This is a genomic window from Kitasatospora sp. NPDC101108 (assembly GCF_055584725.1).
Window position 1 is genome coordinate 1 of sequence record NZ_JBVJLM010000018.1, and the last position, 51,200, is coordinate 51,200.

Below are 51,200 nucleotides of genomic sequence, written 5' to 3' on the forward strand. Positions count from 1 at the left end.
CCTCCCCCGGCGCCGCCCCCGCCCCCGCCGTTTACCCAAACCCCACCACCCGGGGGCCCCCGGTTACGTTGTTGGGGGGCTCCCCCCCCCCCCCCCCCCCCGGGGGGGCGGGGGCCCCCCCCCCGCCCGACCCCGCCAACCAGAGAGGACCGGCCCGCCATGGCCCACACCCGCCCCCTGCCCGACCCCATCGACCCCGACGTCTACGCGACCGCCCTCAAGAGGGCCAGGAACGTACTGGACTTCAACCGCCAACCGCTCCCGGACGGGGTGCTGCGCGCCGTCCTGGACGCCGTCTTCCCCACGGTCGGCGTCCGCCCCCCGGCCCCGCCCCTGGACCCCGACACGTGCACCGCGTACGTCGTCATCGACAACCCGAACGACGACACCTACCTCGACACCTACCAGTGCCAGTTGGAGCCGGGCCACGACCCCGACGAGGACCACCAGGGCGAGGACGAGACGGAGTGGAACGACGGCGCGGCCTGGGCGACCCCGGCCCGGCCGGCGTGAACCCGCCCGCCACCGTCGACGCCGCCACGTACGAACGCGAGTACGCGGCGGCCGGCCCCGGCGTGAACCGCACCGCCCCCCGCCGCCTCCTCACCGACGACGGCGCCCCCCTCGCCGGCTACCCGACCGGCATCGCCCGGCCCTGGTACCCGGACCGTCTGCGGCTGCACATCGCCGTCACCGGCACCGGCCACGCGTACGGCTGCGCCGTCGCCGCCTGCAACCAGAACCAGGAACTCAACGAGGACATCGCCGAGTTGCGTCCCGCCGCCGAGATCGACACCACCGCCCGCTGCGACCGGCCCGGATGCCGCAAGCATTGGCCCGCCGAAACGCCACAGGAGGACACCATCGCCACCACCACCGCCCCGACCCCCGACGACGCGGCCCCGGGCCCGAGGACGGGCCAGGACACCGGTCCCACCGCGAGCGTACGGACCGGCCGGCACGCCACCCTCGACCTCCCCGCCGGCGTCGCCGAAGCTCTCTACGCCCACACGATCCACTCCGCCCCCGCCGACGTCGTCGACCTCGACGCCCAGATCGCCAACCTGATCGCCGGGCTCCTCACCCTCACGACCGACACCCTGACCGTCCTCGACGACGCCCGCACCCTCACCCCGGCCTTCGACACCCCTACCGGCGAAACCGACCTCGGCGCGCTGCGTCACCGCCGGGCCGTGGCCGGACAGTTCGCCGTGCACCGCCGACGCAACCTCGACCAGGCCGAGCGGCTGTACGAGGACGCCGTCCGGATGCGCGAGGAGACGGCGGCCGCCCACGCGGCCGACCCGACCCGGGAAGCGAAGGAGGACTACGAGCGGGCACAGACGGACGAGAACGAGTCGCTGGAGCACCTCGACGTCCAGCGCGCCGCGTACGAGGCGGCCGAGATCGCGGCGCAGGCATCCGCCCACCGTCTCCAGGCCGCCGAACTCGACGCCGCCTGACCCCGCCCGGACCGGAGGAACCACGATGCCGAACGAACTCCAGCTGGTCGCCGCCCTGCACGCCCTGCACGCCCACACGCAGGCCGCCGTGGACGAGGACCAGGTCCGGGACGTCACCCACCAGGTCACCAACCTGATCGCCGCCCTCGCGGGCCTGACGCCCAACCCCGCCTACACCCTGGAGCTGGCCGGCGGCCTGCTGGAGGACACGCAGGCGGTGCCCGGCGAACCGACGCCGGAGGAGATGGCCGACCACGTCGCGGCCGTGGAGCGCCTCCTGGTGTGGCGCAAGAGCGCGTACCGCAACCTCCTGGACGAGGCCCGTGCGGCGGGCGCCCCGCACCCGGGGCCGGAGTCGCGGGGGAACGACCGGGCCGCCGAGGACGTCGGGCGCCTCGACATCGCGCACACCGCCGTCCTCGCGGCGGCCGAGGTGCTGGAGGTGCTGGAGGAAGCGGCTGCGATGTACGCGGTGCTGCCGGTGCCGGCCGGGGGCGCCGGCGAGTAGCCGGACGTGGAGGTACCGGAGGGGGTCGGCCCGTTGGGGCCGGCCCCCTCCGCCGCACCCGGTGACCCAGCGTCAGTTCTGGTGCCCAGCTTGTGCGCATCACCGCCCTGCTATAGATTTAGGTCATCGAAACACGGATGAGGGAGGCACCCGCATGGCCAACAAGGGGCAGAGGTTTCCGTGGCGCATCCGCGCCCAGTGGAACGACGACAAGCCGTTCACCACCGTCAAGGAGACGCCGCTCGACGCGATCCGCTACCGCGCCGACCTGATCGAGACGTCGGAGAGCAAGGGTGTCCAGCTCACCGTCACCATCACCCACCGCGACACCGACCAGGTCATCCCGATGCCGCCGAAGTGCGAGACGTGCGGCACCCGCTACGCCCACCCCGACGCGGTCCGCCCCGCCACCGACACCGAGGCCGCCCGCGTCTGGTGCCGCCCCTGCAAGGAGGTGGTCGAGGAGGCGGAGGCAGAGGCCCGCGACGCCGAGCGGCCGGCCGAACCGCGCGCGCACCGTCCGGTCCGCCCCGCCCCGGCCCTCACCGAGGAGCACGTCCGGGCGGCAGTCGCGGACGGACCCGCCACCTGGCTCGCCATCGTCCAGTCCTCCGGCCTCGTCAACATCGGGACGAGCGACGTCCGCGCCCGCTTCGCCGAGATGGACGACATCACCATCATCTCCGGCGCCGACCTGCGAGAGATCGCCGCGCACCTCGACCCCCGGCCCGACACCGAGTACTACCTCACCACCGCGCACCTCGACGAACTCAACGCGCAGTACGCCGGCCGCCTCACCGCCGTGCTCACGGACACCGAACCCGCCGCCCAGGCCACCCGGCCCACCCCGCGCCACGCGATCGAGCCGTACATGGACACCCGCGAGGACATCACCGCCGACCGGACCGTGGAAACCGTCGTGCCCCGCCTCGTCTGGGAGCGCCGCATCGGCGGCGTCGCCTACCGCTTCCAGCGCACCGACCGCCCCGGCCTCGCCGGCGACCTCAACGTTCGGCGCCTGGCCCCCAACGGCTGGGAAGCCGTCCACACCTGGCCGTGCGCCGGCACCGAACCCGCCGACCTCGAAGAGCGCGTAGCCGCCACCCTCACCGACCGGCAGACCGTGGTGGGCCCGAACGGCGCCCACTACACCGTCCACCTCCCCGCCAACCCGGACGAGGACGACATCACCCTCACCCTCCACAGCACCGGCACCACGGTGAACTGGATGTACGCCTGGCGGATGTGGGGCCCGCTCCTCCCGGCGAGGACCGCGTACGACATCAACGGCGAGGCGCGGGCATGGGCCGCCGAACGCCTCGCCCGCAAGTACTCGGACGAGTTCGCCGCCCTCGAAGCGCAGCGCACCTCGCACCTCTCCGCGAACCACCTCTGACCACTGGTCGGGGCCGGCCACCCCGCCGGCCCCGACCAGCACAAGGGGGAGAGGAACAGCACGCCATGACCAACCCGCACCAGCGGCCCACGGACCCCGCAGCGCTCATCCGCCACCTGTTCGACAGCCTCGCCGCCGCCGGCGACGCCGCCCGGGCCGCGCAGGAGGCCCAGCGCCAGGCCCGCCGCAACTCACCCGAAGCACGCGCCGCCCGGTCCCGCCGGTCCCGCCGTGGCTGGGAGACCCGCAGGGCCAACGAACGGGCCGCCGAGCGCGAAGAAGACGCCTCCGTCCCGCACCCCGGCGGCCCCGTCTGCGACGCGATGAACCACGACGCGATCGGCCGAGAGACCTTCTGCTGGCTCCCGCCCGACCACGACGACGACTGCGACGACCTCAACGGCACCACCTGGCCCCGCTACTGAGGCCAGGCCGACCCACACCCAACCGGAGAAACCACCGTGACCGACCACGCCCCCGACAGCCTGAACGCCATCGACGCCGCCGCCACCAACGGCACGGTCGCCGACCTCATCGCCGCCGTCGACAACGCCAACCTCACCGCCACGACCACCCGCGACACGGCCGTGACCGCGATCCGCAGCGCCCTGGAGACCTGGTTCAACGCCCCCGAGCTGACCGACAGCACCCCGGCCGACCTCGCCTCCCACATCGTCGACGCACCCGGCGTCCTCGTCACCGACCACGACGCGGCCACCGCCCGCCTGGACGACGCCGCCTCGCACTACCTCGCCACCCACGACGGCATCGACCTCGACGACCTCGCCGACGAGCTGGCCGGCGCCCTCGACCTCGCCGCCCTCCTCACCGACGACGACCGCACCACCCTCTGACCACCCCTGCCGGCCGCCCAACCCGGGCGGCCGGCCCCACGAAGGGACCAGCACACCGATGTACAACACCCCGATCCACACCGACGACCCCGCCGCCACCACCCCGTACCCCTGGGGCACCCGCCTGTGGCACCACGACCAGCCGTGGGCCCGCGACGTCCCCGGCGGTACCGGCATCGTCAACGCCCACACACGCACCCCGGACGGCCCCGTCTACGAGGTCAGCACGCCGCAGTTCGCCGACCGCCCGCCGCACCCCGACCACAACCCCTTCACCAAGACCAGCACCTGGCACCACCGCGACGTCACGCCCCTCTACCCCCCGCGCCCCTCCGACGACCTCCTCCGCGACATCGACGCCGTCCCCCCAGGCACCCACTACACCCGACAGCAGCGCGAGACGATCGCCTCCTACCTCGTCGCCACCAGCGACGGCGCCAAGAACGCCACCGACAGCCACAAGAGCGCCGCCGACCGCTGGCAGACCCTCCGGAACCTGATCACCGACGCCCGCGCCCGCGACGCCTACAGCCACGCCCGCCTCCACGACAACCACCCCCACACGGCCCCCGCCCCCGCCCGCCTGCTGCGCCCCACCGACGATGTCCTCCGCACCATCGACGACCTCCGCTTCGGCACGGAGTACACGCTCGACCAGCGGGAAGCCGCCATCTCCTACATCGTCTCCAGGCACCCCACCGTCCTCGCCGGCACTGCCCCGGCGGCCGACATCCGCAAGCGGATGCACGCCTGGCGCACCCGCACCAGCACCCCGCGGCTCTACGCCGAGTACAACCGGGTCCGGGCCGAGGAGGTGCGCGGGCACACCCCCGACGCGGCGACCGCACCCGTCCCGGACCAGCGCGAGGTCTGCGCGGCCGCCCTCCTCGCCGGAGACGCCGGCGGCATCCCCGCCGGCACCCTCCTCGACGTCAGGTGGCCCAACGAGGCCCCGACCGAGGTCACCCGCCTCACCGCCTGGTGCTCCGGCGACCTGTACCGCCGCGACCGCGCCCTGTGGCTCACCGCCGAGGAAGGCGGCGACCCCACCACCGGCTACCTGGTGTGGATGCACGACGGGCAGATCTACACCGGCTCCGACCTCCTCGCCGCGATCTGCCGCGCGGCCGGCGTCGACACCGCCGGCCTCCGCACGGGCTTCGACTCCCAGCACTACCTGGGCATCCCGGACGGCCGCACCCTCAACCACGTCTGGACCCAGCACCCGGTCACCTTCATCGGCGGCCCGTTCGACGGCGAGACACGCTACGAACCCCGCTTCATGCTGTTCCCCCTCCGCGCCCTCTTCCTCCCCGAGGACCCGACCGACCACCCCGTCTGGGCCGACCCCGACACCTTCGCCGACGACCACCCCCGCTACACCCCCGACCCCAACCACACCACCGGCCCCGTCCGCATGATCTGGGGCAGCCTCACGGACACCGAGACGACGTTCTCCCCGGACGAGGCGTGAGCAACGGTGCCCACCACCACCCGACCGTCGTTGGACCCCACATGAAGGCCGTGGAAGAGCAACCAGCCGCGACAAGGTCCGTCGACGAGATCCTCGCCGACCTGCGCGAGTCCATGAAACTCGACATCGGGATCATCTGGGTCTGCTGGGCCTGCCAGGTCCAGAGCGTCATGGTCCACACCACCATGGACGCCGCCCGGCACGACGCGGCCGGCCACGCCCTCGGCCGGCACCGCGACTCCTACGCCCTCTCGGAGATCGCGCTGCGCCTCGTGTCGGCGGCCGACGTCAAGGCCCGCCAGGCCGCCCGGTTCGACGACCAGCCCATCATCCCGAAAGTCGAGGACCCCGACGAGACCGGCGTGGTGTGCTGGTACCCGGGCAACCTCAGCCCGATCCAACTCACCCTCGTCTGCGACGCGATCGGCTGCCCGCCCGACTCCCGCCACCGCCGCCGCCGGGGCGACGAGCCGCGCACCCGTCGCTGAACCACCGGACCATCCCGCACGGGCCCCGCACCGTCACCACGACGGCGCGGGGCCCGTCCCGTACCGAAGGCACCCCGTGACCCACACCCCGACGCCCGCCGAGACCTTCCTCATCGATCTGCTCGGCAAGCCCAATGTCCACGTTCCCCGGCCCCGGGTCGCCTACCTCGCGGCCGCCGCCGGCATCTCCACCTCAGAACTCGACGACGCCCGCCGCCGCCTCCACAGCGCGTGGTCCTCGCAGGGGGAGTGCCTGCTGCGCGAACTCTGCATCACCTGCCTCGGCCCGACCGTCTACGTCGAACCCCACCACCGGCTCCCCCTCTGCCCCACCTGCAGCAGCCCGATCGAGACGTGGACGTGGGACGAACTCGTCGAACCCCGCCCCGGTGCCCGCCGGCAGCGCCGTACGTACATCGCCGGGCAGTGGCCCGGGCAGTGGCCGGCCAATCCGCCGGTGCGCCACTACGAGACGGGGGAGCTGATCATCGGCCGGATGAAGACCTGCGCCTCGGTCTTCGAACGCGTCCGGGCCGGCGGGCCGATGTGCGCGGACCCGGTGGTGTGGAAGGTGACCCAGCGCACCGGCCGCGCCAACCGCACCGGCACCCAGTACTGGTGTGACACCGATCTCCCCGCCGACGTCCGCCCGCCGGCGGCCGCCACCAAACTCGCCTGACCGGGCGGCCGCCCGAGCTGTCACACCGGTACGTGATCCGGGCAGAAGTCGCCCCGGTCGGTGCAAGACCACCCGGCCGCGCGCACCCGATCCCGGACAGGTTCCAGCCGGGCGGCCCCGGTGAGGGCGGCGTCGACAAGGAACTCACCCCCGGCGAGGACCCCGCAGGTGTCGCACCAGACGTCGAGCCGGACGATGTCCACCTGGCCGCCCGCCTGACGGCGGCGGGCGGCCTCCTCTCGGATGGCCAGGTGGCGGTCAACCGCCACCCGGAGCGCATCGAGCTCCTCAGGAGACAACGGGGGGAGGGACACCAGCGGCTCCTTCGGCCAGCGCCCGCCGCAACCCGGCGGGCTCATCCAGTTCTACCGCTCGAACGGGTGCCCGTCACACCTCGACGGCCTCCCGGACCGCCCGCCCGCGAGAGGTCGCGGGGCGCGTGCCCTCGACGGCCGATGCGGTGATCGTCACCATCAGGTAGTCGCCAACGTCCGCACCCAGCCGGGCGGCCATCCACTCGTGGACCCACCCGGCGAGCCAGTCGAGATCCGGCCGGACGGCGGGCGGCTCCACCAGGGCCCCGATGTCCTGCATGTGCAGCGGCCCCGGGATCGCATCCAGCTCCGCCGCCGCGACGCGCAGCCGGACCCCCGGCTCACCGCCGATCATGTCGTCCGGCAGGAACAGCGAGAACACGATCCGGCAGTGGAAGCCGTGCGACCGGGAGCAGTGGTGCCAACTCGGGAGCGCCGGGATGGCGTGGAGAACCTCGACGGGGCCGATCTCGTGCGTGATCGTCAGCATGCCGTCAGTGTGCCACCGGCCGCTTCCGCTGGAGGGTGATCCACCGAAGCCGCCCGGACGCCCCACAGGGCCCCGTACCGCCATCCACGGCGGAACGGCCCTCGTCGTCTCCGCGTCCGTCCTGCGCCCGCCCACGGCCCCGCCTAGGGTCAACTCCGGCAGGGCGGTTGACCCCCCGGCGCCCCGCCACGGCGTCCGACCAAGAGGGAGAAAACAGGTCCTCATGCACTGACGTTGAAAAGGTCCCCGGGGGTGAACGACGTGTAAGAAGGGGTCAACTCCGGTGCCACGCAAGGTCACAGAGACAAGCCGCTACCCGCGCCCGGGGGTCCAAGATCGGCAAGCGCGGCAGGTGCTCCGTTTCCTCTGGGACGCGGCCGCCGCCCCCGGCGCCGGCCCGGCCGAGGTCCGCCGTGCCCTCTACGCCACGTGGAGCCGGGAGTGGCAGGCCCGCCCAGGAGAGCTGTGCGCGATCCGCTGGACCGACCTCGACGACGGCGACCACTACTGCCTCCTCACCCGCCGGCCGCAAGGGCTGTCCCATCACCTCGCCCCCACCCGGATGCCCGTCTCCGACCCCGCCCGGGTCCTCCTCGGCCTCTGGCGCCCGCACCACGCCGCCCTCACCCGCGACGTCGGCGGCGGCCAGGTCCACCACGTCTTCGTCACCCTCCACCCCAACCGCCGGCACGCGACGAAGTACCCGTCCGGCATGCCGTTGTTTCCACGCGGCCTCGAGGACGACTGGGCGAAGTTCACCGTGCGGGACGGAGACGGCCTCGGGCTGCCCCCTCGGCTCGAAGCGTGGCGGCGCGGCGGGACGCGGGTGGAGGGATGATCGGAAGAGATGCCCGCGCACCCCCTCTGACCAGCGGAGACGCGTTGTCAGACCCCGCCTGTACGGTCCGGGTTGGCAGGGCGTTACGACCCCGAGGAGCAGCACGTGCAGAGCAACGGCGCAGCGTGGGAGCGGTTCGGCGAGGAGCAGCGGCGCGCGGCTGCGGCCGACGTTGTCACCTGGACGAAGAGGGAGCTGGACGCGGTCGGCCTGGCCGACCTGGAACCGTGGCTGGAGAAGCCGGCGGCGGTGATCCGGCTGCTGGGCGACGTCGTCGACCGTACGGCCGGCGATCCGGACCGGGCGCTCACCGGCGCGGCCGCGACCTGGTGGGCCGTCTTCTCCACCATCGAGCCCGGGCGGGTCCGGGCGCAGATGATGTGCGACTACAACCGCCACTACCACCTCGGCGGCCGCCCCGGCCCGATGCAGGGTCAGGCGGCGGGCTGCGCCTCGGGCTCGGCCGCCGAGGCGTCCACTGGCCCGGGGAGATGGTCGAGGACTGACGGGCAGTCCGGGCAGGAGACGAGGAAGTAGTCAGCGCCGATCTTGTGGAAGCGGTCGTTCAGGCCGCGCCAGGCCCACCCGGCGGCCGCCATCGACCGGTAGTCGCCCGGCTCCGGCATCACGCCGGAGCGGGTGCACAGAGAGCAGGTCAGCGACACCGGCGCCTCGTCCCGCACGGTGACCAGGACGGGCCGGCCGTCACGCATCTCGATTCGTCCCATCGGGCGATCGTATCCCGCTGACCTGGGAGACCGGCACGGCGTCGGTGGCGGCTGACACCATGCCGCCATGAGCCCTACCACCACGCCGTACGAGCCGTTCCAACTCGTCGTTAACTACGACGTCGCCGAGGACCCGCGTACCGGGGAGCCGCTCCCCACGGTCATCAGCTGGTTCTACCACCCCGACGCGGAGGACCCGCAGGCGCAGCAGCTCGCCAGCATGTACCGCGTCTTCGCCCAGCGGCACCAGATCCGCCCGGACACCTACCTCACCAACAGCCAGGGGGAGCGCACCCGGCTGCAACTCACCGGCACCCGGGGCGAGGTGCTGCACCACCCCTTGGCCGAGGCGCTGGCGGGCAAGGCGCCGTTCCCGGTGGGGAACCCGTTCCCGGTGGAGGCGGGGCAGGCGGTGGTGAGCGCGGACTTCGGGTTCTACATCCTGGTGACCCGGCCGCTCCCGCAGAAGGCGACGATCGACGAACTCATCGACCTGGGCGAGGAGTTTCCCGGGTCGCTGGCGCTGGCACAGATCGAGCTCGGGTATGACGAGGCGGCCGCCGAGGAGTACCGGCCCCTCCGGTTCGACCTCGGCACCGAGCCGGACCGCGCGAAGCGGCGCGCCCTGCAGTTCCTGTTCGGGCTGCCCGAGATGTGATCCACCGGCCCTGGAAGCGGCGCGCACCGCCGGCGTCGTAGGCCGGTTGGTGCAGCAGTGGGCATCCCACCCTCGCTCGTGCCTTCCCCGGCGACCCAGGGTTTTCGAGCCGCGGCTCCTGCTGCGCGAGCCGGTCCGGTTCAGACCCCGATTCCGGGGCCCCAACCGGCTACCGGGATGCTACCGGGTCGTACGGCGGTGGTGGCCGGCCCCAGGAGTAGGGGGGCCGGCCACCACCGCGCCAACCTCGGCAGTCCCGCTACGCCACGTCCCCGGGGCCGCCGGGCGCCGGCCGGGCGCACGCGCCGCCGCAGCAGTTGCCGGAGTCAGCGAGGGTGAGGTTCGCCGGCGGCGGCCCGGCCGGGACGGCGCCCCCCGCCTCCTCCGCGTCGACCCGGCACTGGACCAGGCCGTCCTTCACGCCGACAAGCTGGCGCAGGAAGTACGTCAGGTCGGGGCTGTCGGGCAGGAGCGCGACGACCTGGAGCGCGGCCTGACGGAGCGGCTCCGCGACGGCGTGCAGGTGGGGAGGGAGACGCCCGGCGGTCTCGAGGTGGCGCAGCTGGCGGGCGACGTCGGGGTGACGATCAGGAGAGGTCATGTCCACGGACGGTAGAGGCGGGCACCGACACCCGCGCCGGTGTGGTGCGGCGTGTCCGCCGTCCGGACGACGGTCCGGCCCGGCCGTGGCCCACCGGCCGGCAGGGCGGGCGAGGATCGGGTGCGTGGCCACCAACACGGCGCACCCCGGATGGTGCGACACCGACTACTGCGACGCCGGCACCCTCGACGGCGCGCACCGCTCGACCACGGTCGAGCTGACCAAGGACCTCGACGCGTGGCTCGTCGGCACCGGCGACGCCGTCGACCTGGTCCTCCTGCGCGACGGCACCCCGTTGGCCCGTATCCCCGTCGCGACGGCGGACGCCCTGGCCGACCTCATCCACACCGGCCGGGCACGCTGCTGACCGCCGGCACGCCAAAGGCCCCGAGGCGCGGGCCTCGGGGCCTTCCAGGGCGTTGTGATCCATCGGCCGTGCGTCAGAACGGCCGACCACACGGTCCGGCCCCCAGGGACCGACCGACACCAACCACTCTACGGACGGCGGGCACCCGGTGTGCAATGCCGCGATAAGTCATACCGGCGGCGGTCAGCGCAGCAGCTCGGCGGCGCGCGCAGCAGCCTCTTCGGTCGCCGTGATGGCGGCGGTGTAGACGCGGAGCACGTTGCCGGCGTACCGGTCGCCGGCCTGCGCCGCTTCGGTACGCGGGGTGTACCCGTCCTCGTCCGTGGGCTGCGCGGGCCCGACGCCCTCGGGGGTGAGCCCTTCGACCTCGGCGTTCGCCGCGTTGAGCTCCTCCGTCGCCTCCCTGGCGTCCTCGATGGCCGTCTTCCCGTCGTGGGTACGCCACCGGACGGCGTCGACGAGGAACTGCGCGCGGGCGGCCAGGGCCTTGGAGTCGGCGTCGGGCCCGGTGGGAACCGCCCTCGCCTCGATGGCGCGGGCGAGGGCGGCCGGGTTGGAGTGGAGGTTGGCGACGGCGACGGCCAGGTCCTCGATCTGCTGGTCGAGGGTGCGTACGGAGTTGAGGCCGTCGTCCTCGTGGTCGGGGCTGGTCGCCACGTGGGCGGTGTGGGCGCTGATCGCCTGGAGGGCGGCTTCGAGGCCATCGGGGGCGGTCCGGCGGGGAATCACGGTGCGGTGGTGTCCGATCGTAGGTAGGTGGCGGCGGGGCCACGGTTCCGCGCCGTCCCGCTGCACCCCACACGGCCAAGGCGCAGCGGGACGGCGGTCAGGCTGCGGTGGTGTCGTTGGCCGGGGGTTCGCCGCCGGTGGTGCGGGCGCCGAGGCTGGCGGCGGCCTCCTGGGCCTCCGCGACGAACTGGTGGGCGCAGGCCCAGTACAGGCTGGCGGTCGTGGCATCGATGGTGGGGGAGAGGCCGGCGTTGACGTGGCCGGCCGCGTTGGCGAGGCCGTCGATGACGGGGTCCATGCCCTTGTGGCCGCTGCTGGTCCGCCGGGTGGCGATGAGCGCCTTGGTGGCCTTGGAGAGCGCGGTCTGCACGTCCTGGCCGCCGCCGACCGGCGCGGCGACGCCCGTCACGTTGGTGATCCAGTCCCTGAACGCGTGCTGGATGCCGGCAGTGGCCTCCGGCAGCGTCATGTGGGCCGAGCGGCCGGCGCGGTCGCGCAGCCGGGTGCCGATGGCTACCCACGCGGGGGCGAAGTCGGGCCCGTCGACCCGGATGAACTGACCGGTGTTGCCGTCCCAGCGCCGTTCTCCACCGCGCTCGTTGGTCATCGCTACCACTCCATCGTGAATGCCGTTGCCGTTGCTGTGGTCAGGACTGCGTCCGTGATGGCGGCGTACGCGCACCACCCGGACCGGCGTATCAGTGCCCCGGCTCCCTCATGGTCGCCGACGCGTGCGCGGTGGGAGGCGTGAATCAGAAAGGTCCGGCGCGCACGCTCCATCCACGCTCCCCCCAGTGCGCCGAACACCACGACGGCGGCCGCCGCGATCACCCTTCCGCCCCGGTACTCCCGGCGACGGCACCGGCCGCCTCCTCGGCGGCCACGAGGACGTCGACGGCGTCACCGAGCCGGTTGAGGAAGTCCCGGACGGACAGCAGGGATTGGAGGGCGGCGGGGCCGTGGCCGGTACCGGCGACGAGGAGCAGCGCCCCGGTGATCTCCGCCGTACGGGACGCGCACGCCAGCGCCGCGCGGTTGACCGTCGTGCCGTCCGCGCCGGCGGCGGTGCGGAACAGCTCGGTGTCGCGGGCCGACCGGACCGCGTGGGCGCCGAGGACCAGGCGCTCGCGCCGGTCCCGGTCCGGGTAGGAGGCGCCGGCCATCACCCGCGCGTACCCGTCGCGGAAGTCGTCCTTCGCCCAGGTGTCGAGGGGCGGGATGCCCGCCTCCACCTGTTCGAGGACGGCGGCGAGTTGACCGGCGAGTTCAGGGGCGGTGACGTCCCCCTTCCACCGGTCGCCGGCCGCGTCGGCCCGGGCCCGGGGGTCGATGGCGTCCAGGGCGGCGCGCAGCGCCTTCGCCTCCGGCATCCACCGGCGGTCGGGCACCGGTGCGCCCGCCGGGGCCGTCGTGTTGTCGTCCATCCGTCCTGTCCTTCGTGTGGTGGCCGTTGTGGGGTCCGGGGGTGGGGCCGGCCATGGTGGACGCGGCCGGCCCCACCCCCGGGGGTCACCCGGGCGTCAGGGGGTGTGGAGGAGGTAGTGGCGCAGCCGTTCCCCGCCGGCCGTGCGCAGCCACTGGTCCGTCGCCTTGCTCCACCCGCCGAGCGCTTCCGCGGCTTGGGCGAAGGCGGGCCACAGGTTCTCGGCGACCTCCACGAACCGGTCGGGCGACTGCGTCCAGCGGCGCAGGACGGCGAGGATCTCCTCCACCGCCGCGTCGTCGTACCGGTTCGGCCGGGTGCCCAGGTCGCATCCGTGGTCGAGGGCCAGTTGGTGGAACAGGTACTGCGACTCCCACGACCCGGGGCGCCCCGCGATGACCTCGTACGCGGGCCGGCCGGGGTCACGTACGAGGCGGTACAGGGCGACCGCGAGGGACGCGGCCGCCTTCGCCCCAGCGGCCGTTAAGGCCGTCACCAGGGCGTCGAGGTCCCCTGGCTCCGGCGCCTCGACGGGGCGCAGCGGTCCGCGCGTTGCCACGAGGGTGTCGTGGGTGGCGGGGTCGAGGAGTTCGCCGCTCGGGTCGGTCGCGGCGGCCGGGGGCCAATACTCCCCGCTGCGGGCCTGCCGGACCCATCCGGTGCCGTAGCGGTCGACGACGCGGGTGGGGAGGGTGTCGCTGGTGGTGTCAGGCATCGGCGGCCGCCCGATGGTGGTGGCGGTCGGACACCGGGGCGTGGCGGCGTCCCGGGGTGGTGTTCAGCATGGTCAACGTCCTTGGCTCTGTGGTTCTGGTGCGGTGCTGTGCTGTTCAGGCGGATTGCTCACGGCTGGAGACCAGGGTCTCCAGCCGGTTCCGGACGCCGGCGGGATCGAGGTCAGCGATCCACGCGAACCGTCCGTCAATCAACTGCTCCGGCGCGACGCCGAAGAGCTGGGCGACCGTGTCCATCTCGGGCACCTCCCACGTGACGTGGCCGCCGAACTTGCGGCTCACGAGGCTGGGGTGCACGCCGAGGGCTTCGGCGATGTGACGCTGTTTCAGCTGCGTCTGCGTCAATCCGAGACGGACGGCCTGAACAAACCTCGTGGATGTGGCGTCCATGGGGCCGTCCTTGGGTCGTGGCGAAAAGCACGGTGCCGTACCCCGAATCTACAGATGACCGTGCCGCAACAACAGCAGGCGTGCATGTCCTGCACGGGAAATGCACGTGCCGCATCAGAAACCCTGCCCAAACGTCAGCGTCGGAGGGTACGGTTCCGCTTCACGAGGAGTTGGGTGGGGGGCCCGACAAAGCCGGCCCCAACCCCTCGACTCCTCGCCCGGATTCCCTTCGCCCCGAGCGCCGAGGAGCGGTTCAGTGCCCACAGCCACCGGACTTGCACAGACCACCGAGGAGATGCCCGAGATCATCACGACGAGGTTCGAGCCGCACACCTGGCGCCTCGCCCTCATCAGCGCCATGGCCTACCACGCCCGCGAACTCGCTGGCATGCCGACCAGCGACATCCTGCTCGTCGCCCTCTACCTCGGCGACCACTACGACCGCACCACCCAGCAGGTCGAGTTCTCCGTCTCCGCCCGACGCGGCAACGCCCTGTGCGTCGGGCACCCGTCCTACTGCCCACCCGCACTGGTAGAAATCGTGGACATGACCACCAAGAGCGCGAGCCGTGCGCTCAAGATCCTCATAGCCTCCGGCACCGTCGTCATCCGCCGCGCACCCGGCCGAGGACTGCGCGGCGCCTACGCCCTCCGCATGCCCCGCCACGGCGCCCTCCCCGTCGACGCCATGTGGCAGCAGGCCACCGCCCTCGGCATCAACCGCGACGCCCGCCGCCGCGACACCGTCCCCGCCCTCGCCCAGCGCCGAGCCCGCAGCCAGCTGCGCCGCGCCGGCATCCCCGTCCCCGACCCCCGGGTCAGCCCCCCGATCGAGTCCTACGACCCGCCTGTGGACAACCTCCCCAGCGTGACGTCACCACAGTTCCCGCAGGAGCACCGTCACGACAGTGCTCTTGAGCACCGTCACGACAGTGCTCCGGAGAACCCTCACGACACCACCCCTTCTTCCTCTACGGGGGTTTGGGAAGTCGGGGAGGGTACAGGTGATCAGACAGGTACGGGTTCCGTGACGCACGCGAACAACGCAGGCAGGCGCGGAATCTTCGAGGCCGTCCCCGGCGCCGCCGAGCAGCAGCCCCGGCGCCGCACCGACGCCGTCCCGCCGAACGACGAGTGGCGCCGCGCCCGCGCGGCCAGCCGTCGAGGAGCCTGACCCCGACCGACCGTCAGGAGCCCCGCCATGAGCCCTGCGCCGAGAGTCCACGACCCCCTCCACCTCGACGACTCCGACACCTGGCGCCACCGCTGCCCCCACTGCCCCGACCTGGTCATCCAGGGCGGGGCGTGGGGCATCCAGTCGCACTTCGACTTCATCCACCCCGGCCAGACCCTGCCGGCGAACACGCGCGACACCGCCCCGTACCCGGTCAGCCTGCTGCGCCGCGAACTCCGCGTCGTCGCACCGCCGCCCGCACCGGCCGTACCGCCCGCACCGGCACCGGAGCAGCAGCAGCCGACCGGCCAGCGAGCGCGACGCGCCACGCGGAAGCGCGTTACGCCGATCGAGGGTCAGGAACCGCTACCGTTCGAGGTCAACTGATCGTCAAGCACCGGTCAAAGCGACCGTGGGCGAACGAGGGGGCGCAGCGGTGGAGAGCATCACGGCGGGGGACGCCGGCATACCGGCCGGGCCGGACGGCGACCCCACCACGGACACACCTCCGGCACTCGACGGCCACGTGGTGACCCCGGACGCGCAGGGCGACGACACGATGCCCGTCGTCGCCCTGCTGCGCGCCCTGACCCGCCGTGGGATCGACGTCGGCCTCACCGTCCAGCACGCCGGCGACGACAGCGGCCACCGCCACCTCCTGGTCCTCGACGACACCGCGTGCGCCGAGATCGCCGAGCGGATCGAGGCGTCCGACCTCGGGTACAACCTGCGCCGCCTTGTCGCCGGGTTCCAGGACCTCCGCAACGCCATGGTCGCGGCCGGCGCCGACCTGGACGACGACGCCGACCCGGACGACGAAGCCGACCCGGACGACGAAGCCGAGCACGCCGACACCGACCCGGTTCCGGCGGCCGCCGCGTGAGCCGCCTCTCCGCCGAGCGCCTCGTCGCCGCCGCCGGCCGTGCCGGTGTCCCGATGCAGCTCCTCGGCATCGGCTGGGACCGCGACCCGGGCGGCCGCATCCGCCCCGACAACCCCGGCGCCGGCACCGCCGACGCCCTCGCCGGCATCTACCAGGTGAACGCGGCCGACGCCGACGTCCTGGCCGACCTCCTCACCCCCTCACCCACCGCCGACGACACCGGGGCGGTCACCGAGGCGTACGAGAAGCTGGCCAACGTCCTCGCCTACCTCACCCGCGACGGCCACCACCGCGCCGCCCTCGACCCCGCCCCGGACGTCGACGAACCCGGCTGGCACATCCTGCGGATCGAGTTCCGCACCCCGGCCGGGCGCGGCCGCCTCCCGCTGCCCCTGGCCCGCCTCGCCCACCGCCTCTTCGGCCGCCCCGCCCCCACCCGCTGGCTCACCTGGCACATCTCCCCGGCCAACATCCACCTCTTCCACCACGTCCCCCAGGGTGACCCCGGAGACCCCGCCGGCCGCTGGGACGGTCACACCACCGAGCAGAAGCACCGGTTCCTCGCCACCTACACCACGTACAGCGACACCGTGTGAACGCCGGCACTCAGCAGGGCGCAGCGGGCGTCACCGGGGCGGCCGGCGATGCCCGGTGACGACCTGAACCCCACCACCCTCCTCACCGACCTCTACCGCACAGCCGCGGCCTCGCCCGCCCCCGGGCCGCAGTGCAGCGCGATCCACCTCCTCGACCGTCACGGCCGCTGGCTGCGCCCGCCCCTGATCAACCACCTCTCCAACTGGATCGACCACGAGGAGGGGGGAGCGGGCACCGTCGTGCGGTGGGGGCAGATCGGGCCGATGATGCGCCACCCCTCCGGCGGCTACTTCCGTGACACCCCCGCCACCGCCTCCGACCGCGCCGTCCTGCGCATCGCGGCCGCCATCGCCACCAACGACCTCCACCTCACCCGGCTCGACCCCGCCGACCGGCTCCCCGTCCTCGACTCCCTCTCCGAGGTGATCAACGGTGTATGGACTCCCTGGTCCCACTGACCACATATCCCTCCACTGGTTCGCCGCCGCCCTCCTCCTCGCCGCCGGGGCCCCGGCGCTCGCCGCCATCGGCCGTCCCGACCTCGCCGTCCTGGCCGTCGCCGGCGCCATCCTGTGCGCGCAGGCGGCCAAGGCACACGCCGTCATCGCCCTGCGCGCCAGGTGAGGCCGAAGAGGCGGGGTGGCGGCCGCCGTTCAGGACGTCTTGCTCATCAGGGTGACCGGCACCACCACACCGCACGGGTCGTCGGGGGTGTAGTCCCGGCTCCCGCTGAGGCTTCCCGTCTCGGTGCGGGTGAGGTCGATACCGAGGTAGTCGGCCCAGACGGCGGCGTCCTCCTCGCTCTCGGCAACGCCGCAGAGGCGGCCGTCCCCGTCCAGGGTCCAGTGCGCCCCGGGGAACGCCTGGGCGGTGGCAACGTCGGCGATCCAGCCGTCGAGGAGCTCCCGGGCGGCCGCCGCCCGCCTGTCCACGCTGTTCTTCGTCATGGTGTGCACGCTACTGCGCCCCGGACGCGGACCGTCCCCGGCCGGACGGCCGTAGGTAGGGTGCGCCGATGACCACCACCCCCTTCACCTGCCCCCGCTGCGCCCGCGCCTCCTGGCACCCCCGGGACCTCGAGGAGGGGTACTGCGGGTACTGCCACTGGTGGACCGGCGACCCCACCCTGTCCACCCCGGACGGCCGGCCCCTCCTCGAAGCGCTCGACGACGGGTACGACCCCGACCAGGTTGCCCCGGATTGTCCGACCCTCGGGGCAACATCGGTACCGTGACCGGCGCCCCCGACCCCGCACCGGACGACCCGAAGGCGACGACGCCGGCGGCCGCCGTCGCCGAGCTGCGCGCCGCCACCGCCGCCACCCCGACCGACCTCATGCCCTGCCGGGAGAAGCCCGAGAACTGGTACTCACGCTCCGCCGCCGTCAACCGGGCGTCGGCGGCCGCGTGCAACTTCCGCCCCTGCCCGATCCGCAACACCTGCCGCAACACCGCCCTCCTGGTCCGCGAGGAGTTCGGCGTGTGGGGCGGCCTGACCGCCCGCCAGCGCGCCAGCATCCTCCGCAAGGCCAGCCGGGGCGCAGCAGCGGCCGCCATCGATGAGGAGTGACGTGCAGACCATCGTGCCCAAGGGCCACCCCTTCGACCTCGACCTCGACACCGCCCCGGACGGCCGCGACTACCTCGTCACCTCCGGCCTCACCGCCCACGGCCTGCCCGAGATCGTCATCTACTGGACCCCCGGCTCCCTCGTCGAAGGAGCGGCCCAGGACGCAGCGACCAGGCTCCTCACCGCCATCGCCGGCGGCTGCCTGAGCTACGGCCGCGTCCCCGAGATACTCGAACTGCGCCTCGACGCCGGCACCCACCCCGTCGTCTTCAACCTCCTGGACCCCGCCGCCTTCCCCCGCCTCACCGCCCGCTACGGCGACGCCCTCCGGGTCGCGGAGGCCCGCATAGGACTCGCCGCCCGCCCGCCGGCGCCGGAGCCGCCCGAGGGGCTTCCGGCCGAGCACCGCCGCCGCATCCTGCGCCGCTTCAAGCGGTCCTGACTCCGGGCACATGCCACCCGCACGAGCCGCTTTCCACCACCCGCCGCCCCACGCCCTTAACCCCTGCTCAGCGTTGGTATGACAGTCCCATCGGGATCATCGGGAGCAGACGGGCGGGGCGGTGGCGTGATGGAGCAGCAGGCGGTGCGGGACGAGCTACGGCGCACAACGGCCGCGTGGATGGCCCAGGCGGACATCGCCCCGCCCGGCACGACCCCTGTCGACTACCTCCGCCACGGCTACGTCGACCTCGCGGCGACCGCCTGGCCCACCCACCTCGGCACCGAGGGGCACGCCACCACCGTCCGCTGGATGGTCTGGATGTGGCTGTGCGACGACTACCTCGACACCACCGCGCGCACCCAGATGCCGGGGACCGTCGCCCGCTTCGTCGACGACTGCCGGCGCGCGATCGAGGGGTACCCGCCGCCGGGCGCCGCGCACCCCCTCGCGGCCGCCGCCCTCACCCTCGGCCACGACACCCGGACGGCGACCACCGTCCCCTGGTGGCGCCGCTACCGCGACCACATCCTCCATTGGCTCCTCACCGCCCACGACAACCACCGGCTCTACGACCGGCCCGGCCGTACGCCCGCCCTCGACGCCTACCTCGCCGCCCGGCACACGGACGGCGGCATGCTCGTTGCCGCCGGGTGGTGCGAACTCGCCACCGGGGCGTTCGTCCCGTCCGGGGAGTGGGTGAACCCGAGGGTGCAGGACGTCCTCATGCGGTTCAGCAACGCGGCGTGCTTCATGAACGACCTCGCCGACCCGCCGCAGGAGTACCGGGCCGGCCGGGGCCGGAACATCGTCGCCTCCATGGTCGCCGGCGGCACCGACCCCGACGCCGCCGAGCGCCAGGTCCGCGCCCTCCTCGACGGCGACCTCGCCGCCCTCGACCTCTTCACCACCGCCATCGCCACCGGCACCACCTACACCACCGCGACCCGCAGGTGGGCCACCGCCGTACGCGGCTTCACCACCGCCCTGCGCGGCTTCACCGACACGTCCGACCGGTACGGCGCGGCGCGCGTCCCGGAGCAGCGGACGCCCGCCGGTAGCCTCACCGCATGAGTCGCAAGCGCACCACCCACCAGCCGCCGGCGGACACCGCCGAGGGGCTCACCGCCCTGCGTGACCAGATACGCGAGGAGGTCCGCGAGGCCCGCGAACTCCTCGCCGACCTCCACGCCGCCATCAAGGAGGCGAGGACCGTCCTGCCCACCCTCGTCGAGGCCGCAGTCCAGCCGGAGGTGGACCGGGTCGTCGCCGCGCTCGGCGACGAGGTCACAGCCACCATCAAGCAGGCGGAACAAGGCATCTACCGGTGCTTCGACCAGATGGCGGAAGCCATCCTCGGCGACGGCGCGAGGAGCCGCCGCAAGGGGGAGACGTCGATGGCCGACATCCTCGCCCAGGCCCACGCCATCGGCGGCCCGGTGCCCGCCGACATGCCCAAGCTCGCCGACCCCTACCCGGACGACGTCCCCGCCACCTTCACCGCCGGGTAGCACCCCCGGCCGGCACCGCGCGACCACGCCCCCGGCGGTCGGGACGGCCACCCCGGACCGGTTAGGGCTAGTCGTCGCCTCCGTGATCCCGAAGCCACCCAGGGGCATCACGGACCTCGTGCATCCGGCGGCCGGTGACCTCCTCGTACAGGTCCATGTCGCCGGTGTCGATGGCGATCATGATCGCCGTGCCACGCAAGGCAGAGACGACGTTGAGCAGGTCCTCGACGCCGTAGTCCTGCATCCGCCAGCCGAGATCGCCCATCCGCTCGACCAGCAGCCGCAGGCCGCCCGAGGCGGCCACGGCCTGGCGGGCGAGGGCGGCAAGCTCCGCGTCCCGGTCCTCGGCCATACCCCCAGCCTGCGCCCGTTCCCGCCGGTGCGCCCCCGGAGATACAAGATCGTCCGGTAAGCGGACCGTTCACCCTCCCGCCGCAGGCCCTCGCCCATAATTGATCACGTCGTCACCGTGCCCACCCACCGGCCCGAACGCCCGGCCGTAGAACGGGACTCGAACGGGTACGGTCCACACGGAGCCGGTGAGGCCGAGCAGGGGAGCGGGCATGGACGGGCACGGCACCAACGACCGGATCGGCGCACTCATCGCCACCCGCCGACGCCACCTCGGCCTCACCGAGGAGGACGTCGCACGGAAGATCGCCACGGCCAGCGGGCACAGGCACGTGCCGACCCGCAACGACGTGTGGCGGTGGGAGACCGAGTACGAGGGCCGCACCCCGAGCCCCGTCTACCTCCCCTTCCTCGCCACCGTCCTGGACGTCGACGAAGACCGCCTCCGCCGCGCCCGCGCCGCGACGAAGGCCGCCCGCCGCACCGGGGGCGCCGGCTACCCGCGCGCCACCCCCGCCGAGATAATCGCCTCCTGCACCCCGCCCGGCACCGAGTTCTCCGCCCTCGGCACCAGCGTGGGAAACCGGATCGGCATGGGCAACGCGGACGCCCTGCTGCGCCGCGTCCACGGCTTCCGGCTCGCGGACGACTTCCTCGCCGGCGCGGACCTGATCGACACCCTCGTCCGCGAACTGGACGACGCCATCGACCTGTACAACGGCACCAGCCACACCGAGGACGTCGGCCGGCGCCTCCTCACCGGCATCGCGGAGATGGCGCAGCTCGCCGGGTGGGTGGCAACGGACACCGCCGGCACCCACGACCCCGCCGCCCTGTTCCGCAAGGGAGTGGACGCCGCCCGGATCGCCGGCGACGGCCCCCTGACCGCCCACCTCCTCGGCTCCTGGGGCTACTGGACCGCCAACCAGGGGCGCCGCCACGTCCCGCGCGGCCTCGAACTCGTCCGGGCCGCCGAGCACGCAGCCGCGGGCGGCTCCGTCCGCGCCCAGGCCCTCACCTCCGCCCGCCTCTCCTGGGTCTCCACCCTCGCCGGGGACCAGCGCACCGCGCTGTCCGCGATCGACAGCGCGATGGACCAGACCGCCATGGCGGACGAGGAGGGGCCGGCGGCCGCCGACCCCCGCCGCTGGCTCTACTGGGTCAACTGGGACGAGCAGCAGGTGATGCAGGCCCGCGTCTACACCGAACTCCGCCGCCCCCTGCGCGCCGTCCCCCTGCTGCGCACCGTCCTGACGACCTACGACCCCTCGCACACCCGCGAGTACGCCCTGTACAGCTCGTGGCTCGCCGTCGCCCTGTTCAACGCCAACGAGCCCGAGGAGGGAGCAGCGGCCGCCGACCGCATGTTCCGGGCGATGGCCGGCAACCCGTCCACCCGCGCCCTCAGCCGTTCCAGGACCGTTCGCGCCGCGCTGCGCCGCCACCACCAGGTGCCCGAGGTTGCCGACGTGCTGCTCCGGTGGCCCGGGTGACCCGGAACTGGAAGACGGATTGGTAGACGTTCTGGCACTGTGCCGGCCGTTCGGCGGCCCGTAGTTTCTTGATCAGTCGTCCGACGCGATGAGATCCGGGCCCCCGACCCGGGTTGGTGGACCGCGTCGGCCGGCAGCCCAGTTGGGCCCCGCCGGCGCATTCTCCCGGCGGGGCCCGCCGCGTTCGAGAGCTCGGGAGCCCCCGCATGCCGAACAACCAGACGCACCCGTGGAACCTCAACGGTCCCGCCAAACTGTCCGACCCGTCCCCTCCGCTGCCGCGCCAGCACAACCCCCGGCAGAGGTCGGCGGAGAACACCGCCGCGTCGCAGGCCCGGCTCACCATGGACGAGCACCGCGCCGAGAACGGCCTGTGCGTCCGCTGCGAGATCCGGACGCCGTGCCAGCCCCTGCGAGACGCAAAGGCCCTCCTGTGACCCGCATCCGGGTGCTCCAGCCGCTCGGCCCGAACGAGTACCCGATGGACTTCGAACGGGCCCGCCGCCGGTGCCTGACCCTCCGGCGGTTCAGCAGCGGGATCGTGCGCAGCCAGCGACGCCGGGCCGAAGCCCGCTACGTCGCCGCCGCCAGGATCACCCGGTAGGCGCCCGCTCCTGGTCCGGCCGCCCGGTGGGCGGGCGGCCGGACCAGGTTGGCCTGATCCCGCCTCCGGCCCCCACCCGCTGCGGAACAATGCGGCCCATGGACGACGACGCCACCAGCACGCACACGTTCACCGGCGACCACACGGCCCTCCAGGAGTGGCTGTCCCTCCACTCCGGCTTCCGGATCGCCGACATCACGCTGCCCGACCACAGCGTGCTGCTCTACCTCCACGCCGCGCCCTTCGCCGTACAGGGATGGTCCAGCGCCGACCTCGGCAGGACCCTCGAAGTCGGGACCATCGCACGCGGCGCCCCCGACGACGACAGCGCGGCCCACGCCCTGGCCCTCCTCCTCAACCGGGGCGACCTGCTCGACGCGGTCCTCTCCGACGCCGACGCCGCGAAGGACATGAAGGACGCCAGGACCCGGGGCGCCCTGCTCAAGCAGGCATCGGACTTGAGCGGCGAGCGCACCAGGGCCGGCCGCGAGTTCGCGTCGCACATCACGTACGACGTCCGGCCGGGCGCCACCTACGACCTCCCCAGCCAGAGCACGATGACGAACTGGCTCATCACCACCGAAGGCATCCCGGCCGCCACCACGGAGGCGTTGCACAAGGCCGCCGGCCGGACTCTGACCGGCACACAGCTCGGCGAACTGCTGGTGGAGTCCGCACGGACCGCGCTGCTCGACAACGGCGGCGACGACTGGCGCGACCGGCGCGCGCACGGCAAGGACCTGCGAGAGAAGGTCTTGCCGGAGGTCGTCCGGCAGGTGTGGCGGGAAGCCCCCCAGGGGCCGGTCAACGAGGCCCTCCGCGCGCTGGCCTACACCCGCCGCCTGGAGTGAGCGCGGGCGGGCCCCGGCCCCGGAGGCCCGCCGCCCCGTGGAAACGGCGCTACGGCGGCACGGCGCCCCGTATCGACGGGTCTACGGACCTACGATCACCCGCATGCACTACACCGGCATTGACGACGTCCTGCGCCGCGTCCTGCGCGACCACCAGGTGGAAGACGAGCAGCGCTGGTACCGGAACCCCGGCGCCAGCCCGCTCGGCCACCTCGGGTTCCTGCCCACCCTCGCCGCCAGCGACGCCTACTTGCGCACCCAGGACTTCCCCGCCCCGCCGGACCCCGAGCGGGAGCCACCGCGCGCCATGGCGGCCCGGCTCCTCATACCCGGCGAGATGATGCCCACCCTGGTCGCCTACTTCCGCCGCAACCCCCTCGCCTGCGTCTACTACGTCGGGGCCAGCGCCTACCCGCGAACGCGCCTGGACCTCGCCGCCGGCGGCCAGCCGTCACCAGTCGTCCCGGCACCGGGCCCCGGCCACGCCGAGTACCACCTCTACGCCGCGCACGCCGATGGGTCGGGGACCGTCCTCACCCACGTGTACGGGCGGCCGGACCGGGAGGAGGAGTACGGGCCCGGCACCGTGCCGGAGGAGTCGCAGATCGGCGCCTTCCTGGCGCGCCTCGCCTCCGTCCTCGCCAACGCCAGCGGCCGGCCCGGTTGACGGCCCTTCACCCCCGGCCATAGATTCAGGTCAGCTGGTGGAGCAGATTCGTCCCCCGCCGGCCGGTCCCCTTCACCGGGTGGCCGGTCTCCCTGCACCCGCAGGGACGCAAGCGCGCCGAACCGGGCGCGCCACACGCACGCCGTACCCGGCGCTGCGCCGCGTCCCGCCACGCCGACCGGCAGGAGAGACCATGTCCGAGCAGACCACGCCGCCCGCACCGACCGCCGAGCAGCTGCGCACCTGGCTCACGGAACAGCAGCCCGAGTACAGGTGGGTGGTGCAGGAGCAGCCGGACGGTGCCCTGCGCGCGCACATCCCGCCGCTGTACCCCAACCTCCCGCTCGGGTACAGCGAGAGGATCGCCATGTCGAAGGGCCGGGCACAGATGCACCGGCCGGGGTGCCCGTGGCCCCTCGCCGCCGACCGTGTGAACGAATCCGGGGACCGGGTGGAGAGCGGAGGCGTCGCGCTCCTGGTACGCCTCATCACCCCGGCCGAGGTCGAGGCCCGTACGGCGGCGGCCGAGCAGCGCAGGCAGGAGACGGCCGGGCGCCAGCAGCAGGTGGAGGCGCAGCAGGACACCCGCGTTCGGGAGGAGCTGGAGCTCCAGCGTCAGGTCCAACAGCGCTGGCGCGCAGCGCACGCCACGGACCACCCCCTGCGCTCCGTCCCGCCAGCCGAGCTGCCGGCCCTGGCGCACTCGCACGCCGAGGACTTCTACCACGGCTTCCTGGAGCCGATGAACTTCCGGCCGGTCAGCCCGGAGATGTTCCCGCGCGGCGCACGGCCCCGGGCCGCAGGGGTATGGACGTCCCCGGTCACGGCGGGCACCGGCGACACGGTCGAGGGGACCGTGTGGTCGGACTTCTGGGACCGGCTGGGCGGCGACTCCTGGGCCTACGCCGAGCACCTGCTGATCGTCCCGGACCCCGCCGCCCGCGTCCTGCTGGTTGACGGCCTGGACGACCTGCTCGCCCTGGTCCAGGAGTACCCCAACCCCCCGACGCTCGACGCCGGCGGCGATGACCACCGCTTCCCGCACTGGGCCGGGGTCGCTGCCGACTGGGACGCGGTGTATCTCACCGCCGCCGGTGCCGCTGCGTTCGGCAACGCCCCGGACGACGTCGCCGACGACGACGAGCCCAACCTCCACGGTTGGCACTGCGCCTGCGTGTTCTGGCTGCGTCCGGCCTTCACCGTGCCTCACGGCCTCGGGTTGTAGGCCCCTTAGCGACCGTGGGCCCGTAGCGACGGATCGCCGTCGTTGCGGGCCCACGGCACGTCGAGCTTGCCTCCGCCATCAGGCTTGATAGATTTAGGTCATCGAAAGGCGGTGGTTCGAACCCCGAACCGCGCCCGACCGGATTGGACGCCACGATGACCGAGATCCACGCCATACCCGCCCCCGTCGCCCCGGTGGCCTACAGCCGCGACATCACCCGCATGCAGTACGTGACGGCGGTCGCCTCCGCCCCCCTCACCGCCGTCACCCCCTACCTCACCACCCACTGCCCCGAGTGCGACGAGGTCCCCGAAGGACCCGACGGCCACCACATCATGATCGACCGCTTCGTGGTTGTCGGGTGCGAGGGCTACCACGTCGTCAACCCCAACGTCGTGGGGATCATCAGCGAGTGGTGGCACGACTGGCGCATGGACCCCCGCACAGCCACCCCGGACACCCCGAGCCCCCTCGAAGCCGCCCACCCCATCTACGCGGCCGCCGTCGCCGCCGTGCCCTTCCTCGTCGCCGCCCCCCGCATCACCTTCGACTGCCCCGACTGCCTCGAGGAGTCCCCGGGCGCCATCACCGCCGAGCACCACCTCACGGTCGGCGGGATCGTGGTCCTCGGGTGCGAGGGCACCCACCTGGTCGCCCCCGACGTCCTCGGACTCCACCCCAGCGACGAGTAGTCCCGCCCCGTAACGCGGTAGGCCCGTAGGCACGGAACACCGTGCCTACGGGCCTACCGCGTTCCCCGGGCGCCCGTTCAGGCGGCCGGCGTCGAACAGCGGCACACCGTCGCCCCGCACGCCCCGCACTTGTACCCCTGGCCCTCGGGTGAGCCGGAGCGGCGCAGCATGATGCCGTGCCCGTCCGGGCACGTCGGATCGCCGGTGATCGGGTCGCTCCCGGCGTAGTGCGCGAGATCGTGCGCCGACTCGTGGATCTGGCGGTCCACGTCGTCCGCGCCGCCTTGGTTCCTCGGCATGGTTCTCCCTCCCCGGCCGCCACCCCGGCGGCCATCCGTGGCGCTCACGCTACGACCGGGGCGCCGGCGGACGCAGGGGTTCCACGCATCACGCCGTAACCCCGTAGGCCCGTAGCAGCGGAACGCCGTCGTTACGGGCCTACGGGGCGGCAAGGGGGCGCGCACGGCCGGTCGTGGGTGTAGGCGGGTCCGTCGTCCGGCCTCGGCGCGGCACTACCCGGTAGGCCCCCGTCCCAACGTCTTCGCCGCCGATCCTTCCCCTCCATCCCGGCCGTGCGCCCGCCCACCGTACCGGGCGCAGCAGGAGGCGCCGGAACGGCCGCCGGCGGTCACCAGCCGGGCCGCGCCGGGTCTGCCTGACTCCGCATCCGCTCCCGCTCCGCGAGGACGGCGGCCCGCATCTCCGGGGAGCTGGCGGTGAGCCCGGTGAACTCCTCCGGGAGGCCGTCCAGCGCGGCCACCATGTCGTCGTGGATGTTGCACTCCGGGATCACCCGGGACGTCTCCACGTAGCGGCCGCCCGGGGCCGTGAGCCGGACGCGGACGGTCAGGGTTCCCCGCCCGGCCCGGGGACCGTCCTCCTCGGCGAGCTGCCGCCACCGCCTGTGGGGCTGCCCGTCCGGGGCCGGGGCGCGGGAGTAGTTCGGCGGCATCGTGCACTCCTCGCACCCATGCGGCTCCTGGAGCCCGCTGTGCTGCGCCCAACCCCCCATGGCGTTCCGCAGGTGCGACCGCACGCACCCGTCCTCGAGCAGGAAGGTGCGTACGGCCGACCGGCCGTTCGGCGCGGTCAGCTCGATCAACGCGTCCAGGTAGACCCCGCCGAACGGGCCCCGGTCACCTGCCTTGATCCGCGGCTCGTGCCGCCCCCACCCGCCCACGCTGTTCTCCTCCGGTCCGGTGTCAGTGGGTCAGGAATCTACTGTCCACAGGTCCTCGGTACCGGCGTCTTTCCACTGATCCGCCTCTTCGAAGTACCCGTCCAGGGCGGTGGAGTTGTGCGCCCACCCACCCCGGTCCGCGATCCACTTCCGGTCCCGCTTGGCCCGGCGGCCGGCGATGGCACCACCCCGGCGGGAGGAGTGCCCGGTGATCCGGGGCGCACCCTTGACCAACGCACCAACGGCGGTCAGGACGGCGCCGATCGACTCGGCGGCCAACCCCTTCCCCAACATCGGGGTGTGCCAGAGGTTGTGGAGCCGGATGTAGGCCGGGGAGTCGGGGTCGTCGCCGAGGCCGGCCGCCTCGATCCATGCCCAGTGCGCGCGCACCGCGCACACCGCCGGGTCCGGGTTGTACTTCACCGGGACCGTCCGGCCGACCTTGCCCCGCTCCGACCCCTTCGTCACCCGGACGGAGACCAACATCCCCTCCTTCGTCGGGACGAAGTCGCGCGTGAGCAGGAACGACATCTCGTGCTCACGGGCCAGGATCTCGAACGACGTCAGGGTGATCGACCGGTTCCGGATGCCGTCGAGGGTCGGAGGGAGGCGTCGCAGCGCGGCGCGGATGTGCGCCGGGTAGAACGGGTTCGCCTTGCCCCGGCCGCGCGCCGGCACGTTGGGCTCCTTCTGCTCCTTGGCGTGCAGCTCCTTGAGGTGGGTGCGCGCCTCCTCCGCGATGGTTTTCGGGAGCAGCAGGTGGTAGGTGTCGCGGGCGGTGACGACGACGCCGGAGAGGCGGCGGTCGATCGTGTTGTAGGCGTACCGCGCGGTTGTGCCGTCCCGCTTGGTGTACGGGGTCTCCCACAGCCACCCGGCGAACATCATGAGGGTGCCGGGGGTGACACCGAGGGGCGGGATGCCGGTGGCGGCACAGAACGTGCGCCAGGAGGCCCAGTCCTGGTCGTACCCGGCCTGGGTGTTGTCCGGCTTGTTCGCCCGGTTGTGCTCGGCCGCCTTCTCGTCGATGACCCGGAGGGCTTCGCGTTCCTCCGGCGTGAAGTCCTCCGGACGGACGAGCTCCTCGTCCGGCGCGGTGCGGGCGAGTTGGTGCGGCTGGGAGGGGATGAGGTTGGTGCCGGCGTCCGTCGACACCGGCACCTCCCCGGCCACCGGCGGCGTCACGCCGCACCGCCGGCAGGGCAGTGCAGGCGCCCGGGCGTCTCGTTGGTGGTCATCTGCCGGCCTCTCAGAGCGTGCGGTCGAGGATGTCGGCGAGGTGCGCGAGGTGGAGGGTCACGCGGGGGAGGCCGTCGTCGGGGCGGGTCACGGTGTAGTCGTCGGGCTGGAGCCCGAGGGCTTCGAGGCGGTTGGTGATCTTGGCGAAGGTGGTGTCGGTGTAGGCCGCCCACGCCTCGATGATGTCGTCCGGGTGGACGATGCGGAGGTGGATGTCGTCGGGCAACTCCCGGTCAACCGCCTCCGGTTGGAGGAGGCCGGTGCTGGTGGGGACGGTGCGGGCGGCGGCGACGAGGGCGGCGGCTTCGGCTTCGCCGTCGAGTTCGGCCCGGACGCTGACGCCGAGGTTGATGGCGGGCCAGGTCCGGTGGGAGGTGACGGCGAGGACGCCGACGTCCCGCTTGCGCGACGCGGTCCGGGCTTCCGGGGCGCAGCGGTAGTCGTTGCCGTCCTGCCACCACAGGTTCGAGGTGTCGATGGGGACGAGCAGCGACCAGTGGCCGGCCGTGCGCTGGAGGAAGGGGACGCCCCGGTAGGCGGTGAGGGCGGTGATATCGGATCGCTTCATGGATCGGGGTCCTTCGGCTCTCGGTGCGGTGCGCCCCGGGCGGTGGTGTCCGGTTCGCGGTGCTGTGCGTGGCTTGCCCTGGTTTGATGGTGGGCCGCTCATGGACTCGGGATATGTCAGGTTATTCGGAGTCCATGAGGTGATCACACCCTAGCGTGCCCACCCAGCACCCGTACCCAATTCACCACATTGACCATGTTGACCAATCTTCCGTGAGTAGGGTGCACCCATGACCCCCGTTCACGAGCGAAACGCGTATCCGTACGCGAGGATGCCACTCAGCCCGGCGGCCGCCCGGGACATCCTCACCCGGATCATCACCGACCAACCGATCGCCCGCCTCGCGCTGATCGAACGCGTCAAGGCGGTGCACGCCGCCGGCGGCGGCCTGCCATCGACGGACGAGCACATCGTCGCGACGATGAAGCGCGCCCTCGCCGACGCCAAGAAGGAGGGCGCCCTGGTCTCCATCCGCTTCGGCTGGTACCAGCGCGCCGAGGGATGGGAGCCGCAGGCCACCGAGTGGACCACCTCGTCCCGCGACGGCTCGGGCTGGCTCGGGGCGCCGGTACTGGACGCCGGCATCGCGGCCGTCCCCGGCCGGACGAGGACCAGCACACCGGAGTGGACACCCGGCCCGGCCGTCCTCCGGTTCCTCGGCAACGCGTTGAACGACCGGGACGTCAGCCTGCCGGCGAAGGGCCTCCTAGCCCTCTGCGCCCGGTTCGGCATCGCCCGCAACATCGAGGGGATCGCACTCCTGGAGGGGTACGCGCCGGAGGACATCACCCCGGCGCTCAACGAGATGGTCGCCCACGGGTACGCGGTCCGCGACGGCTCCCTGTACCACCTCAACGTCACCGCCACGACGCCCAGTTCGTCGAAGGCGGTGTCCTCGTGACTCTGCTGGTGCGCTGCCAGGGCTTCGCGGAGGGCACCATCAACCCGTGCGCCTTCACCCGGGAGATCGAGGTGGGGACGGAGTTCGGGAAGATCAGATCGTGGCTCGACAAGCGCGGATGGTCGACGTCGAAGAACGGGCGGGGCGGGACCTTCCACTTCTGCCCGGCCTGCACCGCCCGCCACCGGGCGGCCCGGGCCGCCCGCCGGGAGGAGAGGGGCATCCTCCCGAAGCCGCCCAAGCCACCGGCCGATCCCCGGCCCGGCGACGCGGTCCGGGACGCCCTCCGCCCCGCCGGGACGGCCGGCATCCGAGCCGCGGAGCAGCTGATCCACGCCGGCCACCGAACCGTCGACGCGGTCGCCGCACTGACCGACAAACAGCTGTTGGCGATCTGGCACATCGGGCCGAAGGCGGTGGCCGCCGTCCGCGCCGCGATCCCCTACAACGCCGAAGCAGGGAGCGGGGGTTGACCGGACGGGGCGCGCGGTATGCGGCGCCCCGCCCATTCCCTCCACGTCAACGGCTCCATCGAACCGGCTGACGGACCAGCCGTCAGATGGTCCTCGTCAACGCGACGGTCTGGCAGGCGTCGGCACGGACGACCCGCATCCACGTGGACGGCGTCGGCACCATCGACGGGGGCAGGTCCACGTCGGCGAGCAGAGCCACGGTCTCGGCGTAGGCGTCCCGGACGGCACCGTGGACACCGGGCAGGCGCAGGTCCTGCTCAATCGCGGTGCGCAGCTGGGCGATCGAGTGCGGCGTGACCGGCCACGTCCCGCCCATCAGGCGCCAGGTGAGTTTCTCGCTGCGGGTCTTGCCGCGCAGGCCCGGCGCATCCATCAGGTAGTGGCCGATGCCCAGGAGGCGCCCCACCAGCCAGGGCGCATCGTCGCCGGTCAGGTCCGGGACGGACTGCCGCCTGAGCGCGGCGGAGACGGCCTGCTGGGTGACGCCGGACACCTCGGCGATCTCATCCTGTGTCCAGCCGTGCCGGTGCAGGATGCTGAACAACGCGGCGCGCGCCTGCGACGCCTCCTCGCCATCGGCGATGCGCTCCGCCATGTTCCCGAAGAACTCGCGGGCGTGCTCCTGGGTCATGACCCGCTGGCCCTCCGGCAAGGGCGCCTCGATCTGGGCGAGGATCTCCTCGACCTCTTCCGGGGTGGCCCCGATGGGGATGTCGGAGACGGCGGGGAAGAGGGGGGTTTCGTCGGACATGCTGCTCCCGGGTTCGGTGCCGCCGGCGGCGACTACAACGATGTTGTACAAGATAGTTGTAGCAGGGGCCGGGAGACCGTACAACGTTGCCGTGGAAGGCAGTTGACGCGAGGGAGTGCGCCATCCTGCCGCGCGCCCCCAAATCCCCTCTTTCACCTTTCTCCCCCCTGTTCCGGCTGTAGGCTCCCGCCATGGAACCGACGCCGTACCCCTACCGGGGCGTCCCCCTCAGCCCGTCCACCGCACAGGCCGTGATAGCCGAGTACGTCACCACGGAGGCCGTCACCCGGGCCGACATCATCGCCGCCGTCCGCGCGATCCACGCCGCCGGCGGCGGCACCTTCACCACCGAGAGCCATCTCCTCGACAGCGTGAAGCGCGCCCTGGTCTCCCTCCTCGCCGCCGGCGCCTTCCAGTCCCCCCGCAAGGGTTGGTACTTCGCCACCAACCCCCCCGCGCACCGCGCACCGTGGACCGCCGCCGCCACCGGCATCCCCCCTGGTCCGCTGCTCATCATCTCGGCCAACGGCTACTACCCGCCCGACGCGCCGGACGGCTTCATCACCAACCTCCAGCTCACGTTGGAGGAGCACGTCCGGACCTCCGCCACCGTCGCCGGGCTCACCGTCACCGGCGTCACCTTCAACCACCGGCCGGTCGTGTGGCGCGAAGGTGCGCCCGACACCGGCGACTGGATGCGCGCGCCGAAGGGTGGGGAGCAGCCGGTCGCGTTCGAGTGCGAGGCGGCGGCCAGCATCGCGCCGCAGTCGGCGGACCCCGAGGCGCTCCGGTTCGGCATCCAGGTGCCGGCACCCCTCCTTTCCCGCGTCCAGCGCACCGAATCGATCGAGGACACCATCCTGTGAGCCACCCACCGCAGCCCCAGCCCGATGAGTCCGACGTCCCCGAGCCGCGTCGGGACACCGCTTCGTTCGGCCGCGCCGTGCTCGGCCACCTTGCCCGTAAGGAACCGCCGTTCGGCCCCACGCCGGAGGAGGTGGCCCGGACCGGTGCCTGGACCTTCGGCGGCCAGGTGGTCGGCTACCTCGGCCACACCGAGCCGCCGTTCGCGCCCACGCCGGCCGACGTCGAGGAGCAGCAGGCCGAGGAGGAGTACCGGCGGAGCCGCCGGCAGGCCGACGACCTCGAGTACCTCGATGGCTACTACCGGCTGCGCGAGCGCCTGGGCGTCACGCTCGCCATCGGCGGCCGCGTGAGGAAGGACGGGGTGGAGGGGGAGATCGTGGACACGACCGGCCGCTACCTCATCCTTCAACTCGACGGCCGGGAGGGCACGATGACGGCCCACGTCACCGCGAACATGGAGTACCTCGTCGACGGCCGGTGGGTGGCCGCGACCCCGCTGCCCGATCCGTACGCCACCCCCAGGGAGTCCCAGTGACCACCGAAGCCACGCCGTCCACCGAGTCCGTCGAGCGCGTCCGCAAGCAGTACGACGGCTACGCCGGCGTGTACGTGGAGAGCGTCATCACCGAAGCCGCGGTCTTCCTCGATGCTCTCCTCGACACCGCCGTGGCGCACGGGTTCGAGCGCACCGACGCGGATCTCGGCTGGCTCACCCACAGCGCTGTCGAGGCGACCGGCAGCAAGTACAGCCGCGTGAACAGGAAGTCGGAGCGGTCCGTCGCCGAGAACAACGGGCTGCTCAACGCCCTGACGTTCAGCTTCGGCAGCATCGAGGGGGTGACCGTTGTGCCCTCCCTGGTACGGATGGGCGTGGCGGTCGCGCCGGTCGCCGGCGGCCCGACGTGGGGGACGGACGGCCGGTCCGGCCTGGCGGTCTGCCTCTACCTCGACGGCGGGTGGGACCTGATGGTCAACCAGGTGACAGGGAGCCAGGTGTACTCCATCTGCGCCCCCTTGACGGGGGAGGGCGCGGTCGAGGTTGCGGACGCCGTCCACGGCATCCTCACCGGCACCGCGCCGGACCCGTTCCGCCGGCGGCGGTAGCGCCCCCGGCCTGGACCCTACGAAGCAGCGCAGCAGTGTTCCGCCGGGGGACCGTCCCCGGCCCGTAGAGAAAGTGGTATAGCGATGTTGGCGAACCTGGAGAACCCGCACATCAGCGGGCCGGTGGAGCTGGACGTGGTCGAGGTTGAGTCGGCCTCCGAGCGGGCGGCCCGGCCGGAGGGCCTGTACGTGTCGATGGGCCCGTGGGGCTGGGTGACGTCGACGGGGCGCGGCGGCCCCTACATCCCCGGGGCGAACTACAGCCGGAACCGTGGCGGCTACCTCTGGCTGATGGATGGCACCCACGTCCTCGCCATCGCGGAGCTGCTGTGCGGCCAGGACGAGTGGCGGGGGAAGGTCGAGCGCGCGGTGCGCGAGGTGGGGCCGTGGGCCCGGGTCGTCCGCGCCCTCGCCGAGGTCACCGCGTTCGAGACGATGATCGAGGTCATGCGGGCCGACGTGGAGACCATCCTCGACTCGTACGACGACCCGTTCGACGGCGGCCCGGGCTCGATGGAGACTAACGCCTGGGACCGCATCAACGTCCTGGCGACCACCGAGGACCGGGAGAAGTCCCTGGCCGACCGGCGGCACCTCGGCCTGGTCGTCGCCGACCGCCTGGCCGCGTCCAACCGGGCCGCCCGCGCGGTGGCGCTGGCCATCGCCGACACCACGGCCAAGGCCCCCTCCCGCGTCTGGTCGACCCCGGAGGACCGGGCGCCCTTCCTCAGCGCGCACATCGCCACCAACCTGATTGCCGGGTGGGCGGCCCTCCGGGAGATGCGAGACCCGCTGATCACCTGGGCCCGCGACGTCGCCGGCCTTCACGACAACCAGATCGACGACGCGCTCCGGCGGCGCTGACCGTACGGCAGGACGGCGGCCAGGGCCCCGAGGATGGCGATCCTCGGGGCCCTCACTCATCCCCTGGAACCGGGGGCCCGGCGCGGCCCGCCGTGGTTGTCGCGCCGCCCCTACACCCTGACGCCATGAACCAGAACTCCCACGGCGGCGGCCGGCCGCCGGTGTGCACGATCGTCCCGCCCCACATCCTCCGCCGTCTCGCCAAGGAGGGGCACCGGCCCGCCCGGGACACCCTCCTCGTCGACGTCGTCCAGCGCCAGCGCCGCGAACTCGTCGGCAACCTCACGGCCCCCGGCGGCCACCGCCTGCTGCGCACCATCACCGACGCCCGGCACACGGAGACGTTGCCAGGCCGGGCGGTCCGGTTCGAGGGCGCGGCCGCCGGCCGGGACCGGGCGGTGGGGCAGGCGTACGACGGCCTCGGCGCCACCTTCAACCTCTTCTACAACATCTTCGGCCGCGTCTCGATCGACGACGCGTGGATGCCGCTGGACGCCACCGTGCACTACGGCACCCACTACGACAACGCCTTCTGGGACGGTTCCCGGATGGTGTTCGGCGACGGTGACGGCGACCTCTTCGCGGCCGGCGCATTCACCGCCTGCCTCGACGTCATCGGCCACGAGCTGACGCACGGCGTCACGCAGTACACCGCCGGGCTCGCGTACAGCGGGCAGTCCGGCGCCCTGAACGAGTCGCTGTCGGACGTCTTCGGGTCGCTGGTCAAGCAGTACACGAAGCGGCAGACGGCGGCCGAGGCGGACTGGCTGGTCGGCGCTGGCATCCTCGGCCCCGGCGTCCACGGCGTCGCTCTGCGGTCGATGCGGGCGCCGGGCACCGCGTACGACGATCCCCGGCTCGGGAAGGACGGGCAGCCGTCGCACATGTCCGGGTACGTCACCACGACCCAGGACAACGGCGGGGTGCACCTCAACTCCGGCATACCCAACCACGCCTTCTACCTGGTGGCCTCGGAACTGGGCGGCCACGCTTGGGAGCGGGCCGGCCACATCTGGTACGAGACGCTGACGGCCGGCGGCCTGGCACCGAACGCCAACTTCACCGCCTTCGCCGCCGCCACCGTGGCGGCCGCCCGGCGGCTGTTCCCCGACGACCAGGCGGTGGCCGACGTGGTGACCGGCGCCTGGGACCGCGTGGGCGTCCACGTGGCGTTCCACCCGGCGGCCGGGCCCGCCGGCGACTCCTCGGCCCCCACGGCGGCGTAGACGGCGGTTCCGCGTACGCGCCGCCCGCGATGCACTACAGTCGGGCCTGCGGCCCTTGTGACCGTGGGCCCGGCTCAAGGCCCGGTTGCGTCCGGCCCAGACCTGGACGCGCACGCCGAAGGTGCGACGCGCAGAGCCACCCCCACCGCTTCACCGCTCCACCTCCCCTTGGCCTCGCTCTCAGCGGCCGGTGAGTCTGGGATCGCCGCAGCCGCGGAAGAGAGCTTGAGATGCCGAAGAACCACGCGCGCAAGATCGCCATCACGAACCTCAAAGAGCAGGCGGGCCTCAAGAAGTACTCGTGCGCCGTCGCCCTCTACGACCACCCCGACGCCCATGAGCGGGAGTTGATGTTCGGCTACCTGACGACGTACTACGACATCAACACCTTCCGGGAGGCCCTCAACTACCTGCGCGCGGAGCAGAACGACCCGCGCAACAAGCTGATGTGCGAGGTGTGCGGCTGGACCAACGGCATGGTCTGCCCGGAGTGCGCGGGGTGCGGGTGCGAGACGGGCTGCACCGGCTGGCGGCACCGGGAAGATGACGGGGACGACTACGACGACGAGTACGACCCGTACGCGTGCCAGGAGTGCGGGGCCGGCGGCGGTGGCGACCCGTACGGCGAGTGCGTCTGCTACGAGGACGAGGACGACGAGGAAGAGGCGGCGTGAACGCGGTCGCGGACGCCACCGTGGCCGTCCGGCGGGGCCTCGCCGTCTTCCCGCTCCCGGTCGGCGGCCGGGTACCCGAGCCCGGCTGGCACCGGCTGGCGACGCTCGACGAGGACGTCCTCCCGGCCCTCCTCGCCGGCGGCCGCAACGTCGGCGTCGGGTGCAGGGCGTCCAACGTCGTCGTCCTGGACCTCGACGTCCACCACGCCGCCGGACCGGCCCTCAACGGCCTGGAGACCCTGCGGGCGCAGCTGGAGGTCCGGGGGTACCCGGACTGGCCGGACACCTTCACCGTGATGACGCCCAGCCAGGGCCTCCACCTCTACTTCGAGGCGCCGGCCGGACGCGTCATCGGGAGCGGCTCCGGTGCCCGCGCACTCGGCCCCGGGATCGACGTGCGCGGGCCTGGGCGGCGCAGCGGCGGGTACGTCGTGGGTCCGGGGTCGATCGTCGGCGGCCTGCCCTACACCGTCGTCCACGACGCGGCTGTGGCCCCGCTGCCCGGGTGGATCGCCGACCGGCTGGCGGCGGACGGTGCGGGCCGCCGTCGCGCCGTAGACCCGTAGGTACGGCTCCCCGCATCTACGGGCCTACGGCGCAGCCGGGTGCGCAGGCGGCGGGCCAGGGTGGGGGGTGGGTCAGATGACGGCGATGACCAGGGCGGAGAAGAACAGCCAGGCCATGTGCCAGGACTGATCGAGCGCCACGGCGCCCGTGCCCAGGCTCGGCGCCCACTCACCCTTCGCGGTCACCGGCCGGGCCGGGCTGTCCGGGCCGGCGACGTCGTAGAACTCGCCCTTGCCGAGGAGCCGGGCAAAAGCGGCGAGTGTGGTCCGGCGGTCCGCCCACCAGTGCGAACCTGCGTCGAGCGCGAAGCCGAGCACCAGGCCGACGACGCTCAGGTGGATGTCGAGGAGGGCGGCGGCCAGGAGGACCAGGAGGGCCTTCGTGAGGGTCAGGGACGCGACGTGCTTGGTGCACGCCCACCGCCCGATCCGCCCCGGCTTGCCCTTCGTCAGGGCCTGGTGATGGGTCTGCGCCCAAAAATCACCGATGTGGTGTCCGGTGAGCAGGGCGGCGAAGACGACGACGAAGACGATGGCGTGCACGGTAGATCAACTCCATGAGGGAGAAGGGTGGTTCAGTCCGACCGGGCTGGTGAACTGAGAATGCCGCTGCGACAAGGCCCGCAGTGCACAGGCAGTGCATGCGTGGGGTGTTTCGCGTCACAGCGCGTACGAAGGGGAGAAGCGGCGCCGGTACAAGCATTCCGCTGCGGTGCGCACCGCCGTAGTGCCGATGGCACCATCCCGCAAAGCCGACTTGTGCTATGCGGGCCACGAAACGACGAAAGGACCCCCGTGAATTACCTGGAAGTCGACCCCGAGATGCACATGTACGACTGCCCGGGAACCCTCCCCGGCGGGCGCGGATGCGACATGTGCAAGGGCTGGGAAGGCCGACCGTTCGAAGACCTTCGACGCGAACTCGCTGGGCTGCCGCCGGTTGTTCCCGTAAGCCTGCCGGCCCCGGCCGAGGAGCCGGAGCCGGAACCGTCGAGCGCGTGCGTCCGCGCCGACCACTGCGAGCGCGTCATCTACGAGGGCGGCTTCTGCACGTGCGACGTCCCGTACGACTACGACTCGGAGCCCACGGACATGGCGGACCTGGAGGACGGTGTAGACCCCCGCTGGTGAGTGCCCTGCCGGACTCCCGGAGCAGAGGCGGGAGCACTCACCCGTACGCCGGCTCGGGCCTCACCCGGCCGGCGGTGCGTCCGCTCCGGCGCCGCCGTCTCGGATGGGGGCATGACACGACACTCGCTGTTCCACCCCGACCAGCTCTACGGTGAGATCATCGCCGTCCGCGTCCGTGACTACGTCCTGCACCCGAGCAAGGGGTACTGCATCCTCGTCGACGTCGCGACGGCAACCGAGGTGCACACCCGGCGGCTCGTCCACCACGGCGTCCTGGTCAACCAGTTCGGCACCTGGCGCGGCTCCGACGTGGTCGTCGGCCAGCTGAGCCAGATCGGCACCGGCATGTCCACCCCGTGGGTCCTCTACCCCGTCCCGCTAGACCGGAAGGACGAGGTGGACGCGCTGCTCAACTCCGAGCACGCCCAACTGCTCTTCGACAGCGACCAGGTGCAGCCGCTCTTCGGCACCGAGGACGGCGCGTAGGCGCGGCGCGCCGGGCGCGGGCCCGGCCGGCGGTCAACTGGCGGCCGCCAGCGGGAGGACGTCGTCCTCCTGGTCCTCCTCGGGCTCCTCTGCGTCGTCGACGGCGAAGAGGACCAGCTCCCGGGTGTCGTAGACCGGGGGGAGGAGCGACGGCTGCACTGCCGGAGCAGCCGTTGGTCCTCCCACGTGCCGTTCCCACGATCCCCCGCAGGAGACCAGCGACCGCACGCCGGGCTGGCCCTTCGGGGGATCGTGTCTCCAGACGCGTCCGGCCTGGTTCAGCGCGCACTCGCGCCGGCATACAGGACAGGCGCCCTTTCCGTACCGTGCCATTCGGGTACCTCCTCCGCCCGATCGTGGGCCCTTCTGGGTGAAGGCTATCCACGACCCCGGGGCCAGGCCCCGGGAACGCTGGACCTCGGGCTGTCTCCCGCGGCGGGTAGCTTCGGGGCATGAACGGGACCAGGAGGCGGCCGGGGCGGCGTACCGCCGGTTTGATCGTGACGAATCCGGACGGCGACGTCTACACCTGGGCCGCGCGTCCCACCCCCACCGGCGCCACCCGCGACCTGGTCGCCCTCGCCCACCTCCCGGCCGACATGCCCCCGCTGCCCGGCGCCTGGTGGGCCCTCGGCGCGCACTTCGGCCTCGTCGGCTGCGCCACCCGTATGACGCTGCTGGCCGTCACCCCGGAGGGTGAACGGCATGAGGCGGGGTGGACACACCTCTACCGGTACGAGTGCGGGCGGGGGTCGCGGCCGTGCATCGTCCGGCCGGAGCCGTACACGGTGCAGGGGTGGCTGGACGGGCGGCGGGCGGCGCACATGGCGGTGTTCGGCGGGTGGGAGCCGGGCGCGGGGCCGACGTGGCGGGTGTACCAGCGCGCGGTGCGCGCGGCCGCGAGGACGGCGGCCGCCGGCGGGCCGGGCCCCGGTTCGGTGCTGCGCCTACCGAGCCGTCCGGCGGGGCGCGGGGGAGTTGGTTTTCAACTTGGCCGGGAACGCTCTGCGGTCTCGTAGTGTCCGGCGAGCTCCTCCAGGACACTGGCCATCCCGCGCAGTTCCTCGGCTGCCTCGCGCAACTTCTTGGCGCCGCCGGGCGTCTCCTCCGGGTCCGTCGTTGCGATGTCCAGGACGGTCGACAGGGCAGAGGAGATACCCCAGGCCGGCAACACCAGGCGAGGCAAGACGATCTCGTCGCCGCGCTTGATCGCAGCAGTGCGAGAGGTCAACAGGTCAGCGAGGCGCTGCGCGACCAGGCGCAGGAGCGCGGTTTGGGCGTAACCCGCGTCTTCGCCGTTCTCGACGTTGGCGCCTTCGTACAGGTAGTCAGTCGCCAGGATCAAGTCCGAGACATGGTGTCCGGCGCCGCCAGCCGCGATCGACGCGTGCATGATCTGCATCTCGGCGGCCCCGGCCAAGGCGTGGGCCATACGTAGCCGCAGCAGGTCGGCGCCGCCGGCGTTCTCCTCCTCCTTCGCCAGTTCGCCGGGACTGAACGGGCGCTTCAACAGGCCGATGCTGGTGAGTGCTTGGAGGATTTCCGTCGTCGTAGCGACGGGTCCGGTGTCGGTGTTCTGTGCCATGGGCGTCAGCCTGGCACAGCACCACGTCCCGGCGCCGAAGTTCTACGGACTGAGGCCCGGTTGAGTCATCTACGGCTACCGGGCGGCGCGGCGGCGCGCGGGGACGTTGCGGCGGTCGACGGGCTGGTCCCAGGCGCAGCGTAGGCGCAGGGTGATGCGGGCGAGGACGGCGGAGGCGCGGGGGCGGGCCCGGGAGTCGTCGGCGGTGCGCTCGGCCATGTCGGCGAGGTGCTCCCACATCTGCCGCTCGTCGTGGATGCGGGGGCCGTTGCAGCCGAAGTCGCGGTGGTACAGGTCGGCGAGGATGTGGAAGTGGTCGCGGAGTTCGAGGACCGCCGGGTGGGAGGAGTGGAAGAGGGCGTCGGCCCCGGCCGTCCACATCTCGTAGCCGTTGTAGCGGCGCCGGCCGTCCCCGGGCCGGGACGGGACGGTGCCGGTGGCCCGGCGGTTGAACATCTCGTAGACGTCGCGCAGCGCGCGGTAGCGGCTGGTGCTCATGGCTCTTCCCCCCGGTGGCCGTCCTGCGCGGCCTCGTCGAAGCCGGGTGCGCGGCCCATCGCGCGCCAGGCGAGGATGGCCGCCTTCGCGGACGGCCAGTAGGCGGGCTCGACGTCCGCGTACTGCACGTACGCGGCGGCCCTGGTGCGGGCCAGGTTCACGGCCTCGCGGTGGTCCGGTGCCCGCTCCTCGAGGAGGCGGGCCTCCCGCTCGGCGGTCTCGACCAGGAGCAGCCCGAGGTCCTGGCGGTTGGACACCGGGCGGGGGAGGATGCCGGGTCGGCGCAGTGTCGTGCGCCATCGTTCGATCCGGGCTGTTCGCATCGTGACCTCCGTGGTGGTGATGGTCGGCCCCGCGCCGGGCCGCTCGCCTGCGGCGCGGGGCCGACGTCTAGGCGGCGTCCTGCGGCATCTGGGCGGCGCTGGGCCACTTCCCGTCGACGACCGGGCCGACCGGCTTGGTGTCGTCGAAGGAGGGGCCGAGGAGGGCGCGCAGCTCCTCGGCGTGGACGTACCGGAACCCCATGCCGGTGCCGGCCGCGACGTGCTCGGCGTAGCGCTCCGGGTAGTCGTCCTGCGGGTAGTGCTCGAAGACGCGGACGGCTTCGGTGTCGTACGTCGCGGTGATCGCGGCCCGGATCAGTTCGGCCGCGTTGGTGACGGACAACCCGGTGCCGATCTCCGACACGACCGTGATGACCGTCCGGTCCGGGTCGGCGAGGCGCCAGGTTCGGGCGGGTCGTTCCGTGCGGCCTGCGGGACCGGTGTAGATGACTGGCGCGGTGTCAACAAGGAGAGCCCCAAGGGCTTGTGTGGATGTGGTGGCAACCATGGCGGTCACCCTAACGGCGGCATCCGACAAACGGCGGTACGGCGCTACGGGTGTACGGCACTACGGCGTCGTACGGTCGAACGCATGATCCACGAAGCGTTGAAGCACCTCGCCGTCCCCGTGACGTCGATCAAGCCGTGGCCGGGCAACTACCGGCGCGGGAACGTCAAGACGATCATGGAAAGCCTGGAGGCCAACGGGCAGTACAAGGCGATCGTCGTCCAGAAGTCGACCCGGCGGATCTGCGCCGGCAACCACACCTACCAGGCCGCCGAGGCGCTGGAATGGGAGGAGGTCGCGGCGCACGTCCTCGACATCGACGACACGACGGCGCTGCGCATCCTCGCCGTCGACAACCGCGCATCCGACCAGGCCGAGAACGACGACGCCGAACTCGCTGCCGTCCTCGCCCAGCTGATCGAGGATGCGGAGGACGAGGAGACCGCGCTGATCGGCACCGGGTACACCGACGACGACTATCGCGACCTCCTGGCGAGCCTGGAGACCGAGGCCCCGAAGGACCTGGACGCCTTGGCCGAGGAGTACGGGGAGCCGCAGGAGGAAGACCTCTGGCCGACCATCAAGGTGAAGGTCCCGCCGCCGGCCCGGAACGCCTTCCTCGCCCTCACCGACGACGCACCCGACCCCGACGACGACTCCTCCCGGTTCGTCTTCCTCCTGCGCGCCGCCGGATGGGATGGCGTGTAATGCGGCCCCGCGTTCTCGCATCGTTCCACTATTTCCGGAAAATCGACCTGGCGGAGGTATTCGGGCCGCCGGGGGCGGTCGAGTTGTTCGCCGATTCCGGCGCGTTCTCCGCCTATCACACCGGGGCGGAGGTGGATCGCCGGGACTACGCCGCGTGGCTGCGGACGTGGGCCGGCTACTTCACCGTCGCCGCCAACCTTGACGTCATCGGGGACTACAAGGCCGGGGTGAAGAACCTGGAGTGGATGAGCGGCCAGGATCTCGGCGGCGTCCAGCTCATGCCCGTCTTCCACCCGGGCGAGCCCTGGTCACTGCTCGACTCGTTCACCAAGGAGTACCCGTACATCGCCCTCGGCGGAATCGCGGGTGTGCAGTCGGATTTGCGTAAGGCGAAGATGGCGTGGGGTATTCGGGGAATGCGGATATCCCGTGACAACGGCGCCGGTGTTCACGCATTCGGCGTGACATCCCCGCTGATCTGCCAGCACATGCCTTTCTACAGCGCCGATTCCTCGTCCTACACGTTCGGTGTCCGCATGGGCATCGTCTACCTCTGGAACGACGTGACGAAGAAGATCGCCACGTGCTTCTTCCGGAACCCGAAGGACGTGCAGCGGTACTCCTCCCTGCTGGTCTCCCACGGGCTCCGGCCCCACCGCCTCGCCGACTCCGCCTTCGCCCGGCCGAAGGACGCGGAGGACCGGGCGCAGGCGTTGAGGGACATCGCCGACCTCATCACGGCCTCCGCCACCTGCTACGTGCGGATGGGCCGCTACTACGAACAGCGCCACCGGGTGAGCGCACCCGCCGGGCAGGAAGGGATCGGGACGAAGGTGTTCCTCGCCGCGAACGGCACCCACAGCGCCGGACTGATCAAGGCGTTCCACGACATGCCGGACCCCGACCCGGGCCAGGCGCCGGTGCGGTCGGAGGTGGGAGCGTGAGCGCCCCCGCCGCCGGCAGCACCGTCGCCCTCTACTCCGGCGGCCTCGACTCCTGGTGCGTCGCGCACATCTGGCGCCCCGACGTCCTGCTGTACGTCGACACCGGCTCCCCCTACGCGGTGGCGGAGATGCGCTCGCTCACCGCGCCGGCCGGCCTCGCCGAGCGGATCGTCCGCGCCCGCCTCCCGCTGCCCCGCCCCACGGGCACGGACGTGGTCGTCCCCGGCCGCAACGCCCACCTCGCCCTGCTCGCCTCCCTCTACGGCGACACGATCATGATGGGCTCCACGGTCGAGGACAAGATCGCGGACAACACCGCCGCGTTCCCGCCGGTGATGACCGACCTCCTCGGCCTGCTGTGGGGCCCGCAGTGGTGGATTCCCGAAGGGCGGGACGTCACCGTGACCGCGCCGTTCGCCGCGCTGACGAAGCGGGAGATGGTCGCCGCCTACCTCGAAGCGGACGGCGACCCCGAGCAGCTCGTGACCCGCTCCCTCTCCTGCCACCAGCCGGTTCCGTACAGGACCGGTGCCGCCCGGCACTGCGCGAACTGCATCGCCTGCACCCTCAAGTGGCGCGCCCTCACCGCCAACGGCATCGCCCCCGGCTACGCCGAGCCGCCGGAGGAGGCGCTGCCCGATGGCTACTGACCGCCGGGCCGGTGTCCACGACCCGGCCGCCTACGAAGACCCGACCTGCTGGAAGACGGCCGTCCCGGCCGGCAACACCGAGGGGGAACGATGACCGCCAGCGTCCGACTGCGGCACAACTTCGAGACCGGGCACCGGCTGCCCGAGCTGCCCACCGGTGGGAAGTGCGCCAACCTGCACGGCCACAGCTGGTGGGCGGAGTGGGAGATCACCGCCGACGACACCGACGAGCACGGCACGGTGGTGGAGTTCGGCACGGCGAAGAAGCTGCTCCGCGAGTGGGTCGACGTTCACCTCGACCACGGCCTCATGCTCGGCACCGATGACCCGCTCCGCGAGGCCCTGGCCCCGCACGACCAGAAGGTCTTCGTGTTCGGGCGGGACGGCGACCCGGTCGCCGGCGGCCTCGACTGGCCCACCGTGGAGAACGTCGCCCGCCTCCTGCACCGCGTCGGCACCGCCCTGGTGGCCGACCCGGCCGCCGGGATCAGCATCACCTCCGTGCGGGTCACCGAGACGCACGTCAACACGGCGGAGTACCGGTCGTGACGGCGCGAGGCCATGGCCTGGCCGGCCCCGCCGGGCTCACCGAACTCACCACATCCCCCGCGTCGTCCGGCCCGGGCGGCGGGAAGTACACCGACCGCCTGCCCCTCAACGAGGTGTTCGGGCCGGTACCGCAAGGGGAGGGACCGTACTGCGGGCGTCGGTGCGCCTTCGTGCGGTTCGGCACCTGCAACCTGTCCTGCCCCGGGTGCGACACCGCCCGGACGTGGGACCGGTCCCGGTACGACCTCGAGCACGAGAACCCGCTCACGCCGGTGGACGAGATCCTCGCGACGGTGCGCGCCATGCGCACCCGGCTGACCGTCGTCACCGGCGGGGAGCCGCTGCTGTGGCAGCTGACCCCCGCCTTCGACACCTTCACCCGGGGCCTGGTCGAGTTCGGCGCGGTGCACGTGGAGACGAACGGGACGATCGCCCCGAAGGGATCGGCGGTGGAGCGGGTCGCGCACTTTTCCGTGTCGCCGAAGATCGGTCCGCTGGCATCGCCGGCGGACCCGGAACGCCGGCGCGTGCGGCCGGCCGCCATCGCCGCGTTCCGCGACCTCGCCCAGGACGGGCGGGCCGCGTTCAAGTTCGTGTGCGCGGACGCCGCTGACGTCGCCGCCGTCGCGCTGTTCGCCGGCGACCACAACCTCGACGCCGGCCACGTCTGGGTCATGCCGTACGGGGACACGGCGGCGGACGTGGCGCGGGTGCAGCCGGTCGTGACCCCGGCCGCCATGGACTCCGGGTTCAACGTCACCACCCGCCTGCATCTGATCGGAGGAGTTCGATGACCACGACGGTTCAGGGGCCCGTCAGGGGCGCCGACTTCGGCACGGACGTCCAAGCGGACGAGGAAGCGGTGCGCGCCGGTGTGCGGGCCCTCCTGCGGCTCCTCGGACGCGACCCGGACGAACCCGGGCTGCTGGACACCCCGTCTCGGTTCCTGAAGGCGATGGTGGAGGTGGGGACGCCGCCGGACAACCGGACGCCGGACGCCCTCCTCGCCCGCGTCTTCGACGACGTCGACACCCCGGACGAGATGGTGTGGGTGGGCCCGGTCCGGTTCACCTCGGTCTGCGAGCACCACCTGTTGCCGTTCACGGGCGACGCGTGGGTGGCGTACATACCCCGGGGCCCGGTGGTCGGGTTGTCCAAGCTGCCGCGGCTGGTCGACCACTTCGCGGCCCGGCCGCAGGTGCAGGAGCGGCTGACGCAGCAGATCCGGGACGCGATCGTCGAGCACCTGTCGCCGGACGCCGCCGTCGTGTTGCGGGCGCACCACTCGTGCATGGGCCTGCGGGGCGTGCGCAAGCCGGACGGGCAGATGAGGACGTCGGCGTTGTCCGGTGTGTTCCGCGACCCGGCCGGGGCGGCGCGTGCGGAGTTCTTCGCGCTCACCACGATCTGACCGCCCGTCGAGTCTGCCCGTTCCCGCACCGGCCGGTCGCGGGGGCGGGCAGGCTTCTACCTGTCACCAGGTGGAGGGACGAGGAGGCGCGGATGTCGGTGTTCGACAGGATCAAGGCGGAGGGGGACAAGCGGCCGCCGCACAAGGCCGGCGGACAGCTCCGGACCGCGATGACCTTCAAGGCGCCCAACAACGACGAGCTGTTGTGGCTGGAGGTGGCGGGAACCCTGCCGGTCCCGCGTAGGGGCGACGTGATCTATCTGCAGGACGACCGCGTGACGGTGACCAAGGTGACCACCATGTACGCCACGAGCGAGGAGGACGGCAGCGCCTCGGTGTTCACCCTGGTTTCGGTCCGTGAGGCCACGGCGGAGGAGTGCGAGGGCGAGTAGACCCCGTGGCCCAGGTGACGACGGCGCCCGGCCCGCCCCGAGAGGGGTGGACCGGGCGCCGTCGTGCTGTCGGGCGATCAGCCCTGGAGGCGGTCCCAGGTCTGCGGGCCGGGGATGCCGTCCGCGTCGGAGCCGGTCCACCCCTGGTCGAGCTGGAACTGACGGGTCGCCGCCTGGTCGGCCGAGCCCCAGGACGGGCCGGGGCCGACCTTGTAGAAGCGGCCGTAGCCGGCGCGCACCAGCCACTGGCCGAGCATGGTGATGAAGTCGTTGCGCTGGCCGGGGCCGAACACGCCGGCCCCGGGGAACGGGACCTTCCCGACCGGTCCGGCGGAGCCGACGAGGTCGGCCAGGTCGTCGATGCTGCCGTAGAAGCGCGAGCAGTCGTGGGCCGAGCGTATGCCGCTCATCGGCCCGTAGGAGTCGGTGTACTGCCACATGCCGTGGGCAGGCCACGAGGGGCGCTGCGAGCTGTACGCGGCGATCCACGTGCGGTCGGGGGTGAACCCGGCGGCGCCGAGGTTGTGGTCCCGGTGGAAGTACTGGCCGGAGTAGAGCCAGGGTGTGGTGTTGAGCCGCTGGGCGACGATGCTGCGCCAGGTGGAGGCGCGGCCGGACTGGTCGCCGGCGCCGTCCTCGAGGTCGCAGATGACGAACTCGCCGGTGCGCAGGGAGCCGACGAGGTCGGCGAAGGCGTTGGCCTGGGCGGCGACGTCGCGGCCGGCGGTGACGTAGGCGTAGATGCCGAGGATGCGGCCGCCGGCGTTGTGGAAGCCATCGCGGTTGTTGGCCCACTGGTAGTCGGCGCGGGAGCCGTTGTAGGCCCGGATGATGGCGGCCGGGTGGGGACGCTGGACGTAGGCGTTCCAGTCGATGTTGCCCTGGTACTCGGAGACGTCGGCCAGGAGCAGTTCACTCATCGGAGTCACCTTGCTGTGTGGGTCGGTTGGTTGGGGGTGGCTCTGTGGTGCTGCTGTGCCGGTCGCGCTGTGCTGGTAGGTAGCGGTCGAGAAGTCGGGTGACGATCAAGGTGGTGATGGTCACGGCGCCGGCGATGATCTCGGATGTGTGCCCGCTCACTCGCGGGCCATCGATGGCACGGTGAGGCTCGCGCGCCACTGGATGATCATTGCGATGGAGAGGCCGCCGATGATGGCGAGGTTGGTTACCTGGTGGTCGACCGGGGCGCCGAGCTGGTCGACGGCGATGCCGGCGGTGACACCGAGGTAGAGGCTGGCGGTCCACCGGTAGTAGTTGGGGCGGGGGGTGGCGACGCCGGCAGCGACGAGGCCGAAGGTGGCGGCGGCCAGGGCGAGGAGGAGCACGGCGGCCCGGAGGCCCCAGCGGGCGCCGTCCGTCGCTTCGGTGCCGACGAGGTAGGCGTGGAGCCGGGCGGCGAGGCCGACCGCTATGACCGCTTGTGGGACGGCTATTCGGCGCTGGTGGTCCAACACAGTTCTTCCCCTCCGTATAGATCCGCCCCATTTGGCCCATTATGCGTGGATCATGGGGGGCGGACCAGGAACCGCGCGGACCAGGGGAGGACAGCGTGACGACCGAGACGACAGGGGCACCCCCGGCCCCCGCCTCGACCACCCGCCCCCGCCTCACCCTGGACCCCGGGATCGACCCGTGGGAGCGCCAGCCGAGGGAGTCGCCCGCCCAGTACGAGCGGTTCGCGGCGTACCGCGACGCCGGGCTGAAACGTTCCGTCAAGTCGGTGGCGGCGGCGGCCGGCAAGTCGACGGCGTACATGCAACAGGTCGCCTACCGCAACCACTGGCACGACCGGGCGAAGGCGTGGGACGAGGACCGCCGGCGCGCCCGCCTGCTGCGCCTCGAAGCCGACCACGACCAGATGGTGGACGACCACCTCAAGGTCGCCAGGGTGATGTTCGCGAAGGCCCTCAAGGGGTTGCAGGCCCTCGACCCGGACCGGCTGACGGCGACGGAGATCATCCGCATGATCGACAGCCTCGCCAAGCTCCAGCGCGCGGCGTTCGGCGAGCCGGAGCGCACGGTGGCGGTCCAGGGCGGCATACCCGGCTCCCCACCGATCCAGGTCCTCGGCGTCCCGGCGACGGAGGACGAGCGGCGGGAGATGCTGCGATCCGTCATGGCCCGGGTCGCCGACCTCGGCGACGACGACGAAGCGGTGCTCGCCGACGACGACCTGTTCGCCCTGGACCCGGAGGACCGGGGGTGACGATCACGGCGGCGTCGGAGGCGGACGTCCGCGCGGCGGTGCGCGAGCGGCGGCGCCTGGCCGCCCTGCGCGACCCCGCGACGATGGGCCGGTACACCAACCCCCGTTCCTACCGGATACGCGCCCACACCCGGTTCATCGCCCGGGAACTCGCCGCCCTCGGCCCGGACAACAATCGGGTGATCCTCAACGTCCCGCCGCAGACCGGCAAGAGCACAATCGCCAGCGAGCTGTTCCCGTTCTGGTGGCTCGCCCGCAATCCCGGCGGCCACGTCTTCGTCGCCTCCTACGCCGCGTCCCTGGCGATCACCAAGGGGCGGGCCGTCCGCGAACTCGTCCGTTCCCACGGCCGGCACTTCGGCCTGGAGATGCAGCCGGGCGCGCAGAAGGTCAACGAGTGGTCGGTGAGGTCCGGGGGCGGGATGAAGAGCGTCGGCGTCGGCGGCGGCCTCACCGGCTTCCCCGCCGACCTCGGCATCATCGACGACCCGTTCAAGGACCGCGCGGAAGCGGACAGCCGGCACCAGCGGGACAAGGTGTGGAAGTGGTGGTCGGGCACCATCGTGTCCCGTACGAGTCCGGGCGCCATCTACCTCGTCGTCATGACCCGCTGGCACGAGGACGATCTCGCCGGCCGCCTCATCGCCGAGGAGGGGCGGGTCGAGGAGGGCGGGAAGTGGCGGGTGCTCAACATCCCCGCCATCGCGGTGGACGGCCCGGAGAAGGACCCGCTGGGCCGCGAGCAGGGCGACCCGATGTCCCACCCGAAGATCGACGACGACGACCGCGAAGGACTCGATCGGTTCTGGCAGGACAAGCGGGAGTCGACGCTCGCGTACGACTGGGGCGCCATGTACCAGGGCGACCCGAAGCCAGCCGCGGGTGCCCTCGTCTCCCGCGACCTCCTCCGGCGTCAGCACGACTTCCGGCACGTCCCGGACCCGGTCATCAGCGCCGTGGCTGTCGACCCCTCGGGCGCCGACGACGGCGGCCGCGACACCGCCGGCGTCATCGGTGGTTATCGTGACGCGAGCGGCCGCGTGTACTTCACCGACGACCTCACCGGGAAGCTCACGGCGGACCAGTGGTCGCGTGCCGCGTGCCAGATGGCTGCCCGGATCGACGCCGACCGGATCATCGTCGAGGTGAACTACGGCGGCGGCGCCATGACCCTGGTCGTCCGCACCGCGTGGAACGCCCTGCGGCTGGAGTGGGACGAGGAGCAGGCGAAGCGGCCGGCCGCCGAGCGGGAGCCGAACCCCTACAACCGTCTCCCCCCGAGGGTGGAGCCGGTGCGAGCGAAGAAGGGGAAGAAGTTGCGCGCCGAGCCGGTGGGGCAGCAGATGATGGAGGACCGGATCAGGTTCGGCACGTACATGCCGGAGCTGGAAGAGGAGTGGGCGACGTGGCAGCCGGGCTCGGAGTCGCCCGGCCGGATCGACGCCTCCGTCTACCTCGCGTACGCGCTGCTCACCATCCCGGGGGCGTCCGCCCTCGTCGCGGCCGCCGGCGTGACGGACAAGGACCAGGCGCCGCGCAGGCAGCGGGTGTTGCGCGCGCCGAACGGCAAGACCGTCGTCGACCTCGGCCTGTGACTCGCTCATCGCGGCGCGCTCGGTCCCGCGTCCGTTGTCGACGGCCGGTGCCATGATCGGCCACATGTCGAAGAACACCGAGAACGTCAACGACCTGACGGAGCGCAAGAACAAGCGGATCAAGGGGGCGGAGCGGGAGAAGCTCACCGCCGAGGCGAAGAAGCAGTACGACGCGGGGAAGTCGGTGCGGGCCATCGCGGAGGAGACCGGGCGCTCCTACGGCCTGATCCACGCACTGCTCAACGGCGCCGGGGTGGTGATGCGCGGGCGGGGCGGCAAGCCGAAGCCGAAGCCCTCGGAGAACTAGATCGAAACTCGGACACATCGCCCGTACTTGTCCATAGCGGGACATACGCTCCCGATGTGTTCACCACCCTTAACCTCGCCCTGGTCCTCGGGACCGTCCTCCGCCTCACCCGGCTCGCCACCGAGGACAAGATCACGGACCCGATCCGCCGACGCCTCCCCGGCCCGGTCCGATCGTTCGTCCAGTGCCCTTGGTGCATTGGCTTCTGGATCGCCCTCGGCGTGGTCACCTGGTCGTACATCGCCCAGGACGCCTCGCCGTGGGCCTTCCGCCTTCCCGCCCTCGTCTTCACCCTGAGCTGGCTCACCGGCATAGCCGTGCAGTGGCTCGACGCGCCGCCCCCGCACCGCGCCGTCTCCCTCTACCACTACTCCCGCCTGCCCGCCGACGTCCCCGCGCCCGCACCGGCCCAGAACGCCGGTCCGGCCGCGCAGACCGAGCACTGAGCAACGGGGGTAGGGCATGACGCCACGCATACCGAAGTTCCGCTGGTACTCCCAGCCGCGCCTGGTCACGGACAAGGCCGGCCAGGTGGTCGGCACCGCCGGCACCGCCACCCTCGCCTCCGCCGCGATCATCCACGCCGACCGCCTCGGCCGCATCGCCGAGGAACAGGAGTGGCAGAGCCAGGTCTGGGACTTCTACAACACCATCCCCGAGATCCACAGCGGCACCACCTGGTCCGGGAACGCCGCCTCCCGCTGCCGTCTCTACGTCGGCCGGGTCGACCCCAACGGCTCCGCCCCGCCCACCCCGATCGGTGACGACGAGACGCTTCTCCAGCAGCCGTTGGAAGAGCTGTGCGGGGGCCCGGGCGGGCAGGGCGAGATGCTGCGCAGGTGGGCAATCCACCTCAACGTCCCCGGTGAGACGTACCTCGTCGGGTACGACGACCCGGAGTCGGGCCGGCGGGTGTGGCAGGTGGCGTCGTCGGACGAGATCAAGTCCTCGGGGACGGGCAAGGTCCTGTTGAAGCGCCCCGACCGCAACGCATCGGTCGAACTGGTCCTGGGCGAAGGCGGGACGGCTCAGGTCATCCGGCTGTGGGTGCCCCACGCCCGCGTCGCCTGGAACCCCGACTCCCCGCTCCTGTCGCTGCGCTCCGCCTGCATGGAGGTCCTCAACCTCTCCGGCCACATCTCCGCGTCCGCGTCCAGCCGACTGGCCGGCGGCGGGCTCCTCTTCATGCCCGACAGCATCTCGTTCCCGAAGCCGGATTCGCCCGAGGGCGGGGTGTCGGCGGCCTCCGCCGACGACTTCAAGGCGATCTTGATGGAGGCGATGGAGGCCCCGATCCGTGA

At 72.5% G+C, this 51,200-nt stretch carries 78 protein-coding genes (1 of these 78 running past the window's edge); 55 read left to right on the plus strand and 23 right to left on the minus strand.

Annotated elements, in window-relative coordinates; translation table 11 throughout:
* The first annotated feature begins 159 nt into the window (after window positions 1-159).
* From ACZ6Z8_RS29725 to ACZ6Z8_RS29765, 9 genes are all read left to right on the plus strand, one after another.
* Entirely contained in the window at window positions 160-513 is a 354-nt protein-coding gene (locus tag ACZ6Z8_RS29725; protein WP_465613117.1) for a hypothetical protein, read from the plus strand.
* Window positions 468-1,463, plus strand: a complete 996-nt coding sequence (locus ACZ6Z8_RS29730) for a hypothetical protein (RefSeq protein WP_465613118.1) — start codon at window positions 468-470, stop codon at window positions 1,461-1,463. Before ACZ6Z8_RS29725 ends, ACZ6Z8_RS29730 begins: the two co-directional genes overlap by 46 nt.
* Before the next feature lie 25 nt (window positions 1,464-1,488).
* Window positions 1,489-1,971 carry a hypothetical protein gene (locus tag ACZ6Z8_RS29735; RefSeq protein ID WP_465613119.1) on the plus strand — a complete coding sequence of 161 codons (483 nt, stop codon included), beginning with the start codon at window positions 1,489-1,491 and terminating at the stop codon, window positions 1,969-1,971.
* A 154-nt stretch (window positions 1,972-2,125) separates the two neighbouring features.
* Window positions 2,126-3,367 carry a hypothetical protein gene (locus tag ACZ6Z8_RS29740; RefSeq protein WP_465613120.1) on the plus strand — a complete coding sequence of 414 codons (1,242 nt, stop codon included), beginning with the start codon at window positions 2,126-2,128 and terminating at the stop codon, window positions 3,365-3,367.
* Between the two features lie 65 nt (window positions 3,368-3,432).
* Window positions 3,433-3,792, plus strand: coding sequence for a hypothetical protein (locus ACZ6Z8_RS29745; protein ID WP_465613121.1), 360 nt, complete (start codon window positions 3,433-3,435; stop codon window positions 3,790-3,792).
* Between the two features lie 36 nt (window positions 3,793-3,828).
* Entirely contained in the window at window positions 3,829-4,221 is a 393-nt protein-coding gene (locus ACZ6Z8_RS29750; protein ID WP_465613122.1) for a hypothetical protein, read from the plus strand.
* A 58-nt stretch (window positions 4,222-4,279) separates the two neighbouring features.
* Window positions 4,280-5,695, plus strand: a complete 1,416-nt coding sequence (locus tag ACZ6Z8_RS29755) for a hypothetical protein (RefSeq protein WP_465613123.1) — start codon at window positions 4,280-4,282, stop codon at window positions 5,693-5,695.
* A gap of 41 nt (window positions 5,696-5,736) precedes the next feature.
* Entirely contained in the window at window positions 5,737-6,183 is a 447-nt protein-coding gene (locus tag ACZ6Z8_RS29760) for a hypothetical protein (RefSeq protein ID WP_465613124.1), read from the plus strand.
* A 76-nt stretch (window positions 6,184-6,259) separates the two neighbouring features.
* Window positions 6,260-6,862 (plus strand): hypothetical protein, encoded by a 603-nt coding sequence (locus ACZ6Z8_RS29765; protein ID WP_465613125.1) that lies wholly within the window; start codon window positions 6,260-6,262, stop codon window positions 6,860-6,862.
* 20 nt (window positions 6,863-6,882) lie between these two features.
* On the opposite strand, the gene ACZ6Z8_RS29770 is transcribed toward ACZ6Z8_RS29765, so the two are convergent.
* A complete protein-coding gene (locus tag ACZ6Z8_RS29770) occupies window positions 6,883-7,176 on the minus strand; it encodes a hypothetical protein (RefSeq protein WP_465613126.1) in 294 nt (97 codons plus the stop codon).
* A gap of 73 nt (window positions 7,177-7,249) precedes the next feature.
* The gene (locus ACZ6Z8_RS29775) at window positions 7,250-7,666 is read right to left on the minus strand and encodes a hypothetical protein (protein ID WP_465613127.1); all 417 of its coding nucleotides are present in this window, start codon (window positions 7,664-7,666) and stop codon (window positions 7,250-7,252) included.
* A 352-nt stretch (window positions 7,667-8,018) separates the two neighbouring features.
* On the opposite strand from ACZ6Z8_RS29775, the gene ACZ6Z8_RS29780 reads away from it, so the two are divergent.
* The 3 genes from ACZ6Z8_RS29780 to ACZ6Z8_RS29790 all read left to right on the plus strand — a co-directional run bounded on the left by ACZ6Z8_RS29780 (window position 8,019) and on the right by ACZ6Z8_RS29790 (window position 9,890).
* Entirely contained in the window at window positions 8,019-8,504 is a 486-nt protein-coding gene (locus ACZ6Z8_RS29780; RefSeq protein ID WP_465613128.1) for a hypothetical protein, read from the plus strand.
* A 105-nt stretch (window positions 8,505-8,609) separates the two neighbouring features.
* Window positions 8,610-9,041: a hypothetical protein gene (locus ACZ6Z8_RS29785; protein WP_465613129.1), complete on the plus strand. Its 432-nt coding sequence runs from the start codon at window positions 8,610-8,612 to the stop codon at window positions 9,039-9,041.
* Between the two features lie 258 nt (window positions 9,042-9,299).
* Complete coding sequence (locus ACZ6Z8_RS29790; RefSeq protein WP_465613130.1) at window positions 9,300-9,890, plus strand: hypothetical protein; 591 nt, start codon at window positions 9,300-9,302, stop codon at window positions 9,888-9,890.
* Window positions 9,891-10,149: 259 nt separating this feature from the next.
* Here the strand turns inward: ACZ6Z8_RS29790 and ACZ6Z8_RS29795 are convergent, their stop codons facing one another.
* Window positions 10,150-10,491: a hypothetical protein gene (locus tag ACZ6Z8_RS29795; protein WP_465613131.1), complete on the minus strand. Its 342-nt coding sequence runs from the start codon at window positions 10,489-10,491 to the stop codon at window positions 10,150-10,152.
* Between the two features lie 124 nt (window positions 10,492-10,615).
* Between ACZ6Z8_RS29795 and ACZ6Z8_RS29800 the strand changes: the two genes are divergently transcribed.
* Window positions 10,616-10,858, plus strand: a complete 243-nt coding sequence (locus tag ACZ6Z8_RS29800; RefSeq protein WP_465613132.1) for a hypothetical protein — start codon at window positions 10,616-10,618, stop codon at window positions 10,856-10,858.
* A 183-nt stretch (window positions 10,859-11,041) separates the two neighbouring features.
* On the opposite strand, the gene ACZ6Z8_RS29805 is transcribed toward ACZ6Z8_RS29800, so the two are convergent.
* The 5 genes from ACZ6Z8_RS29805 to ACZ6Z8_RS29825 all read right to left on the minus strand — a co-directional run bounded on the left by ACZ6Z8_RS29805 (window position 11,042) and on the right by ACZ6Z8_RS29825 (window position 14,134).
* Window positions 11,042-11,587 (minus strand): hypothetical protein, encoded by a 546-nt coding sequence (locus ACZ6Z8_RS29805; RefSeq protein ID WP_465613133.1) that lies wholly within the window; start codon window positions 11,585-11,587, stop codon window positions 11,042-11,044.
* A gap of 97 nt (window positions 11,588-11,684) precedes the next feature.
* On the minus strand, window positions 11,685-12,194 hold the full coding sequence (locus tag ACZ6Z8_RS29810) for a hypothetical protein (protein ID WP_465613134.1): 510 nt from the start codon (window positions 12,192-12,194) through the stop codon (window positions 11,685-11,687).
* Window positions 12,195-12,414: 220 nt separating this feature from the next.
* Entirely contained in the window at window positions 12,415-13,011 is a 597-nt protein-coding gene (locus ACZ6Z8_RS29815) for a hypothetical protein (RefSeq protein ID WP_465613135.1), read from the minus strand.
* Window positions 13,012-13,107: 96 nt separating this feature from the next.
* Window positions 13,108-13,725, minus strand: coding sequence for a hypothetical protein (locus ACZ6Z8_RS29820; protein ID WP_465613136.1), 618 nt, complete (start codon window positions 13,723-13,725; stop codon window positions 13,108-13,110).
* A gap of 115 nt (window positions 13,726-13,840) precedes the next feature.
* The gene (locus ACZ6Z8_RS29825) at window positions 13,841-14,134 is read right to left on the minus strand and encodes a helix-turn-helix domain-containing protein (protein ID WP_465613137.1); all 294 of its coding nucleotides are present in this window, start codon (window positions 14,132-14,134) and stop codon (window positions 13,841-13,843) included.
* Window positions 14,135-14,390: 256 nt separating this feature from the next.
* On the opposite strand from ACZ6Z8_RS29825, the gene ACZ6Z8_RS29830 reads away from it, so the two are divergent.
* The 6 genes from ACZ6Z8_RS29830 to ACZ6Z8_RS29855 are packed head-to-tail and all read left to right on the plus strand — an operon-like array spanning window position 14,391 to window position 17,412.
* Window positions 14,391-15,308 (plus strand): hypothetical protein, encoded by a 918-nt coding sequence (locus ACZ6Z8_RS29830; protein ID WP_465613138.1) that lies wholly within the window; start codon window positions 14,391-14,393, stop codon window positions 15,306-15,308.
* A gap of 27 nt (window positions 15,309-15,335) precedes the next feature.
* Window positions 15,336-15,695, plus strand: coding sequence for a hypothetical protein (locus tag ACZ6Z8_RS29835; RefSeq protein WP_465613139.1), 360 nt, complete (start codon window positions 15,336-15,338; stop codon window positions 15,693-15,695).
* 49 nt (window positions 15,696-15,744) lie between these two features.
* Window positions 15,745-16,191, plus strand: coding sequence for a hypothetical protein (locus ACZ6Z8_RS29840; RefSeq protein WP_465613140.1), 447 nt, complete (start codon window positions 15,745-15,747; stop codon window positions 16,189-16,191).
* Window positions 16,188-16,787 carry a hypothetical protein gene (locus tag ACZ6Z8_RS29845; RefSeq protein WP_465613141.1) on the plus strand — a complete coding sequence of 200 codons (600 nt, stop codon included), beginning with the start codon at window positions 16,188-16,190 and terminating at the stop codon, window positions 16,785-16,787. The genes ACZ6Z8_RS29840 and ACZ6Z8_RS29845 overlap by 4 nt, the downstream gene beginning before the upstream one ends.
* Window positions 16,788-16,835: 48 nt before the next feature.
* Entirely contained in the window at window positions 16,836-17,246 is a 411-nt protein-coding gene (locus ACZ6Z8_RS29850) for a hypothetical protein (protein ID WP_465613142.1), read from the plus strand.
* Complete coding sequence (locus ACZ6Z8_RS29855) at window positions 17,221-17,412, plus strand: hypothetical protein (RefSeq protein ID WP_465613143.1); 192 nt, start codon at window positions 17,221-17,223, stop codon at window positions 17,410-17,412. The genes ACZ6Z8_RS29850 and ACZ6Z8_RS29855 overlap by 26 nt, the downstream gene beginning before the upstream one ends.
* A 29-nt stretch (window positions 17,413-17,441) precedes the next feature.
* Here ACZ6Z8_RS29855 and ACZ6Z8_RS29860 read toward each other — a convergent pair whose 3' ends face one another.
* Complete coding sequence (locus tag ACZ6Z8_RS29860) at window positions 17,442-17,735, minus strand: hypothetical protein (protein WP_465613144.1); 294 nt, start codon at window positions 17,733-17,735, stop codon at window positions 17,442-17,444.
* Window positions 17,736-17,803: 68 nt separating this feature from the next.
* Between ACZ6Z8_RS29860 and ACZ6Z8_RS29865 the strand changes: the two genes are divergently transcribed.
* The 5 genes from ACZ6Z8_RS29865 (at window position 17,804) to ACZ6Z8_RS29885 (ending at window position 20,310) form a co-directional block, all read left to right on the plus strand.
* Window positions 17,804-18,022, plus strand: a complete 219-nt coding sequence (locus tag ACZ6Z8_RS29865; protein ID WP_465613145.1) for a hypothetical protein — start codon at window positions 17,804-17,806, stop codon at window positions 18,020-18,022.
* On the plus strand, window positions 18,019-18,357 hold the full coding sequence (locus tag ACZ6Z8_RS29870) for a WhiB family transcriptional regulator (protein ID WP_465613146.1): 339 nt from the start codon (window positions 18,019-18,021) through the stop codon (window positions 18,355-18,357). The genes ACZ6Z8_RS29865 and ACZ6Z8_RS29870 overlap by 4 nt, the downstream gene beginning before the upstream one ends.
* A gap of 1 nt (window position 18,358) precedes the next feature.
* Window positions 18,359-18,799 carry a hypothetical protein gene (locus ACZ6Z8_RS29875; protein ID WP_465613147.1) on the plus strand — a complete coding sequence of 147 codons (441 nt, stop codon included), beginning with the start codon at window positions 18,359-18,361 and terminating at the stop codon, window positions 18,797-18,799.
* A 129-nt stretch (window positions 18,800-18,928) separates the two neighbouring features.
* Window positions 18,929-19,873 carry a terpene synthase family protein gene (locus ACZ6Z8_RS29880; RefSeq protein ID WP_465613148.1) on the plus strand — a complete coding sequence of 315 codons (945 nt, stop codon included), beginning with the start codon at window positions 18,929-18,931 and terminating at the stop codon, window positions 19,871-19,873.
* The gene (locus tag ACZ6Z8_RS29885) at window positions 19,870-20,310 is read left to right on the plus strand and encodes a ferritin family protein (protein WP_465613149.1); all 441 of its coding nucleotides are present in this window, start codon (window positions 19,870-19,872) and stop codon (window positions 20,308-20,310) included. The genes ACZ6Z8_RS29880 and ACZ6Z8_RS29885 overlap by 4 nt, the downstream gene beginning before the upstream one ends.
* A gap of 67 nt (window positions 20,311-20,377) precedes the next feature.
* Here ACZ6Z8_RS29885 and ACZ6Z8_RS29890 read toward each other — a convergent pair whose 3' ends face one another.
* Window positions 20,378-20,662: a hypothetical protein gene (locus ACZ6Z8_RS29890; protein ID WP_465613150.1), complete on the minus strand. Its 285-nt coding sequence runs from the start codon at window positions 20,660-20,662 to the stop codon at window positions 20,378-20,380.
* Window positions 20,663-20,873: 211 nt separating this feature from the next.
* Here ACZ6Z8_RS29890 and ACZ6Z8_RS29895 point away from each other — a divergent pair, with 211 nt between their 5' ends.
* The 7 genes from ACZ6Z8_RS29895 (at window position 20,874) to ACZ6Z8_RS29925 (ending at window position 26,193) form a co-directional block, all read left to right on the plus strand.
* Window positions 20,874-22,154: a transcriptional regulator gene (locus ACZ6Z8_RS29895; RefSeq protein WP_465613151.1), complete on the plus strand. Its 1,281-nt coding sequence runs from the start codon at window positions 20,874-20,876 to the stop codon at window positions 22,152-22,154.
* 206 nt (window positions 22,155-22,360) lie between these two features.
* Window positions 22,361-22,591, plus strand: coding sequence for a hypothetical protein (locus ACZ6Z8_RS29900; protein WP_465613152.1), 231 nt, complete (start codon window positions 22,361-22,363; stop codon window positions 22,589-22,591).
* Window positions 22,588-22,758, plus strand: a complete 171-nt coding sequence (locus ACZ6Z8_RS29905; RefSeq protein ID WP_465613153.1) for a hypothetical protein — start codon at window positions 22,588-22,590, stop codon at window positions 22,756-22,758. Before ACZ6Z8_RS29900 ends, ACZ6Z8_RS29905 begins: the two co-directional genes overlap by 4 nt.
* Before the next feature lie 98 nt (window positions 22,759-22,856).
* Window positions 22,857-23,609: a hypothetical protein gene (locus ACZ6Z8_RS29910; RefSeq protein WP_465613154.1), complete on the plus strand. Its 753-nt coding sequence runs from the start codon at window positions 22,857-22,859 to the stop codon at window positions 23,607-23,609.
* A gap of 103 nt (window positions 23,610-23,712) precedes the next feature.
* Window positions 23,713-24,276, plus strand: coding sequence for a hypothetical protein (locus ACZ6Z8_RS29915; protein WP_465613155.1), 564 nt, complete (start codon window positions 23,713-23,715; stop codon window positions 24,274-24,276).
* A 193-nt stretch (window positions 24,277-24,469) separates the two neighbouring features.
* Window positions 24,470-25,501, plus strand: a complete 1,032-nt coding sequence (locus ACZ6Z8_RS29920) for a hypothetical protein (RefSeq protein ID WP_465613156.1) — start codon at window positions 24,470-24,472, stop codon at window positions 25,499-25,501.
* 155 nt (window positions 25,502-25,656) lie between these two features.
* The gene (locus tag ACZ6Z8_RS29925; RefSeq protein ID WP_465613157.1) at window positions 25,657-26,193 is read left to right on the plus strand and encodes a hypothetical protein; all 537 of its coding nucleotides are present in this window, start codon (window positions 25,657-25,659) and stop codon (window positions 26,191-26,193) included.
* A gap of 77 nt (window positions 26,194-26,270) precedes the next feature.
* Here the strand turns inward: ACZ6Z8_RS29925 and ACZ6Z8_RS29930 are convergent, their stop codons facing one another.
* The 4 genes from ACZ6Z8_RS29930 to ACZ6Z8_RS29945 all read right to left on the minus strand — a co-directional run bounded on the left by ACZ6Z8_RS29930 (window position 26,271) and on the right by ACZ6Z8_RS29945 (window position 29,180).
* Window positions 26,271-26,492 (minus strand): hypothetical protein, encoded by a 222-nt coding sequence (locus ACZ6Z8_RS29930; protein ID WP_465613158.1) that lies wholly within the window; start codon window positions 26,490-26,492, stop codon window positions 26,271-26,273.
* Window positions 26,493-26,821: 329 nt separating this feature from the next.
* On the minus strand, window positions 26,822-27,373 hold the full coding sequence (locus tag ACZ6Z8_RS29935; RefSeq protein ID WP_465613159.1) for a hypothetical protein: 552 nt from the start codon (window positions 27,371-27,373) through the stop codon (window positions 26,822-26,824).
* 30 nt (window positions 27,374-27,403) lie between these two features.
* A complete protein-coding gene (locus tag ACZ6Z8_RS29940) occupies window positions 27,404-28,528 on the minus strand; it encodes a site-specific integrase (RefSeq protein ID WP_465613160.1) in 1,125 nt (374 codons plus the stop codon).
* Between the two features lie 94 nt (window positions 28,529-28,622).
* Window positions 28,623-29,180: a hypothetical protein gene (locus ACZ6Z8_RS29945; protein ID WP_465613161.1), complete on the minus strand. Its 558-nt coding sequence runs from the start codon at window positions 29,178-29,180 to the stop codon at window positions 28,623-28,625.
* 229 nt (window positions 29,181-29,409) lie between these two features.
* Between ACZ6Z8_RS29945 and ACZ6Z8_RS29950 the strand changes: the two genes are divergently transcribed.
* Both ACZ6Z8_RS29950 and ACZ6Z8_RS29955 read left to right on the plus strand, forming a co-directional pair.
* Window positions 29,410-30,081 carry a hypothetical protein gene (locus tag ACZ6Z8_RS29950; protein ID WP_465613162.1) on the plus strand — a complete coding sequence of 224 codons (672 nt, stop codon included), beginning with the start codon at window positions 29,410-29,412 and terminating at the stop codon, window positions 30,079-30,081.
* On the plus strand, window positions 30,078-30,554 hold the full coding sequence (locus ACZ6Z8_RS29955) for a hypothetical protein (protein ID WP_465613163.1): 477 nt from the start codon (window positions 30,078-30,080) through the stop codon (window positions 30,552-30,554). Before ACZ6Z8_RS29950 ends, ACZ6Z8_RS29955 begins: the two co-directional genes overlap by 4 nt.
* An 82-nt stretch (window positions 30,555-30,636) precedes the next feature.
* Here ACZ6Z8_RS29955 and ACZ6Z8_RS29960 read toward each other — a convergent pair whose 3' ends face one another.
* A complete protein-coding gene (locus ACZ6Z8_RS29960; protein ID WP_465613164.1) occupies window positions 30,637-31,305 on the minus strand; it encodes a hypothetical protein in 669 nt (222 codons plus the stop codon).
* Window positions 31,306-31,496: 191 nt separating this feature from the next.
* Here ACZ6Z8_RS29960 and ACZ6Z8_RS29965 point away from each other — a divergent pair, with 191 nt between their 5' ends.
* From ACZ6Z8_RS29965 to ACZ6Z8_RS29995, 7 genes are all read left to right on the plus strand, one after another.
* Window positions 31,497-32,171, plus strand: a complete 675-nt coding sequence (locus tag ACZ6Z8_RS29965; protein WP_465613165.1) for a hypothetical protein — start codon at window positions 31,497-31,499, stop codon at window positions 32,169-32,171.
* A complete protein-coding gene (locus ACZ6Z8_RS29970) occupies window positions 32,168-32,707 on the plus strand; it encodes a hypothetical protein (protein ID WP_465613166.1) in 540 nt (179 codons plus the stop codon). Before ACZ6Z8_RS29965 ends, ACZ6Z8_RS29970 begins: the two co-directional genes overlap by 4 nt.
* A complete protein-coding gene (locus tag ACZ6Z8_RS29975) occupies window positions 32,704-33,276 on the plus strand; it encodes a hypothetical protein (protein ID WP_465613167.1) in 573 nt (190 codons plus the stop codon). The genes ACZ6Z8_RS29970 and ACZ6Z8_RS29975 overlap by 4 nt, the downstream gene beginning before the upstream one ends.
* Window positions 33,277-33,360: 84 nt before the next feature.
* Window positions 33,361-34,140 carry a hypothetical protein gene (locus ACZ6Z8_RS29980; protein WP_465613168.1) on the plus strand — a complete coding sequence of 260 codons (780 nt, stop codon included), beginning with the start codon at window positions 33,361-33,363 and terminating at the stop codon, window positions 34,138-34,140.
* A 125-nt stretch (window positions 34,141-34,265) separates the two neighbouring features.
* Window positions 34,266-35,366, plus strand: coding sequence for a M4 family metallopeptidase (locus ACZ6Z8_RS29985; protein WP_465613169.1), 1,101 nt, complete (start codon window positions 34,266-34,268; stop codon window positions 35,364-35,366).
* Between the two features lie 230 nt (window positions 35,367-35,596).
* The gene (locus tag ACZ6Z8_RS29990) at window positions 35,597-36,040 is read left to right on the plus strand and encodes a hypothetical protein (RefSeq protein WP_465613170.1); all 444 of its coding nucleotides are present in this window, start codon (window positions 35,597-35,599) and stop codon (window positions 36,038-36,040) included.
* On the plus strand, window positions 36,037-36,606 hold the full coding sequence (locus ACZ6Z8_RS29995; RefSeq protein ID WP_465613171.1) for a bifunctional DNA primase/polymerase: 570 nt from the start codon (window positions 36,037-36,039) through the stop codon (window positions 36,604-36,606). The genes ACZ6Z8_RS29990 and ACZ6Z8_RS29995 overlap by 4 nt, the downstream gene beginning before the upstream one ends.
* A 72-nt stretch (window positions 36,607-36,678) precedes the next feature.
* Here the strand turns inward: ACZ6Z8_RS29995 and ACZ6Z8_RS30000 are convergent, their stop codons facing one another.
* Window positions 36,679-37,149: a transcriptional regulator gene (locus ACZ6Z8_RS30000; RefSeq protein ID WP_465613172.1), complete on the minus strand. Its 471-nt coding sequence runs from the start codon at window positions 37,147-37,149 to the stop codon at window positions 36,679-36,681.
* A gap of 252 nt (window positions 37,150-37,401) precedes the next feature.
* Here ACZ6Z8_RS30000 and ACZ6Z8_RS30005 point away from each other — a divergent pair, with 252 nt between their 5' ends.
* The gene (locus ACZ6Z8_RS30005; protein WP_465613173.1) at window positions 37,402-37,737 is read left to right on the plus strand and encodes a hypothetical protein; all 336 of its coding nucleotides are present in this window, start codon (window positions 37,402-37,404) and stop codon (window positions 37,735-37,737) included.
* 111 nt (window positions 37,738-37,848) lie between these two features.
* Entirely contained in the window at window positions 37,849-38,223 is a 375-nt protein-coding gene (locus ACZ6Z8_RS30010) for a hypothetical protein (RefSeq protein ID WP_465613174.1), read from the plus strand.
* A gap of 33 nt (window positions 38,224-38,256) precedes the next feature.
* Here ACZ6Z8_RS30010 and ACZ6Z8_RS30015 read toward each other — a convergent pair whose 3' ends face one another.
* Window positions 38,257-38,382 carry a hypothetical protein gene (locus tag ACZ6Z8_RS30015; protein ID WP_465613175.1) on the minus strand — a complete coding sequence of 42 codons (126 nt, stop codon included), beginning with the start codon at window positions 38,380-38,382 and terminating at the stop codon, window positions 38,257-38,259.
* 341 nt (window positions 38,383-38,723) lie between these two features.
* On the opposite strand from ACZ6Z8_RS30015, the gene ACZ6Z8_RS30020 reads away from it, so the two are divergent.
* A complete protein-coding gene (locus ACZ6Z8_RS30020) occupies window positions 38,724-39,242 on the plus strand; it encodes a hypothetical protein (protein ID WP_465613176.1) in 519 nt (172 codons plus the stop codon).
* On the opposite strand, the gene ACZ6Z8_RS30025 is transcribed toward ACZ6Z8_RS30020, so the two are convergent.
* From ACZ6Z8_RS30025 to ACZ6Z8_RS30040, 4 genes are all read right to left on the minus strand, one after another.
* The gene (locus ACZ6Z8_RS30025; RefSeq protein WP_465613177.1) at window positions 39,209-39,808 is read right to left on the minus strand and encodes a hypothetical protein; all 600 of its coding nucleotides are present in this window, start codon (window positions 39,806-39,808) and stop codon (window positions 39,209-39,211) included. The genes ACZ6Z8_RS30020 and ACZ6Z8_RS30025 overlap by 34 nt on opposite strands.
* A 75-nt stretch (window positions 39,809-39,883) precedes the next feature.
* Entirely contained in the window at window positions 39,884-40,306 is a 423-nt protein-coding gene (locus tag ACZ6Z8_RS30030; protein ID WP_465613178.1) for a hypothetical protein, read from the minus strand.
* Entirely contained in the window at window positions 40,303-40,629 is a 327-nt protein-coding gene (locus ACZ6Z8_RS30035) for a hypothetical protein (protein WP_465613179.1), read from the minus strand. The genes ACZ6Z8_RS30030 and ACZ6Z8_RS30035 overlap by 4 nt, the downstream gene beginning before the upstream one ends.
* Window positions 40,630-40,696: 67 nt before the next feature.
* On the minus strand, window positions 40,697-40,993 hold the full coding sequence (locus ACZ6Z8_RS30040; RefSeq protein WP_465613180.1) for a hypothetical protein: 297 nt from the start codon (window positions 40,991-40,993) through the stop codon (window positions 40,697-40,699).
* 228 nt (window positions 40,994-41,221) lie between these two features.
* Here ACZ6Z8_RS30040 and ACZ6Z8_RS30045 point away from each other — a divergent pair, with 228 nt between their 5' ends.
* The 7 genes from ACZ6Z8_RS30045 (at window position 41,222) to ACZ6Z8_RS30075 (ending at window position 45,791) form a co-directional block, all read left to right on the plus strand.
* Window positions 41,222-41,845: a ParB N-terminal domain-containing protein gene (locus ACZ6Z8_RS30045; protein ID WP_465613181.1), complete on the plus strand. Its 624-nt coding sequence runs from the start codon at window positions 41,222-41,224 to the stop codon at window positions 41,843-41,845.
* The gene (locus tag ACZ6Z8_RS30050) at window positions 41,845-42,789 is read left to right on the plus strand and encodes a hypothetical protein (RefSeq protein WP_465613182.1); all 945 of its coding nucleotides are present in this window, start codon (window positions 41,845-41,847) and stop codon (window positions 42,787-42,789) included. Before ACZ6Z8_RS30045 ends, ACZ6Z8_RS30050 begins: the two co-directional genes overlap by 1 nt.
* The gene (locus tag ACZ6Z8_RS30055; RefSeq protein ID WP_465613183.1) at window positions 42,786-43,439 is read left to right on the plus strand and encodes a 7-cyano-7-deazaguanine synthase; all 654 of its coding nucleotides are present in this window, start codon (window positions 42,786-42,788) and stop codon (window positions 43,437-43,439) included. Before ACZ6Z8_RS30050 ends, ACZ6Z8_RS30055 begins: the two co-directional genes overlap by 4 nt.
* Before the next feature lie 90 nt (window positions 43,440-43,529).
* Window positions 43,530-43,988: a 6-pyruvoyl trahydropterin synthase family protein gene (locus tag ACZ6Z8_RS30060; protein ID WP_465613184.1), complete on the plus strand. Its 459-nt coding sequence runs from the start codon at window positions 43,530-43,532 to the stop codon at window positions 43,986-43,988.
* A complete protein-coding gene (locus tag ACZ6Z8_RS30065; protein WP_465613185.1) occupies window positions 43,985-44,782 on the plus strand; it encodes a 7-carboxy-7-deazaguanine synthase QueE in 798 nt (265 codons plus the stop codon). Before ACZ6Z8_RS30060 ends, ACZ6Z8_RS30065 begins: the two co-directional genes overlap by 4 nt.
* Window positions 44,779-45,399 carry a GTP cyclohydrolase I gene (gene folE, locus ACZ6Z8_RS30070; RefSeq protein ID WP_465613186.1) on the plus strand — a complete coding sequence of 207 codons (621 nt, stop codon included), beginning with the start codon at window positions 44,779-44,781 and terminating at the stop codon, window positions 45,397-45,399. The genes ACZ6Z8_RS30065 and folE overlap by 4 nt, the downstream gene beginning before the upstream one ends.
* A gap of 92 nt (window positions 45,400-45,491) precedes the next feature.
* Window positions 45,492-45,791 carry a hypothetical protein gene (locus ACZ6Z8_RS30075; RefSeq protein ID WP_465613187.1) on the plus strand — a complete coding sequence of 100 codons (300 nt, stop codon included), beginning with the start codon at window positions 45,492-45,494 and terminating at the stop codon, window positions 45,789-45,791.
* A 77-nt stretch (window positions 45,792-45,868) separates the two neighbouring features.
* On the opposite strand, the gene ACZ6Z8_RS30080 is transcribed toward ACZ6Z8_RS30075, so the two are convergent.
* Window positions 45,869-46,711, minus strand: coding sequence for a peptidoglycan-binding protein (locus ACZ6Z8_RS30080; protein ID WP_465613188.1), 843 nt, complete (start codon window positions 46,709-46,711; stop codon window positions 45,869-45,871).
* A gap of 156 nt (window positions 46,712-46,867) precedes the next feature.
* Window positions 46,868-47,245 (minus strand): hypothetical protein, encoded by a 378-nt coding sequence (locus ACZ6Z8_RS30085; RefSeq protein WP_465613189.1) that lies wholly within the window; start codon window positions 47,243-47,245, stop codon window positions 46,868-46,870.
* Between the two features lie 95 nt (window positions 47,246-47,340).
* On the opposite strand from ACZ6Z8_RS30085, the gene ACZ6Z8_RS30090 reads away from it, so the two are divergent.
* The 5 genes from ACZ6Z8_RS30090 to ACZ6Z8_RS30110 form a co-directional block, all read left to right on the plus strand.
* Window positions 47,341-47,997: a hypothetical protein gene (locus ACZ6Z8_RS30090; RefSeq protein ID WP_465613190.1), complete on the plus strand. Its 657-nt coding sequence runs from the start codon at window positions 47,341-47,343 to the stop codon at window positions 47,995-47,997.
* Entirely contained in the window at window positions 47,994-49,592 is a 1,599-nt protein-coding gene (locus ACZ6Z8_RS30095; protein WP_465613191.1) for a terminase large subunit domain-containing protein, read from the plus strand. Before ACZ6Z8_RS30090 ends, ACZ6Z8_RS30095 begins: the two co-directional genes overlap by 4 nt.
* A gap of 64 nt (window positions 49,593-49,656) precedes the next feature.
* Window positions 49,657-49,899 carry a helix-turn-helix domain-containing protein gene (locus tag ACZ6Z8_RS30100; protein ID WP_465613192.1) on the plus strand — a complete coding sequence of 81 codons (243 nt, stop codon included), beginning with the start codon at window positions 49,657-49,659 and terminating at the stop codon, window positions 49,897-49,899.
* 56 nt (window positions 49,900-49,955) lie between these two features.
* Window positions 49,956-50,345 (plus strand): hypothetical protein, encoded by a 390-nt coding sequence (locus tag ACZ6Z8_RS30105; protein WP_465613193.1) that lies wholly within the window; start codon window positions 49,956-49,958, stop codon window positions 50,343-50,345.
* 16 nt (window positions 50,346-50,361) lie between these two features.
* Window positions 50,362-51,200, plus strand: partial view of a hypothetical protein gene (locus tag ACZ6Z8_RS30110; RefSeq protein WP_465613194.1) — the 5' end (the start) only. 1,066 nt of this gene lie beyond the right edge of the window; only the first 839 of its 1,905 coding nucleotides appear in the window; it begins with the start codon at window positions 50,362-50,364; the stop codon falls past the right edge of the window.

Bases quoted from the DNA above. Each gene is read 5' to 3' on its own strand.
- ACZ6Z8_RS29885 (WP_465613149.1), top strand. From the start codon at position 19,870: ATGAGTCGCAAGCGCACCACCCACCAGCCGCCGGCGGACACCGCCGAG.
- ACZ6Z8_RS29990 (WP_465613170.1), top strand. From the start codon at position 35,597: ATGCCGAAGAACCACGCGCGCAAGATCGCCATCACGAACCTCAAAGAG.
- ACZ6Z8_RS29775 (WP_465613127.1), bottom strand. From the start codon at position 7,666: ATGCTGACGATCACGCACGAGATCGGCCCCGTCGAGGTTCTCCACGCC.
- ACZ6Z8_RS30075 (WP_465613187.1), top strand. From the start codon at position 45,492: ATGTCGGTGTTCGACAGGATCAAGGCGGAGGGGGACAAGCGGCCGCCG.
- ACZ6Z8_RS30100 (WP_465613192.1), top strand. From the start codon at position 49,657: ATGTCGAAGAACACCGAGAACGTCAACGACCTGACGGAGCGCAAGAAC.
- ACZ6Z8_RS29825 (WP_465613137.1), bottom strand. From the start codon at position 14,134: ATGGACGCCACATCCACGAGGTTTGTTCAGGCCGTCCGTCTCGGATTG.
- ACZ6Z8_RS30030 (WP_465613178.1), bottom strand. From the start codon at position 40,306: ATGAGCACCAGCCGCTACCGCGCGCTGCGCGACGTCTACGAGATGTTC.
- ACZ6Z8_RS29865 (WP_465613145.1), top strand. From the start codon at position 17,804: ATGACCACCACCCCCTTCACCTGCCCCCGCTGCGCCCGCGCCTCCTGG.
- ACZ6Z8_RS30025 (WP_465613177.1), bottom strand. From the start codon at position 39,808: ATGGCACAGAACACCGACACCGGACCCGTCGCTACGACGACGGAAATC.
- ACZ6Z8_RS29790 (WP_465613130.1), top strand. From the start codon at position 9,300: ATGAGCCCTACCACCACGCCGTACGAGCCGTTCCAACTCGTCGTTAAC.
- ACZ6Z8_RS29930 (WP_465613158.1), bottom strand. From the start codon at position 26,492: ATGCCGAGGAACCAAGGCGGCGCGGACGACGTGGACCGCCAGATCCAC.
- ACZ6Z8_RS29880 (WP_465613148.1), top strand. From the start codon at position 18,929: ATGGAGCAGCAGGCGGTGCGGGACGAGCTACGGCGCACAACGGCCGCG.
- ACZ6Z8_RS29895 (WP_465613151.1), top strand. From the start codon at position 20,874: ATGGACGGGCACGGCACCAACGACCGGATCGGCGCACTCATCGCCACC.
- ACZ6Z8_RS29745 (WP_465613121.1), top strand. From the start codon at position 3,433: ATGACCAACCCGCACCAGCGGCCCACGGACCCCGCAGCGCTCATCCGC.
- ACZ6Z8_RS30080 (WP_465613188.1), bottom strand. From the start codon at position 46,711: ATGAGTGAACTGCTCCTGGCCGACGTCTCCGAGTACCAGGGCAACATC.
- ACZ6Z8_RS29810 (WP_465613134.1), bottom strand. From the start codon at position 12,194: ATGACCAACGAGCGCGGTGGAGAACGGCGCTGGGACGGCAACACCGGT.
- ACZ6Z8_RS29835 (WP_465613139.1), top strand. From the start codon at position 15,336: ATGAGCCCTGCGCCGAGAGTCCACGACCCCCTCCACCTCGACGACTCC.
- ACZ6Z8_RS29795 (WP_465613131.1), bottom strand. From the start codon at position 10,491: ATGACCTCTCCTGATCGTCACCCCGACGTCGCCCGCCAGCTGCGCCAC.
- folE (WP_465613186.1), top strand. From the start codon at position 44,779: ATGACCACGACGGTTCAGGGGCCCGTCAGGGGCGCCGACTTCGGCACG.
- ACZ6Z8_RS30035 (WP_465613179.1), bottom strand. From the start codon at position 40,629: ATGCGAACAGCCCGGATCGAACGATGGCGCACGACACTGCGCCGACCC.
- ACZ6Z8_RS29735 (WP_465613119.1), top strand. From the start codon at position 1,489: ATGCCGAACGAACTCCAGCTGGTCGCCGCCCTGCACGCCCTGCACGCC.
- ACZ6Z8_RS29900 (WP_465613152.1), top strand. From the start codon at position 22,361: ATGCCGAACAACCAGACGCACCCGTGGAACCTCAACGGTCCCGCCAAA.
- ACZ6Z8_RS29985 (WP_465613169.1), top strand. From the start codon at position 34,266: ATGAACCAGAACTCCCACGGCGGCGGCCGGCCGCCGGTGTGCACGATC.
- ACZ6Z8_RS29950 (WP_465613162.1), top strand. From the start codon at position 29,410: ATGACCCCCGTTCACGAGCGAAACGCGTATCCGTACGCGAGGATGCCA.
- ACZ6Z8_RS29915 (WP_465613155.1), top strand. From the start codon at position 23,713: ATGCACTACACCGGCATTGACGACGTCCTGCGCCGCGTCCTGCGCGAC.
- ACZ6Z8_RS29945 (WP_465613161.1), bottom strand. From the start codon at position 29,180: ATGAAGCGATCCGATATCACCGCCCTCACCGCCTACCGGGGCGTCCCC.
- ACZ6Z8_RS29850 (WP_465613142.1), top strand. From the start codon at position 16,836: ATGCCCGGTGACGACCTGAACCCCACCACCCTCCTCACCGACCTCTAC.
- ACZ6Z8_RS29860 (WP_465613144.1), bottom strand. From the start codon at position 17,735: ATGACGAAGAACAGCGTGGACAGGCGGGCGGCGGCCGCCCGGGAGCTC.
- ACZ6Z8_RS30010 (WP_465613174.1), top strand. From the start codon at position 37,849: ATGACACGACACTCGCTGTTCCACCCCGACCAGCTCTACGGTGAGATC.
- ACZ6Z8_RS30060 (WP_465613184.1), top strand. From the start codon at position 43,530: ATGACCGCCAGCGTCCGACTGCGGCACAACTTCGAGACCGGGCACCGG.
- ACZ6Z8_RS29815 (WP_465613135.1), bottom strand. From the start codon at position 13,011: ATGGACGACAACACGACGGCCCCGGCGGGCGCACCGGTGCCCGACCGC.
- ACZ6Z8_RS29980 (WP_465613168.1), top strand. From the start codon at position 33,361: ATGTTGGCGAACCTGGAGAACCCGCACATCAGCGGGCCGGTGGAGCTG.
- ACZ6Z8_RS29960 (WP_465613164.1), bottom strand. From the start codon at position 31,305: ATGTCCGACGAAACCCCCCTCTTCCCCGCCGTCTCCGACATCCCCATC.
- ACZ6Z8_RS29890 (WP_465613150.1), bottom strand. From the start codon at position 20,662: ATGGCCGAGGACCGGGACGCGGAGCTTGCCGCCCTCGCCCGCCAGGCC.
- ACZ6Z8_RS29725 (WP_465613117.1), top strand. From the start codon at position 160: ATGGCCCACACCCGCCCCCTGCCCGACCCCATCGACCCCGACGTCTAC.
- ACZ6Z8_RS29740 (WP_465613120.1), top strand. From the start codon at position 2,126: ATGGCCAACAAGGGGCAGAGGTTTCCGTGGCGCATCCGCGCCCAGTGG.
- ACZ6Z8_RS29820 (WP_465613136.1), bottom strand. From the start codon at position 13,725: ATGCCTGACACCACCAGCGACACCCTCCCCACCCGCGTCGTCGACCGC.
- ACZ6Z8_RS29755 (WP_465613123.1), top strand. From the start codon at position 4,280: ATGTACAACACCCCGATCCACACCGACGACCCCGCCGCCACCACCCCG.
- ACZ6Z8_RS29760 (WP_465613124.1), top strand. From the start codon at position 5,737: ATGAAGGCCGTGGAAGAGCAACCAGCCGCGACAAGGTCCGTCGACGAG.
- ACZ6Z8_RS29910 (WP_465613154.1), top strand. From the start codon at position 22,857: ATGGACGACGACGCCACCAGCACGCACACGTTCACCGGCGACCACACG.
- ACZ6Z8_RS30050 (WP_465613182.1), top strand. From the start codon at position 41,845: ATGCGGCCCCGCGTTCTCGCATCGTTCCACTATTTCCGGAAAATCGAC.
- ACZ6Z8_RS29920 (WP_465613156.1), top strand. From the start codon at position 24,470: ATGTCCGAGCAGACCACGCCGCCCGCACCGACCGCCGAGCAGCTGCGC.
- ACZ6Z8_RS30045 (WP_465613181.1), top strand. From the start codon at position 41,222: ATGATCCACGAAGCGTTGAAGCACCTCGCCGTCCCCGTGACGTCGATC.
- ACZ6Z8_RS29965 (WP_465613165.1), top strand. From the start codon at position 31,497: ATGGAACCGACGCCGTACCCCTACCGGGGCGTCCCCCTCAGCCCGTCC.
- ACZ6Z8_RS29925 (WP_465613157.1), top strand. From the start codon at position 25,657: ATGACCGAGATCCACGCCATACCCGCCCCCGTCGCCCCGGTGGCCTAC.